Here is a 57,360-nt window from a genome sequence, read left to right as displayed (position 1 = left end):
CGAAGCCGGCGGCCTCGGCCTGGGTGGCGAGGGTGGCGATCACGTCGTCGGCCTCGAAGCCGTCGACCGCGAACCGCGAGACGTGCATCGCGTCGAGCAGCTCGCCGATCAGCTCGACCTGGCCCTTGAACTCGTCCGGGGTCTTGGAGCGGTTCGCCTTGTACTCGGTGAACTCCTCGGAGCGCCAGGTCTTGCGGGACACGTCGAAGGCCACCGCGAAGTGGGTGGGCGCCTCGTCGCGCAGCGTGTTGGCCAGCATCGACGCGAAGCCGTAGATCGCGTTCGTCGGCTGGCCCGTCGCGGTCGTGAAGTTCTCCGCGGGCAGCGCGAAGAAGGCGCGGTACGCCAGCGAGTGCCCGTCCATGAGCATCAGGCGCGGTCGGCTGCCGCCGGGGCTGTTGTCGGTCTGCTTCGATGCTGTCTCTGCCACGCCCCCGATCCTGCCACGCCCCACTGACAGTCGGTCCCCATCGGGGGTACGGCTCCGTGCGGGGCCCGCGGTGGGGCGGGGTCCGGGTGCCGGCACCCGCCGCCCCGTTGTCGGTGGGGCGTGCGAGGATCGGAGATGTAGCTCACACGTGTAGGTGCGAAGGAGTGCGCGATGGCCACCAAGCCGCCCAAGGGTGATCCGGTTCAGGACGCGCCGCAGGTCGCCGAGCCACAGCACGCGGCGGCCGGGCTGCCCGCCATCGGGCACACCCTGCGCATCGCGCAGCAGCAGATGGGCGTGAAGCGGACCATGCTGACGCTGCTCAGCGTCAATCAGAAGAACGGGTTCGACTGCCCGGGCTGCGCCTGGCCGGAGCCGGACCACCGGCACAAGGCGGAGTTCTGTGAGAACGGCGCGAAGGCGGTGGCCGAGGAGGCCACGCTGCGCCGGGTCACCCCGGAGTTCTTCGCCGCGCACCCGGTCGCCGACCTCGCGACCCGGAGCGGTTACTGGCTGGGGCAGCAGGGGCGGCTCACCCACCCCATGTACCTGCCCGAAGGGGGCACGCACTACGAGCCGGTCTCCTGGGAGCGCGCCTTCGACATCGTCGCCGAGGAGATCGCCGCCCTCGCCTCCCCCGACGAGGCGGTCTTCTACACCTCGGGCCGCACCAGCAACGAGGCCGCGTTCCTCTACCAGCTCTTCGCGCGCGAGCTGGGCACGAACAACCTGCCGGACTGTTCCAACATGTGCCACGAGTCGTCCGGGTCGGCGCTGTCGGAGACCATCGGGATCGGCAAGGGCAGCGTCCTGCTCGAGGACCTGTACAAGGCCGACCTGATCATCGTCGCCGGGCAGAACCCGGGCACGAACCATCCGCGCATGCTCTCCGCCCTGGAGAAGGCCAAGGCGGCCGGGGCGAAGATCATCACCGTCAATCCGCTGCCCGAGGCCGGCCTGGAGCGCTTCAAGAACCCGCAGACCCCGCAGGGCATGCTCAAGGGCGCCGCGCTCACCGATCTGTTCCTGCAGATCCGCATCGGCGGCGACCAGGCTCTCTTCCGTCTCCTCAACAAGCTGATCCTTCAGACCGACGGCGCGCTCGACGAGGAGTTCGTCCGCGAGCACACCCATGGCTTCGAGGAGTTCGCCAAGGCCGCCCGTGCCGCCGACTGGGACGAGACGCTGACGGCGACCGGTCTCACGCGCGAGGACATCGACAAGGCCATGGAGATGATCCTCGCCTCGCGGCGCACCATCGTGTGCTGGGCCATGGGCCTGACCCAGCACAAGCACTCGGTGCCGACCATCCGCGAGGTCGTCAACTTCCTTCTGCTGCGCGGGAACATCGGCCGCCCGGGCGCGGGCGTGTGCCCGGTGCGCGGTCACTCGAACGTGCAGGGCGACCGGACGATGGGCATCTTCGAGCGGCCCGCCCCGGCCTTCCTGGACGCCCTGGAGAAGGAGTTCGGCTTCGCGCCACCGCGCGAGCACGGCTACGACGTCGTACGGGCCATCCGGGCGATGCGCGACGGCGCGGCGAAGGTCTTCTTCGCCATGGGCGGCAACTTCGTGGCCGCCACGCCCGACACCGACGTCACCGAGGCGGCGATGCGGCGCGCCCGGCTGACCGTGCACGTGTCGACGAAGCTCAACCGCAGCCATGCCGTCACCGGCGCCCGCGCGCTGATCCTGCCCACTCTCGGCCGTACCGAGCGCGACCTTCAGGGCAGCGGCGAGCAGTTCGTGACCGTGGAGGACTCCATGGGCATGGTGCACGCCTCCCGGGGCAAGCTGGAGCCCGCGAGCACCCATCTGCTGTCGGAGCCGGCGATCGTGTGCCGACTGGCGCGCCGGGTGCTGGGCGAGGACAGCCCGACGCCGTGGGAGGAGTTCGAGAAGGACTACGCGACGATCCGTGACCGCATCGCGCGCGTGATCCCCGGCTTCGAGGACTTCAACGCGCGCGTGGCCCGCCCCGGAGGCTTCACGCTCCCGCACGCCCCGCGCGACGAGCGCCGCTTCCCGACGGCGACCGGCAAGGCCAACTTCACTGCGGCGCCGGTCGAGTACCCCCAGGTGCCCGAGGGACGGCTGCTGCTGCAGACCTTGCGCTCGCACGACCAGTACAACACCACGATCTACGGCCTGGACGACCGCTACCGGGGGATCAGGAACGGCCGCCGGGTCGTCATGGTCAACCCCGAGGACGCCCAGCGGCTGGACATCGCCGACGGGTCGTACGTCGACCTGGTGAGCGAGTGGAAGGACGGGGTCGAGCGGCGGGCGCCCGGCTTCCGGGTGGTGCACTATCCGACGGCCCGCGGCTGCGCGGCCGCCTACTACCCGGAGACCAACGTCCTGGTTCCGCTGGACGCCACCGCGGACACCAGCAACACCCCGGCCAGCAAGTCCGTCGTCGTACGTCTGGAACAATCGGCGACCGACTGAGCGTTTGCTCAGTCGACGTTTCCGACCGAGCACGACGAACGGAGCCGCCTCCATGGGCGAACAGCAGCACGTGAAGTTCCCGCAAGAGGTCATCGACGAGTACGCCGCGCTCGGCGTCGACCTGCCGGCTCTGTTCTCGGCCGGGCACCTCGGGACACGCATGGGTGTCCAGATAGTGGAGGCCTCGGCCGAGCGCGTCGTCGGGACCATGCCGGTGGAGGGGAACACCCAGCCGTACGGGCTGCTGCACGGCGGCGCGTCCGCGGTGCTCGCCGAGACGCTCGGGTCGGTGGGGTCGATGCTGCACGCCGGCAGCTCCAAGATCGCGGTCGGGGTCGACCTCAACTGCACCCACCACCGGGGGGTGCGCTCCGGCCTCGTCACGGGCGTGGCCACACCCCTGCACCAGGGCCGCTCGACGGCGACGTACGAGATCGTGATCAGCGACGAGGAGGGTCGGCGGGTGTGCAGCGCGCGGCTGACCTGTCTGCTGCGCGACGTACGGCCGGGCGACGGGGAGCACGTGCGGACGGCGAACTGACGCCTGCGCCCAGTCGACGATCCGGTGACGTCAACCCCCTTGTGTTTCCCCGCCGTTGAAAGCGGAGCACCCGGCCGCATAACGTCGAGGCATGACAACGGGAGGACCCCGCCGGAAGGGGGCCGCGCTCGGACTGGCGCTGCCGGCCGCCGCATCGGCGGCAAGCTGCGGGGATTCGGGCGCGCGGGGCGAGGCGCCCGAGACCCGCGCGAGCGTCAACTCGCCCTCCCCGTCGGCGACGCCGCCCGCACAGCTGTGCAGGCAGATCATCGGATACTGGGGGCGCCGCGCCGAGCAGCTGATCGACCGGCGGGCGGGCGAGTTGCGTGCGCGGCGGTATCGGCAATGCCCGATTCCCCCAATTCCCCTTTCACATTTGTAACTCTGTGTAATACGCCTGCAATGGGAAGCGGAAATTCCGGCGCGGTGATCACCTGGCACGCGAGGTGCCGGATGTCCCTTCGGCGACCTCCGGCAACCATGGGGGTAATCACCAAAACCTGTGAACACTCGTGAAGAAGCTACGCGCGAACGCTGCGGTTTCTCACCATGCGGACAGGGCGAATCGGCTGGAAATCCGCTCTTCCCCCCACGGAGTACCGCTCTGTGCTACCCCGTGTCATAACAAGAGCGTCACAGCCTTGGTCAGAGCCTCCTCCATGTTCCCCGCGCGCGCTTAGAGTCACCGCCAGTCACCGAGCTTCCGGATTCGAAGTCACTTCGACCCAGCGCTCGACTCGGCGCGTTCCACGGGGAACCGCCGTGCCAGGGAAAGGACCTGATTCGTGCGTCAACGTTCGATCATCGCCATAACCGCCGCGCTCGCGGCGGGATCGCTGACACTCACGGCTTGTGGGTCGCGTGACGACGACGGCGGCAGCAGCAACGGCGACAAGACCACAGTTGTGATCGGCCTCGACGCTCCGCTGACCGGCGACCTGTCCGCACTCGGCCTTGGCATGCGCAACTCCGCCGACCTGGCCGTCAAGACGGCCAACAAGGAGGAGTTCGTCAAGGGCGTCGAGTTCAAGCTCGAGCCCCTCGACGACCAGGCGCAGCCCCAGGTCGGCCAGCAGAACGCCCAGAAGTTCATCAGCAACAAGGACGTCCTCGGTGTCGTCGGCCCGCTGAACTCCAGCGTCTCGCAGCAGATGCAGAAGCCGTTCAACGACGCCGGCCTGACCCAGATCTCCCCCGCCAACACCGGTACGGAGCTGACCCAGGGCGACGGCTGGAAGACCGGCAACTCGGTCCGCCAGTTCAAGACGTTCTTCCGCACGGCCACCACGGACGAGATCCAGGGCGCCTTCGCCGCGGACTACCTCTTCAACAAGGCCAAGGTCAAGAAGGTCTACCTGATCGACGACCAGAAGACCTACGGCGCGGGCCTCGCCGCCTCCTTCAAGACGAACTTCACCAAGTTCGGCGGCCAGATCGTCGGCACCGACCACATCAACCCCGACGACCGTGACTTCAACGCCGTGGTCGCCAAGATCAAGAAGACCGGCGCCGAAGCCCTCTACTACGGCGGCGAGTACCCGGCGGCCGCCCCGCTGAGCCAGCAGCTCAAGGACAGCGGCCAGAACATCCCGTTCATGGGCGGCGACGGCATCTACTCCGGCGAGTTCCCGAAGCTGAACAAGAAGGCCGAGGGCGACCTCGCCACCTCCGTGGGCAAGCCGGTCGAGCAGCTCGACTCCGCCAAGACGTTCATCAAGAACTACGAGGCGGGCGGCTACGAGGACGCCTACGAGGCCTACGGCGGCCTCACCTACGACGCCACCTGGGCCCTCATCGAGGCCGTCAAGCTGGCGGTCGAGGGCAACGACGGCAAGGTCCCGTCCGACGGCCGCAAGGCGGTCCTGGACGCCATGAGCAAGGTCAAGTTCGACGGCGTCACCGGCACCATCTCCTTCGACGAGTTCGGTGACACCACGAACCACACGATGACCGCGTACAAGGTCAAGAACAACGCTTGGGCGCCCGAGTACAGCGGCGAACCCAAGCTCGGCTGACGAGGACGAGTGACGAGTAGCGAGCCCTCCTACCTCACACATTGATCCAGGCCGCGCGGGAAGCGCCCACCAGCGCTCCCCGCGCGGCGCCATATCCGAACCACTCCACGGAGGCCCTGCGGTGAACGAACTGCCGCAACAGCTGGCCAATGGACTCATCCTCGGCGCGATGTACGGACTCATCGCGATCGGCTACACGATGGTCTACGGCATCGTCCAGCTCATCAACTTCGCCCACGGCGAGATCTTCATGGTCGGAGGCTTCGGGGCCCTGACCGTCTGGCTGGTGCTTCCCGAAGGCTTCGGCCTCGGCGCCGCCGTACCGCTCATGATCATCGGCGGCGTCCTCGTCTCCGTCGCCGTCGGCATGGGGGCGGAACGGTTCGCCTACCGCCCGCTGCGCGGCGCACCACGGCTGGCCCCCCTCATCACCGCCATCGGCCTGTCCATCGTCCTCCAGCAGGCCGTGTGGATGTGGTACCCGGACGCCAAGAAGGACCACCCCTTCCCCCGGTTCCAGGGCAGCTCCATCGACGTCCTCGGCGCCAACATCCAGCGCGGTGACCTCTTCGTCCTCATAGCCGCCCCGCTGTGCATGCTCGCCCTCGGCCTCTTCGTCACCAAGACGCGCTCCGGCCGCGGCATGCAGGCCACCGCCCAGGACCCCGACACGGCCAAGCTGATGGGCATCAACACCGACCGCATCATCGTCATGGCGTTCGCCATCGGCGCCGCGTTCGCCGCCGTCGCCGCCGTCGCCTACGGCCTGAAAAACGGTCAGGTCGGCTTCCGCATGGGCTTCCTGATGGGCCTGAAGGCCTTCACCGCCGCCGTGCTCGGCGGCATCGGCAACATCTACGGCGCCATGCTCGGCGGCATCGTCCTCGGCGTGGCCGAGTCCCTCGCCACCGGCTACATCGGCGAGATCCCCGGCATGGACCTCTTCGGCGGCGGCGCCTGGAAGGACGTATGGGCGTTCAGCCTGCTCATCCTCGTCCTGCTGTTCAGGCCACAAGGCCTGCTCGGCGAACGCGTCGCGGATCGGGCGTGATACCCATGACCACCGAAACCCCCATGGACAAGACCACCGGCACCACCGAGGCGTCCACCGCCCAAGCCCCGCCGATCGTCCCGCTGCCCCAGACCGTGGCACGCGTACTGACCCTCGCCGGCTCCGCCCTCGCCCTCATAGGCACCTTCCTCGCCTGGACCTGGACCAAGGAGTTCCCCGGCAACCTGACCGTCACCGGCTACCCGGGCGGCCTTCAGGTCCTCACCCTCATCGGCTCCGTTCTCACCTTGCTGTTCGCCCTCTCCGGCTACGGCATCCGGGGCTTGGGCTGGCTCACCCCCGGCGGCAAGAACAGCCCCGTCCTGCTCGCCGCCCTCGGCGTGCTCGGCACCACCGGCTACGCCATGGGCGCCATCAGCCAGGAACTCGGCGGCCTCGTCAACCTCGAGCCCGGCGCCTGGGTCTCCGGCATCGGCGCCCTCATCGCCGTCATCGGCGCCCTCGGCCTCCCGGCCGACCAGCCCTACGGCGCGGCCGAACCGGACCCCAGCCTGTGGGGCCGTATCCGCCACTCGCTCACCGCCCCCGACCCCGGCCGCGCCAAGGAACTGCCCTCCTGGGCGGAGATCCTGATCATCGCCGTCGGCTTCGGCATCGGCCTGTACGTGTTCGCCTACGGCATCGGCACCGAGTACTCCGAGCTGTTCATCGGCTTCCTGATCATCGCGGCGTTCGGCGTCACCGCCGTCACCCGCGCCGGTCTGCTCAAGCGCCTGTCCGCACTGACCGCCAAGCACCGCAACGTCACGCTCACGGCGGCGTTCGTCGCGGCGATCTGCTTCCCCTTCACCCAGACCAACGACCAGTTCGCCCTCATCGGCGCGAACATCCTGATCTTCGCCACGGTCGCCCTGGGCCTCAACGTCGTCGTCGGCCTCGCCGGCCTGCTCGACCTCGGCTACGTCGCCTTCCTCGGCGTCGGCGCCTACGCCGCCGCCCTGGTCTCCGGCTCCCCGGCGTCGACCATCGGCGTCCAGTTCCCGTTCTGGGCGGCCGTCCTCACCGGCGCCGCCGCCTCGCTGATCTTCGGCGTGGTGATCGGCGCCCCGACCCTGCGGCTGCGCGGCGACTACCTCGCCATCGTGACGCTCGGCTTCGGTGAGATCTTCCGCATCACCATGAACAACCTGAACGGCAACAGCGGCCCGGACGTCACCAACGGCTCCAACGGCATCCCCCAGATCCCCGACCTGGAGATCCTCGGATTCAACCTCGGAGTCCCGCACGACGTCCTCGGCCACGAGCTGACCCGCTCGGCCAACTACTACCTGCTGATGCTGCTGTTCACGGCCATCGTCGTGATGGTCTTCCGCCGCTCGGCGGAATCCCGCATCGGCCGCGCCTGGGTCGCCATCCGGGAGGACGAGACCGCCGCCACCGCGATGGGCATCAACAGCTTCCGCCTCAAGCTCCTCGCCTTCGCCCTCGGCGCCGCTCTCGCCGGCCTCGCCGGCACCGTCCAGGCACACGTGTCCTACAGCGTCTCCCCCGAGCAGTACCAGTTCGCCGGCCCCGTGCCACCGAACTCGGCGTTCCTGCTCGCCGCCGTCATCCTCGGCGGCATGGGCACCATCAGCGGCCCGCTGATCGGCGCCGCCCTGCTCTACCTGATCCCGGCCAAGCTCCAGTTCATGGCGGAGTACCAGCTTCTCCTCTTCGGCCTCGCGCTGATTCTGCTGATGCGCTTCCGCCCCGAGGGCCTGGTCGCCGACCGCAGGAAGCAGCTCGAATTCCACGAGACCGGACAGCTCGACGTACCGGAGGACAAGCCATTGCCCGAAGGCGCGACCGGCGTCGCCAAGGCAGGGGCGTGACCGCCATGACCACCACCACGACCGCACCCACCAGCACCGCGGTGCTCGACGCCAGCGGTGTCACCATGCGCTTCGGCGGCCTGACCGCCGTACGCGACGTGAACCTCACCGTGAACACCGGCGAGATCGTCGGCCTCATCGGCCCCAACGGCGCCGGCAAGACGACCTTCTTCAACTGCCTCACCGGCCTGTACGTACCGACCGAGGGCAAGGTCGCCTACAAAGGCACCGTCCTGCCGCCCAGGCCGCACCTGGTCACCCAGGCCGGCATCGCCCGTACCTTCCAGAACATCCGGCTCTTCGCCAACATGACCGTTCTGGAGAACGTACTGGTCGGACGGCACACCCGGACCAAGGAAGGCCTCTGGTCCGCCCTGCTGCGCCTGCCCGGCTTCAAGAAGGCCGAGGACGCCTCACGCGAGCGGGCCATGGAACTCCTTGAGTTCACCGGCCTGGCCGCCAAGGCCGACCACCTCGCCCGCAACCTGCCCTACGGCGAACAGCGCAAGCTGGAGATCGCCCGGGCGCTGGCGAGCGAACCCGGTCTGCTGTTGCTGGACGAGCCGACCGCCGGCATGAACCCCCAGGAGACCCGGGCGGCGGAGGAGCTGATCTTCGCCATCCGGGACCAGGGCATCGCCGTCCTCGTCATCGAGCACGACATCCGGTTCATCATGAACCTCTGCGACCGGGTCGCCGTGCTGGTCCAGGGCGAGAAGATCGTCGAGGGCCCCGCCGAGGTCGTCCAGTCCGACGAGCGCGTCATCGCCGCCTACCTGGGCACGCCCTTCGAGGGCGCGCCCGGCAAGGAGGAAGCCGCCGAAGTCGAGGCTGCGGAGGCCGACGCGCACAGCACCACGGAAGGGGACGACCAGTGACCGCACTGCTCGAGGTCGAGGACCTCAGGGTCGCCTACGGCAAGATCGAGGCCGTCAAAGGCATCTCGTTCAAGGTCGAGGCAGGCGAGGTCGTCACCCTCATCGGCACCAACGGCGCAGGCAAGACCACCACACTGCGCACCCTGTCGGGCCTGCTGCAGCCGACGTCCGGCCAGATCAAGTTCGACGGCAAGTCCCTGAAGAAGGTCCCCGCCCACAAGGTCGTCTCGCTGGGGCTCGCCCACTCCCCCGAGGGGCGGCGCATCTTCCCCCGTATGACCATCGAGGACAACCTCCGCCTCGGCGCGTTCCTGCGCAACGACAAGGAGGGCATCGAAAAGGACATCCAGCGCGCCTACGACCTGTTCCCCATCCTCGGGGAGCGCCGCAAGCAGGCCGCGGGCACCCTGTCCGGCGGCGAGCAGCAGATGCTCGCCATGGGACGGGCGCTGATGTCCCGGCCGAAGCTGCTCATGCTCGACGAGCCCAGCATGGGTCTCTCCCCGATCATGATGCAGAAGATCATGTCGACCATCCAGGAGCTGAAGTCCCAGGGCACCACGATCCTGCTCATCGAGCAGAACGCCCAGGCCGCGCTCTCCCTGGCCGACCACGGCCATGTCATGGAGGTCGGCAAGATCGTCCTCTCCGGCACCGGGCAGGACCTGCTGCACGACGAGTCGGTACGGAAGGCCTACCTCGGCGAGGACTGATCGCCTGCGCATACGGGTGAGGCCCGCGCCCCCTGCCGGGGGCGCGGGCCTCTCTCATGCGCTGGGCGTGGGCGCCGGGGGTCAGCCCTTGGCAGCCTTCTTCTCCTCGGCATCCTGGATAACAGCCTCGGCGACCTGCTGCATCGACATCCGCCGATCCATGGACGTCTTCTGGATCCACCGGAACGCGGCGGGCTCGGTCAGCCCGTACTCGGTCTGGAGAATGGACTTGGCCCGGTCGACGAGCTTGCGCGTCTCCAGACGCAGAGTGAGGTCGGCGACCTCCTTCTCCAACTCCTTCAGCTCCGTGAACCGCGAGACGGCCATCTCGATCGCCGGCACCACGTCACTCTTGCTGAACGGCTTCACCAGATACGCCATGGCACCGGCGTCCCGGGCCCGCTCGACCAGGTCGCGCTGCGAGAACGCGGTCAGCATCAGCACCGGGGCGATGGACTCCTCGGCGATCTTCTCGGCCGCGGAAATGCCGTCCATCTTCGGCATCTTCACATCGAGGATCACGAGATCGGGCCGGTGCTCACGCGCCAACTCGACGGCCTGCTCACCATCACCGGCCTCACCGACGACGGTGTACCCCTCTTCCTCAAGCATCTCTTTGAGATCGAGCCGGATCAGCGCCTCGTCCTCGGCGATGACGACACGGGTCGTCAGCGGAGGCACGTGCGACTTGTCGTCGTCGGGCGCGTCTACGGGCTGGGGCGACTCGGGGGCGGTCACGGGGGCTCCTCGTTCAGGGGCAGGGGTGCTGCTGACAAGAGCCTACCTAGCTGCGGTAAGGTGGGGGCACGGCGGGTAACCACCAACCTTCGCTTTGAAGGGGCCCCGGTAGCCCAGCGGAAGAGGCAATGGATTCAAAACCCATACAGCGTCGGTTCGAATCCGACTCGGGGCACTTTTCCTTGGTTTCCAAGGTCACCGCAAGAAAGCGGATGTCCACGTTCTCGTGAACATCCGCTTTTTGCTGCGTGTCGTCGCCCAGGGCCGCAGCCTGAATGCAGTAAGCCGAGAGACGGGTATCTCACGTGCCGCGATCCGCTCTTGGCAGTACCGCCTCGAGCCCCTGCCCCGCATGGCAACTCCGGACCCTGGGCCACCTGCTGACGATTGCGCGTACGCCTACCTGTTGGGCCTCTACCTGGGCGACGGCTGCACCAGTGCGCACCCACGCAGCACCGGCTTCTATCTCCGAATCGCGTGCGCCGATGCGTGGCCCGGGCTCCTTCTCCAGTGCTGCGAGGCCATCACGAAGGTCCGTCCCGGTATCGGCGTCTACACCCTTCAGAAGCAGGGATACGCGATGGTGACCAGCTACTCCCGGCACTGGCCCGCTCTCTTCCCCCAGCACGGACCGGGCAAAAAGCACGAGCGCGCCATCACCCTCGCCCTCTGGCAGCGGGGAATCGTCGACGCGCACCCTTGGGAATTCATCCGAGGCCTCATCCACTCCGACGGCTGCCGTATCACGAACTGGACGACCCGCCTCGTCGCAGGTGAGCAGAAGCGCTACGAGTATCCGCGCTACTTCTTCACCAACCTGTCAGCTGACATCATCCGACTCTTCACCGAGACGCTGGACGCCGTGGGGGTCCAGTGGAAACAAGCGAACGACCGCAACATCTCCATCGCCCGCAAAGCCTCCGTAGCCCTGATGGACACCCACGTAGGCCCCAAGCACTGACCGACCACACCGCAAAGGGCCCCTCCTCAAGAACTGAAGAGGGGCCCTGCGCCGACTACTTGGGACTGTCGTCCTCCCCGATGTGATGCACCCGCACCATGTTCGTCGAGCCCGACACTCCCGGAGGCGAGCCCGCCGTGATGACGACCGTGTCGCCCTTCTCGCAGCGGCCGTACCTCAACAGCAGCTCATCCACCTGGTCGACCATCGCGTCCGTCGACTCCACATGCGGCCCGAGGAACGTCTCCACACCCCACGTCAGATTCAGCTGCGACCGCGTCGCCGGTTCCGGTGTGAAGGCCAGCAGCGGGATCGGCGAGCGGTAGCGGGACAGGCGGCGGGCCGTGTCGCCGGACTGGGTGAAGGCGACCAGGAACTTGGCGCCCAGGAAGTCGCCCATCTCCGCCGCCGCACGAGCGACCGCACCGCCCTGCGTCCGCGGCTTGTTGCTCTCGGTCAGGGGTGAGAGGCCCTTGGCGAGGATGTCCTCCTCGGCCGCCTCGACGATCTTCGCCATGGTCCGGACCGTCTCGATGGGGTACTTGCCGACGCTCGTCTCGCCGGACAGCATCACCGCGTCCGTACCGTCGATGACCGCGTTGGCGACGTCGCTCGCCTCCGCGCGCGTCGGGCGGGAGTTGTCGATCATCGAGTCGAGCATCTGCGTCGCCACGATCACCGGCTTGGCATTGCGCTTCGCCAGCTTGATGGCGCGCTTCTGGACGATCGGGACCTGTTCCAGGGGCATTTCGACGCCCAGGTCACCACGCGCGACCATGATGCCGTCGAACGCGGCGACGATGTCGTCGATGGCCTCCACCGCCTGCGGCTTCTCCACCTTGGCGATGACGGGGAGGCGGCGGCCCTCCTCGTCCATGATGCGGTGGACGTCCTCGATGTCGCGGCCGGAGCGCACGAAGGACAGCGCGATGACGTCGAAGCCGGTGCGCAGCGCCCAGCGCAGGTCGGCCTCGTCCTTCTGCGACAGGGCGGGGACCGAGACCGCGACGCCCGGGAGGTTCAGGCCCTTGCTGTCGGAGATCATGCCGCCCTCGACCACCGTGGTGTGGACGCGGGGGCCGTCGACGGAGGTGACCTCCAGGCAGACCTTGCCGTCGTCGACGAGGATGCGTTCGCCGGGGGTGACGTCGGCGGCGAGGCCGGAGTAGGTGGTTCCGCAGCTTTCCCGGTCGCCCTGGACTCCCTCTTCGACGCTGATGGTGAAGGTGTCGCCGCGTTCAAGGAGTACAGGTCCTTCGGTGAAGCGGCCGAGGCGGATCTTCGGGCCTTGAAGGTCGGCGAGCACGCCGACACTGCGCCCGGTCTCGTCGGAGGCCTTTCGCACGCGCTGGTAGCGCTCCTCGTGGTCGGCGTGGCCGCCGTGGCTGAGGTTGAAGCGGGCGACGTCCATTCCGGCGTCGACCAGTGCCTTTATCTGGTCGTACGAATCGGTGGCGGGGCCCAAGGTGCAGACGATTTTCGCTCGGCGCATGTTTCGACTCTATGACCTACCGGCGGGTAGGGAATTGGTCCGGCATGACTGCTCAACGACCTTTGCGTGAAGGGTTATTGACAAGTGTTGAATTGTGCGGCAAGGCGCTCCGATGAGCGTTCGAGAGCGCCCCGCCCGGGTGGTCTCACAGTTGCGGCGGTGTCATCGTGAAGCGGGCGTTGACCCGGGCGTAGACGTGCTGCCGCTGGGGTTCGAGGTCGAGCGGGGCCGCGGCGGTGTCCTCGGCGGCGTCGTAGGCCATGGAGCGCATACGGCCGCCGGCGGCCTGCGGATAGGGCGTTGCTGGGTGCTCCGCGCCGATGTCGGCGAGTTCCACCAGCGCGGCCAGGGAGGCCCCGAGCGCCTCGGCGTACTCCCGCGCGCGCTGCACGGCCTCCCGTACCGCCTGCTGCCGCGCCTCGCGGTGGGCCGGCGAGTCGGGGCGCAGCGCCCACCAGGGGCCGTCCACGCGGGTGAGGTCCAAGTCGGCCAGGCGGGTGGTGAGTTCGCCGAGCGCGGTGAAGTCGGTGAGTACGGCGGTGATGTGGACGCGGCCGTGGTAGGCGTGGATGCGTTCGCCGCGGCCTTTGTCCTTCAGTTCCGGGCTGATGGAGAAGGCGCCGGTCTCCAGGCGCTCGACCGCGTCACCGTAGGTCTTGATGAGGTCGAGGACGGCGGCGTTGCGGCGGGTGAGGTCGTCGAGGGCGGCGCGGCGGTCCTTGCCGCGGGAGGCCACGCTGACGCCGATGCGGGCGATCTCGGGGTCGACCTCCAGACGGGCCTCGCCGCGGACGGCGATGCGCGGGGCGTCGGGGGTGCCGTAGGGGACGGCCGGCTGAAGTTCCTCTGAAGGGGCGGTCATACGTCCCACTCTGTCATCGCTTGCTTGGGTACGGTCCCTGACTCGGTCATCAGATCGAAACCTCTGGGGTCTGGTTCCGGTCGCCATGGTCAGGTCAGAATCTACGCGCGTTGTTGACCATGCGCGTTGTTGACCATGCGCGTTGTTGACCATGCGCGTTGTTGATCATTTGCCCGGGAGAAGCACTCATGCCGTTGAACCGCCGCAAGTTCCTGAAGAAGTCCGCCGTGACCGGAGCGGGGGTGGCGCTCGCCGGAGCGGCGGCTCCGACGGCGCAGGCGGCTGAAGCGGCGGAGGCCACGACGACGGCCGAGAAGTGCGCCAAGCGGTACTCGCTGACCGTGATGGGCACCACCGACCTGCACGGTCACATCTTCAACTGGGACTACTTCAAGGACGCCGAGTACACCGACGCAGCCGGCAACGCGCAGGGGCTCGCGCGGGTGTCGACGCTGGTGAACCAGGTCCGGGAGGAGCGGGGCCGGCGCAACACCCTGCTGATCGACGCGGGCGACACGATCCAGGGCACCCCGCTGACGTACTACTACGCCAAGGTGGACCCGATCACCGCCCAGGGCGGCCCGGTGCACCCGATGGCGCAGGCGATGAACGCCATCGGCTTCGACGCGGTGGCGCTCGGCAACCACGAGTTCAACTACGGCATCGAGACGCTGCGCAAGTTCGAGGAGCAGTGCGACTTCCCGCTGCTGGGGGCGAACGCGCTGGACGCGAAGACGCTGAGGCCCGCCTTCCCGCCGTACTTCATCAAGAGGTTCCGGGTGCCGGGTGCGCCGCCGGTCAAGGTCGCCGTCCTCGGTCTGACCAACCCGGGCATCGCGATCTGGGACAAGGCCTATGTGCAGGGCAGGCTGACCTTCCCGGGCCTGGAGGAGCAGGCGGCGAAGTGGGTGCCGAAGCTGAAGGCGATGGGCGCGGACGTGGTGATCGTCTCGGCGCACTCCGGCTCCTCGGGCACGTCGTCCTACGGTGACCAGCTCCCGTACATCGAGAACTCGGCGGCGCTGGTGGCGCAGCAGGTGCCGGACATCGACGCGATCCTGGTCGGCCACGCGCATGTGGAGATCCCGGAGCTGAAGGTCACGAACGAGAAGACCGGGAAGACGGTGGTGCTGTCGGAGCCGCTGGCCTACGCGGAGCGGCTGTCGCTGTTCGACATCGAGCTGGCCTTCGCCAAGGGACGCTGGTCGGTCGAGAAGGTCGCCGCGTCGGTGCTCAACTCCAACGCGGTCGCCGACGACCCGAAGATCACCAAGCTGCTCACGGACGAGCACGAGAAGGTCGTCGCGTACGTCAACCAGGTCGTCGGCACCGCGACCGCGACGCTCACCACGGCCGAGGCCCGCTACAAGGACGCCCCGATCATCGACCTGATCACCAAGGTCCAGGAGGATGTCGTCAAGGCGGCGCTGGCGGGCACTCAGTACGCCTCGCTGCCCGTCATCGCGCAGGCGTCGCCGTTCTCGCGCACCTCTCAGATCCCGGCGGGCGAGGTGACGATCCGGGATCTGTCGAGCCTGTACGTGTACGACAACACGCTGGTCGCGAAGTTGATGACGGGCGCGCAGATCAAGGCGTACCTGGAGTACTCGGCCGAGTACTTCGTGCGGACCACCGCCGACGCGGCCGTCGACGTGGACAAGCTGACCAACGCGGGCAACCGCCCGGACTACAACTACGACTACGTGTCCGGGCTGTCGTACGAGATCGACATCGCGCAGGCGGCGGGTTCGCGGATCAAGAACCTGGCCTACGGCGGTGCCCCTCTCGACGACGCGCAGAAGTTCGTGTTCGCGGTGAACAACTACCGCGCCAACGGTGGTGGCGCCTTCCCGCATGTGGCGTCGGCCCAGGAGCTGTGGTCGGAGTCGACGGAGATCCGTACCCGGATCGCGGAGTGGGTGACCGAGAAGGGCGTGTTGGACCCGAAGGAGTTCGCGTCGGTGGACTGGAAGCTGACGCGGGACGGTACGCCGGTCTTCTAGCGCGGGTCGGTGCGGGCCGGCGGGGCTGCCGCCGGCCCGCATCCCGCCTCAGAACAGGCTGGTCACACTGTCCTGGATGGCCGCCACATCGCCCGCGACGGCGGCCGTGGCCGCCACGCCGGGGCCGATGAAGCCGAGCCAGCGCAGCAGGGTGTTGCGGCGCGGCTCGTCCCGGGTGAGTTCCGCCTCGACCTGTTCGGCCGCGTGGACGAGGTCCTCGCCGTCCTCGTACTGCTCCTGGTTGGTGCGCAGCTGCTCGAGCAGCAGCCGTGCCGCGGCGCGCAGTTCGGCGATGGCGGCCTCGCGGTCGGGCTCGGCGGCGCTCTCGGTGGTCGCTCTCGAGCGGTTGACGGCGACCGCGCTGCCCTCGATGCGGATGTCACCGCCGGCCTGGATGCCGCTGTTGTTCCCGGCACCGGTCTCCGACATGTCGTCACCTTCCTCGGTTCGCCGGCGGGGCGCCCGCGGCTGGCGCGCCCGGCGCCGGTTGCCCCGGGCCGCCGCCCGCGCCCTGGCCGCGCCGGAAGACTCCGGCGACACTGCCGCCGACGCCGACGGCGGAACCGTGCAGCGTCACGTCGCCGCCCGCGTACAAGCCGGTGTTGTTGATGGTGGTCTGACGCTGAATCAGCTCGTCGGTGTCGATGTTGTGGTCCTCCAGGAACTCCACCAGGGCGTCCAGGACCCGGTGTTCGACCGTCTTGGCGTACAGCTCCCGGTCGAGTTGCTGGAAGTAGCGGTAGTACAGCTGGTCGCTGGCGGCGTCCCTGATGCTGAAGGACGCCCCGTAGTTGAAGGTGCGGTGGCGGATCTCCTGCGCCTGGCGGCGTTGCTTGCCGTGTTGGGTGAACGGCCCGAACAGGCCGGCGGCGACGGAGAAGGGGGATCCGACCAGCAACAGCGGGGCGCGCAGGCCCGCCTGGCTCACCAGGGCCCACCACTGGCGGAAGGTCGGGGAGTCGAGGAGCTGGTCCGAGATGCGGTAGCGCTCGCGCACGGGGGCGAGCAGGGAGCTGCTGCCCTCGATGAAGAGCATCTTGTGGTCGGACAGCAGCGCGAACCGCAGGAAGAAGGTGATGGCCAGTTCACCGCTCCAGCCGGTGACCCGGACCGCCAGATAGGGGCGGGCGCGGCCCTTGCCGTCCTCGCGCAGCTCGTTCATGAGGTCCGGCGAGACGCGCGCGCTCGGCGGTCCGGCGGGGTCCGGCAGCAGTTCGGAGCGGGTCCGGTCGTCCACCTCGTACTGCAGGTCCTTGCCGTTGACCAGCAGCAGGTTCTCGACGTGGACGCCGGGCAGCTTCAGCTCGCCGACCCGGGCGGCGAGGTGGTCGTTGAGCTCGTGCACGGTGAAGGGCACGACCTCCTTGCCCTCTTCGGGGCGCGCGGTGTCGAGGGCGAACGACCAGGTGCTCGTCGGCGTCCCGTACCCCACGAAGGGGGCGTAGAGCGAGGAGACGACGACGTTGCCCCGGTCACGCTTCTCGATCTCCTGGATGCGCCGCCGGTTCTCGGACCCGACCGGCTCCGGGGCCCGCGCCGGGTCGAAGTTCCGCCGGCCGAGCTGCTTGGCGACCACGCCGTAGTGCACCGACAGCGATTCGACGGCGACGATGATCCAGGCCACGAGCCAGCCCAGGACGACGGCGGTGCCGAAGGCCATCGGCAGCATGATCACCACGACCAGGAGCAGCACGGCGAGCAGGACGTCCCGGCCCACCTGACGGCGGCGGGCCGCCAGCGCGTGCCGCAGTACGCAGCCGAGGTCGACGCCCGGCGACGAGGCGACCGCGCGGCGCGGCTCCTCCACGATCTCCTCGACGGCCCGGCGGGCGAACTTGGTGTCCGTGTGGACGGCGGTGCACAGGTATCGGGTGATGTCCGGGGCGAAGCGGGTGCTCGGGGCCGCCGCGGGGGCGGCGGAGGGTGCTGCGGGGACGGGGTGGGGGAGGTCGGCGGGAGGCTGCGGGGGCGCGGCGGGCACGGGGGGCGGGGTCGGGGACGGGGTGGATCCGGGCGGGGTGGACTGGGACGGGATGGACGGCGACGGGTTCTGGCCCTCCGTCGGATTGGGGGTGGTCATGGGTGTGCGCCTCCTCTCGTTTCGATCTCTCGTTTCGATCTCTCGTTTCGAAGCGGCCGCAGGCGGGCTCGAAAAGCGGCGGCGTAATTCATGAGCCATTTCGGTGATCGAATGTCCGTCGAAATGTCCGTCGACGGAAAGGCGGTGACGCGCGCCCGGGAGAAATCCGGGGGCCGGCGGCATCCAGCGACGTCATGGTGCCGGTGCGTGGGGTGGACCGGCGGGCAGAATAAGCGGATCACTGATCGAAAGAATGGATCTTCCGCCGGAAAACAGATCGCTCTCCCCCGTCGCCGCGACATGTATCGGAAGATAGCAGCGCGGCCGAGTGGAGGGGAGATACAGGGGATATTCACGAGGGATTTTCCGCGTCCCCTTCCATGATTCTTCACTCGGATCACACAGGTGTCCGGAGGGCCTGGTGCCTACCACCTCTCGACCAGCGGGGTGAGGACCGGCGCCTGGCGCGCGGACGGGATCCGCGGCCGCTGTTCCAGGCCGAAGGTGGTGAAGGCCGTACGGCTGGGAAGCGGGTAAGTCTCCTGGCCGGTCAGGGAGTTGATGATGCAGGCGCTGCGCCAGGCGGCGAGGCCGAGGTCGGGGGCGCCGACGCCGTGGGTGTGGCGTTCGGCGTTCTGGACGTAGACATGGCAGCCGGCGCCGGAGACGGTCGGGTCCAGGACCAGCCGGTACCGGTCGTCGACACGTGGGCGCTCCTGGCTGTCGCGGCGCATGTAGGGGTCGAGACCGGCGAGGAGGCGGTCGAGGGAGCGCTCGCGGTAGCCGGTGGCCAGGACGACCGCGTCGGTGGTCATGCGCGAGCGGGTGTTCTGGTGGATGTGCTCCAGGTGGAGCTCCACCTTGGTGGTGGCGAGGCGGCCGGCGGTGCGGACCCGGACGCCCGGGGTGAGGACCGTGTCGGGCCAGCCGCCGTGCAGGGTGCGGCGGTAGAGCTCGTCGTGGATGGCGGCGAGGGTGGCGGCGTCGATGCCCTTGTGGAGCTGCCACTGGGAGGCGACGAGCTGGTCGCGGACCGGTTCGGACAAGGCCTGGAAGTAGCGGGTGTAGTCGGGGGTGAAGTGCTCCAGGCCGAGCTTGGAGTACTCCATGGGCGCGAAGGCCTCGCTGCGGCCGAGCCAGTGCAGCTTCTCGCGTCCGGCGGGGCGGTGCCGGAGCAGGTCCAGGAAGATCTCCGCGCCCGACTGTCCGGAGCCGATGACGGTGATGTGCTCGGCGGCGAGCAGGGTCTCGCGGTGGTCGAGATAGTCGGCGGCGTGGATCACGGGGACGTTGGGCGCGTCGACGAGAGGCCGCAGCGGGTCGGGGACGTGGGGCTCGGTGCCGATGCCGAGGACGATGTTCTTGGTATACGTCCGCCCCAGCGCCTCCGCCTCCCCGTCGGGGGCGATGCGGGTGAAGTCGACCTCGAAGACGTCGCGTTCGGGGTTGAAGCGAACCGCGTCGACCTGGTGGCCGAAGCGCAGTGCGCCGAGGTTCTCGCAGACCCAGCGGCAGTAGGCGTCGTACTCGGCGCGCTGGATGTGGAAGCGCTCGGAGAAATAGAACGGGAAGAGCCGGTCGCGGGCCTTGAGGAAGTTGAGGAACGACCAGGGGCTGGCGGGGTCGGCGAGCGTCACCAGGTCGGCGAGGAAGGGGACTTGGACGCGGGAGCCGTCGATGAGCAGCCCCGGGTGCCAGGAGAAGGCGGTGCGCTGTTCGTAGAAGACGGCGTCGAGTTCGGCGAGCGGGTGGGCGAGAGCGGCCAGGGAGAGGTTGAAGGGGCCGACACCGATGCCGACGAGGTCTCGGGGGGTGTCGGGGGCTTGGCCGCGGGTGTCGGGAGCTTGGCCTCGAGTGTCCGGGGCTTGGCCTCGGGTGTCGGGGGGCTCGGCTTGCGGGCCGGGGGCTTGGGCTCTCGGGCCAGGGGGCTGGGCTCGTGGGCCGGGAGTCTCGCCTCGCAGGTCGGGGGTCTGGGCATGCGGGCCGGGGGTCTGGGCATGCGGGCCGGAGGTCTGGGCGTGCGGGCCGGAGGCCTCGCCTCGCGAGCCCGGAGCATGGGTTCGCGGGGCGGGGGCCTGGGCTTGCAGGCCCGGAGCCTGCGCTTGCGGGCCGGAAGTCTCGTCTCGCAGGTTGGGGGGCGTGGTCGAGGTGTGGGGCGGGCCGGGGTTCGCGTCGGGGCCTGGGTGGGGAGTCGTCTGCGGGCTCATCCGGGGGTGTTTCCTTCCACCAGTTTCAGGAGGGCGGCCAGGTCGACCGGGCGCGTGCGGGGGTTGAGGAGGGTGGCCTTCAGCCACAGGCGTCCGTCTATGCGGGCCCGGCCGAGGACGGCGCGGCCTTCGGTGAGGAGCCTTCGGCGTACGGCGGCGACGGTGTCGTCGGCGGCGTGTGCGGGCCGGAACAGGACCGTGCTGAGGGTGGGCCGGTCGTAGAGCTCGAAGCCGGGGTGGTCGTGGACGAGGGCGGCGAACTCGCGGGCGGCGTCGCAGACCTGCTCGACCAGTCGGCCGAGGCCGCTGCGGCCGAGGGTCTTGAGGGTGACGGCGATCTTGAGGACATCGGGTCTGCGGCTGGTGCGCAGGGAGCGGCCGAGCAGGTCGGGCAGGCCCGCCTCGGTGTCGTCGTCGGCGTTGAGGTAGTCGGCGCGGTGGTGCAGCGCGGCCAGGTCGCCCGGGTCGCGGACGGCGAGGAGGCCCGCGGCCACGGGCTGCCAGCCCAGTTTGTGCAGGTCGAGGCCGACGGTGTCGGCGGCGGCGAGGCCGGTCAGCCGGTCGCGGTACCGGCCGCTGAAGAGCAGGCCCGCGCCGTAGGCGGCGTCCACGTGGAGCCGGGCGCCGTGGGCCGCGCACAGGGCCGCGATCTCGGGGAGCGGGTCGACGATCCCGGCGTCGGTGGTGCCGGCGGTGGCGACGACGAGGTGCGGTCCGGTCAGCTCGGTGAGGGCCTCGTCCAGTGCGGCGGGGTCGAGGGCACCGGCGGGGGCGGGCACGACGACGGGCGCGGCCAGTCCCAGCAGCCAGGCGGCGCGGGGCACCGAGTGGTGCGCGTTGGCCCCGTGGAGGAGGCGCACGCCGGCGCCGTGCGTCTCTCGGGCCAGGAGGAGGGCGAGTTGGTTGGATTCGGTGCCTCCGGTGGTGATCAGTGCGGAGGGGGATCGCCGAGGTGTACTGCCGCCGCGCGCCCCTCCCCCGGACACCTCCCGCCCGTGCGCCCCCTTGTCCCCGAAGACCTCGGGCGCGAGGGCTCCCCTGTCCCCGAAGTCCTCCCGCATGTGCGCTCCCCTGCCTCCGAAGACCTCCGGCGCGAACACCCCCTTGTCCCCGAAGTCCTCCCGCAGGTGGCCTCCCCTGCCTCCGAAGACCTCCGGCGCGAGCGCCCCCCTGTCCCCGAACAGCTCCCGAGCGTGCGCTCCCCCGTCCCCGAACACCTCCCGCGCGAGCGCCCCCGTCACCAGCGCCTCCAGCTCCGACGCGCCCGGCGCCTGGTCCCAGGAGTCGAGCGACGGGTTGAGGGCGGAGGCGGCGAGGTCGGCGGCCGTCGCGACGGCGAGGGGCGGGCAGTGGAGGTGGGCGGTGCAGAAGGGGTCCGCGGGGTCGGCGGCGGCCTCCGCCAGGGCTCGGACGACGGTGTGGAGGGCGTTCGGATCGCCCTGGTCCGGCAGTACGTCCCCGACCGCGGCCCGCACGCGCGCGGCCACCGCGTCCGGGCCGCCCGGGGGCAGCGGACCCCCGCGTGCCCGCGCGCCCTCGTCGAGCGCGTCCAGGACGGTGTCGAGCAACGGCCGCAGGGCGTGGGGACCTTCAGGGCCTGACGCGAGCGACGGCGTGCTCATCGTGTCCTCCCGGGCGCTGGGCAAGAGGGACTTCCAGCTTGTACCCGGATGCACGGTGGCGCCCGAAAAGCCCAATGAGCGGAACCCGAAAGGGGGTACTTTCGTGCGGGGAAAGCGTGTCGGGTGCCGTGTGCCGCGTTCGGCGGAGTAGGGGGCGGCCGGAAGAACCGGCGCCCCCTACCTCGGAAGTACTAACCCTCCTGCGCCTCCCGCACCCTCAACGCCCGTGCCAGATCGTCGAGTTGGTCGGCGAGCCTGCGTCGCAGCGCCGGGATCGGCTCGTCGTCGCGCAGGCATTCCTCGCCCAGGCGCAGGGAGTCGGCGTCGACGGCGTACACCGGGAAGGCGTAGCGGCCGACGGCGGCGGCGATGGCGGGGCCGCGGCGGGCGGCCAGGGCGACCGCGTCCTTGTAGAAGCGCGGCACGTACTGCCGTAGGAGATCGGCCTGTTCGGGCTGCCAGAAGCCCTGGGCGGTCGCGGTGAGCATGTGGTTGGACAGGTCGGTGCCCTCGTCGGTGGCGAACATCGCCTCCCAGGCCCTGGCCTTGGCGTCCTCGTCGGGCAGGGCGGCCCGGCAGCGGGCGGCGCCCTCCTGGCCGGAGGCGCTCGGGTCGCGCTCCAGCTCGGCGGCGATGGCGGCCTCGTCGACGGCGCCGAGCGCGGCGAGCCGGCCCAGGACGCGCCAGCGCAGCTCGGGGTCGAGCTCGGGCCCGCCGGGCACGGTGCCGTCGGCGAGCCAGGCGGCGATCGTGTCGGGGTGGGCGGCGACGCCGATGAAGTGGCGTACGGCGATCAGGCGCAGGCCGGGGTTGTCGCCGTCCTCGGTGCGGCGGATCAGGTCGCGGCACAGGGCGGAGAGCGTGCTCAGCGCGGCGGGCCGCTGCTCGGCGGGGAGGTACTGGTCGGCGACCTGGGTGGAGGCGAAGGCGAGGACGCCCTGCACGATGGCGAGGTCGGTCTCGTGCGGGAGGTGGGTGCGGGCGGTCTCCAGGTAGGCGGTGGCGGCCAGTTCACCGTCGCGGACGGCGTCACGCAGCGCGTTCCAGACGACCGCGCGGGTGAGCGGGTCCGGCAGGCCGGCGAGGCGCGCGCGGACCGTCTCGAAGGATCCGGTGTCGAAGCGGACCTTGGCGTAGGTCAGGTCGCCGTCGTTGAGCAGCAGCAGGGCCGGGCGCTTGCCGATGGGCTGCGGGGCGCTCTGCGGGACGTCGAGGTCGAGGCGTTCGCGCAGGGTGAGGTGGCCCTCGTCGTCGCCCAGGTCCTGGTCGTACAGGCCGACGGCGATGCGGTGCGGGCGGCTGCCCGCGTGGTCGACGGTGAGCGTGTACGTGCCGTTGTCGCCGGGCGTGACGGCCGGGGTGAGGGTGTCGACGCCGGTGGTGCGCAGCCAGGTGTCGGCCCAGGCGTGGACATCGCGTTCGGTGGCGGTGGCGAGGGAGTCGATGAAGTCGGCCAGGGTGGCGTTGGCGAACTTGTGGCGGGCGAAGTGGGTGTTGATGCCGGCGAGGAAGTCCTTCTCGCCGAGCCAGGCCACGAGCTGGCGCAGCGCGGAGGCACCCTTGGCGTAGGAGATGCCGTCGAAGTTGAGCATGGCGGAGGCGGTGTCCTCGACGCCCTCGGGGGCCACCGGGTGGGTGGAGGGGCGCTGGTCGGCGTCGTAGCCCCAGGCCTTGCGGGCGACGCCGAAGTCGACCCAGGTGTCGCCGAAGCGGGTGGCCTCGGCGCAGATCTGGTAGCCCATGTACTCGGCGAAGGACTCGTTCAGCCAGATGTCGTCCCACCAGCGCAGGGTGACGAGGTCGCCGAACCACATGTGGGCCATCTCGTGGGCGATGACCATCGCGCGGGTCTGCCGCTCGGTGTCGGTGACGGCGGAGCGGAAGACGAACTCGTCGCGGAAGGTGACCAGTCCGGGGTTCTCCATGGCGCCGGCGTTGAACTCGGGGACGAACGCTTGATCGTAGGAGTCGAAGGGGTAGGGCTCGTCGAACTTCTCGTGGAAGCGGTCGAAGCACTGCCGGGTGACCTGGAGCAGTTCGTCGGCGTCCGCGTCCAGGTGGGGGGCCAGGGAGCGGCGGCAGTGGATGCCGAAGGGCAGGCCGCGGTGCTCGGTGCGCACCGAGTGCCAGGGGCCGGCGGCGAGGGCGACGAGGTAGGTGGGGATCAGCGGGGTGCGCGCGGCCTGCCAGCGGCCGTCGCCGAGGTGCTCGGTGATGCCGTTGGCGAGGACGGTCCAGCCCTCGGGGGCGGTGACGGACAGGTCGAAGACGGCCTTGAGGTCGGGCTGGTCGAAGGCCGGGAAGACCTGCTTGCAGTCGTCCATCGCGAGCTGGGTGTAGAGGTAGGTCTCGCCGTCGGTGGGGTCGGTGAAGCGGTGCATGCCCTCGCCGGTGCGGGAGTAGCGCATGGCCGCGTCGACGCGCAGCTCGTGCTCGCCGGCGGTGAGGTTCTTCAGCGGCAGCCGCTCGCCGTCCAGGGTGTCCGGGTCCAGGGGCTGTCCGTCCAGCGTGACGGAGCGCAGCTCGGCGGGCTTGATCTCGACGAACGTGTCCGCGTCGGCGCGCGCGGTGAACTCGATGACGGTACGGGAGTCGAAGGTCTCGTCCCCGGTCGTCAGATCGAGTTCGATCGCGTAGCGATGGACGTCGAGGAGCCGGGCACGGGTCTGCGCTTCGTCGCGCGTGAGTACGGACATGCAGGACATGCTGCCTGATGGCACTGACAAGGCACAGAGCCGGATCACTACGCGCGCTATGTCCGATTCTCGGCGGGCGTCATGTCCGGTTCCCGTTGGGTGTCATGTCCGGTCGTTGGCCGATGTCGCGGCGGGACTGTCGCGCTGTGGCGGAACGCGGGCGTCCGGGTGGGTCAGGGCCGGGCCCGGGTGGGGTTCTTCGGCCTCGGCCGTGCCCTTGACCAGGGCGCGCAGTTCCCGGACCTCCTCCTCCAGCACGCGCTGGCGCTGGTGGGCGTCGTACAGGTAGCGGACCTTGGTGCGCAGCACCCAGGGGTCGGTGGGCTTCATGACCAGGTCGGCGACGCCGAGTTCGAAGGCGCCGGCGGTCAGTTCGTGGTCCGCGCCGAAGCCGGTGAGCAGGATGACCGGTATGTTCTGGGTCTGTTCCACGCGCCGCATGTACCGGACCACGTCAAGACCGCTGACGCCGGGCATGCGGACGTCCAGGAGCAGAAGGCCGACCTGGCCGCGCAGCACCTGCTTGAGCGCCTCGTCACCGCTGGTGGCACGGGCGAGCCGGTAGCCGAGCGGAGCCAGGGAGCTCTCCAGGGCGTACAGCGTTTCCTCGTGGTCGTCCACGATGAGGATCTTGGCATCCGACTGCATGGCCCGACGTCCCTCCCGCATGGACATTCAGGGTGTGTCCGGGCGCTGACGGGGAGTGCGTGTCAGTTGGCATGGAGTGCACAGCGCAGCATGCCCCGCGCGGGCCGTCGTGTCACTCCCCCGGGAGGGCCGACGGGCGTCGGTTCGCCGTGGGCGCAGCGCCGTTGACGGTGTCCTCGGCGATGCTCTCGTGGTGCCGGATCACCTCGGCGATGATGAAGTTCAGGAACTTCTCGGCGAAGGCGGGGTCGAGCTTGGCGTTCTCGGCGAGGGTGCGCAGCCGGGCGATCTGGCGGGCCTCGCGGGCGGGGTCGGCGGGCGGAAGCTGGTGGCGGGCCTTGAGGTGACCGACCTGCTGGGTGCACTTGAAGCGTTCGGCGAGCATGTGGACGACGGCCGCGTCGATGTTGTCGATGCTGTCGCGCAGCCGGGCGAGCTCCTCGCGGACTGCGGGGTCGACTTCGCCTGGGAACGTGTTGCTGGTCATGGGGGCTCAGCCTACGGGGCGCCTCGGGCGGTCGTGCGTTCGATCACGGGTGGGTCGTCGGGGTCGGGGACCTGGTTGCTCCAGCCGCCGGGCACGGTGCGGCCCTGCTGGGCGCGGAAGCGGACCGGGGCCGTGCCGACGCGGCGGGCGAACAGGCGGGAGAAGTAGGCGGGGTCGTCGTAGCCGACGCGGCGGGCGACGGCCGCCACGGGGAGCTCGGTGGCGGCGAGGAGTTCCTTGGCGCGGCCCAGGCGGATGCCGAGCAGATAGTCCTTGGGGCTGCATCCGGCGCCCCTGCGCACGGCCGTGCGCAGCTCGGCGGGGGTCATGCCGTGCCGGGCGGCGTGGTCGGCGACGGTCAGCGGGAGGCAGGCGTCGCGGGCGAGGGCCTTGAGGACGAGGTCGCCGTCCGGGGCGAGGTCGGCACGCGCGCGGCGCAGGGCGACGAGGAGTTCGTGGACGGCGGCGCCGGTCTCGACCTCCAGGAGCGGGTTGTCGCGGCGGGCGGCGCGGGCCATGCGGCCGATGACGGCACGCGGGCCCAAGGCGTCGGAGAGGGGCACCACGGGGCGGTCCGGCTCGATGTAGCCGAGTTCGGTGTACGAGGCGGTGGCGGGTCCGGCGAAGTCGACGAAGCCCTCGTCCCAGCCGGCGGTGGGGTCGGGCGCGTAGTGGTGCGGGACGCCGGGGGTGAGCCACAGCAGGGCGGGCGCGGTGACGGTCCTGCGGCGTCCGTCGGGGTCGGCGTACCAGCCGCCGCCGGTGCTGATCACGACGGCGACGTGGTGGTCCAGGACCCTGGGTCCGACGGTGGGCAGCGCGCCGTACTGGAGGCCGACGCCGAGGCAGACCAGGCCGAGGCGGTGGTGGGCGGGGCCGGGCGTGAAGAAACGCATCCAGGTGTGGTACATCGGTCCGTCTCCCTTCCGCCTCTTCGGTCCAAGCAGCGCCGATCTTTGTCCATGGACCCTGACCTGCGCCAGGGGCGAGGGTGGGGCGCATGAGCGAGTTCACGGTGGGGGACGAAGACTTCCTGCTGGACGGGCGGCCGGTGCGGCTGCTGTCCGGTGCGCTGCACTACTTCCGGGTGCACGAGGCTCAGTGGGGGCACCGGCTGGCGATGCTGCGGACGATGGGCCTCAACTGTGTGGAGACGTATGTGCCGTGGAACCTCCACGAGCCGCGGCCGGGGCAGGTCCGGGACGTGGCCGCGCTCGGGCGGTTCCTGGACGCCGTCCGGGAGGCGGGGCTGTGGGCGATCGTGCGGCCCGGGCCGTACATCTGCGCCGAGTGGGAGAACGGCGGGCTGCCGTACTGGGTGACGGCCGAGGCGGGCGCACGCGCGCGTACGCGCGACGAGCGCTATATGGGGCGCGTGGCGGGCTGGTTCGGGCGGTTGCTGCCCGAGATCGTGTCCCGGCAGATCGACCGCGGCGGACCGGTGATCATGGTGCAGGTCGAGAACGAGTACGGCAGCTACGGCTCGGACGCGGAGTATCTGCGCCGCCTGGCGGACCTGTTGCGCGAACTCGGTGTCACGGTCCCGCTGTTCACGTCGGACGGCCCCGAGGACCACATGCTCTGCGGCGGCTCGCTCCCGGGCGTCCTGGCGACGGTGAACTTCGGCTCGCACGCGCGCGTGGCGTTCGAGACGCTGCGCCGGCATCGCGCCTGGGGCCCGCTGATGTGCATGGAGTTCTGGTGCGGCTGGTTCGACCACTGGGGCGGCGAGCATGCCGTACGGGACCCCGGCGACGCGGCGGCCGCCCTGCGGGAGATCCTGGAGTGCGGGGCCTCGGTCAACCTGTACATGGCGCACGGCGGCACGAGCTTCGCGGGCTGGGCGGGCGCCAACCGGGGCGGCGGCGCGCTGCACGACGGCCCGCTGGAGCCCGATGTGACGTCGTACGACTACGACGCCCCGGTCGACGAGTACGGCCTCCCCACCGAGAAGTTCCGGGCCTTCCGCGAGGTCCTCGCCGAGTACGCCGACGGCCCCCTGCCCGAAGTCCCGCCCGCCCCCGCCGCGTTGAGTGCCCCGGCCGAGGTGGCCCTGACCGACTGGGCGCCCCTGGACGCCGTACTTCAGGCGCTGGGCGAGCCGGAGACGTCCGGTCCCGTCCCGCCCACCTTCGAGGACCTGGGCGTCGAGCGGGGACTGGTGCGGTACGAGGTGACGGTGCCCGGGCCGCGGCAGCCGTATCCGCTGACGGTGCGCGGGCTGCGGGACCTGGCCGTGGTGTACGTCGACGGGGAGCGGGCCGGGGTGCTCACCGAGGACGACGCATGCCTCAAGGACCCTGTCGCCGGGCACGCGCGCGTGGAGCTGTGGGTGGAGTCGCTGGGGAGGGTCAACTACGGGCCGCGCCTGGGCGAGCCCAAGGGGATCACCGGGGGCCTCCTGCACGAGCGGCAGTATCTGCACGACGTACGCGCGCGTGGGCTGCGGCTGGAGGCGCTGGACGACGTCGGGGCGGTCCGGGCGGTGCCGTCGCGGGAGTTGCCGGAGGACGGCGCACCGGGGCTGTACCGGGGTGGCGTCACGGTGCGGGGCGCCGGTGACGCCCGCCTCGAGCTGCCGGGCTGGACCCGGGGGTTCGTGTGGGTCAACGGCTTCGCTCTGGGCCGGTACTGGTCGGCCGGCCCGCAGCGCTCGCTGTACGTCCCGGGGCCGGTGCTGCGCGAGGGCGGCAACGAGGTGTGGCTGCTGGAGCTGGAGGGGACGGCCCGGTGGGGGTCCGGCGAGGCGGGCGCCCCGGTGCTCCGGGCCGTCTGACGCACCCGGGGTCTGCCGTTCGGATCATGCCGGCGCCGCGTGCCCGGCCCGCGCCGGGTTCGCTCGGCTCGCGCGGGCAACACCCCCGTCGGCCCCGGCTCGGGTCGGCCGAAAGGCGCGGCCTGGCTCAACCGACCCGATCCGTACGACGCCCCTGGCCGCGCCGGTCGCCTACAGCGCGGACGCCGCCCGGGCGATGTCCCTCGCGAAGTGGCTGACCTCGGTGTAGACGCCGGGCACACCGGTGCGGGCGCAGCCGTCGCCCCAGCTCACGATGCCGACCTGGATCCACTTGCCCGCGTCGTCCTTGCGGAACATGGGGCCGCCGGAGTCGCCCTGGCAGGTGTCGATGCCGCCGCTCTGCCAGCCGGCGCACAGTTCCTCCTTCGACACCAGTTGGCTGCCGTAGTGGCGCTTGCACACGCGGTCGGCGACGAAGGGGACGGTGGCCTTACGGAGCTTGGTCGTGCCCGTGCCGGCTCCCTCCCGGGTGTCGCCCCATCCGGCGATCGTGAACATGCCGCGGTTGTACTTGCCCGTGGTGGCGATCTTCAGCGTCGGCTTGTTGACGGGCCGGGCGAGCTTGATCAGCGCCCAGTCCTTGCCGGTGCCGTTGTAGCCCGGGGCCACCTTGACCTTGGTCGACTTGACCTTGATCGCGGCGGACGAGTTGAGGTCGTTGACACCCGCGGTGACGGTGATGCGGGTGTTGTTGCCGGAGCCGCCCGGGATGCAGTGGGCCGCGGTCAGCACGACGTCCTTCTTGTAGAGCGCGCCGCCACAGCCCATCGACAGATGGACCATGAACGGGAACTCGTTCTGCGCGGCAGCCGTTCCCCCGACGACACGGGTGGACGCGGCCTGTGCGCTGACCGGCTGGAGGGAGGCGACCGCGAGTGCGACCGCGCCGACCGCCGCCGCTCTCTTCGCCAGGGAAAGACCGCTTCTCCTGGATATGTGATGGCTCAACGTCGGTCCTTTCATGGGGGGTTGAGCGACCCGGAGTATGAAGATCGAGCGGCGTTCATGACAAGGACGGATCTCACGTCCCGGGCATGGAACCTCACCAGGGAAAATCCCCTCACATCCCCGTAGAGTGGAATCGGGTTCAAGGCGTCATGGGGGTAAGGGCGTGGCGAACGGCGGACCGGTCCAGCACGGCTTCCCGCACCTGGAGATGGTGCGGGCCTCCATCAACGCGCTCTACAAGCGGCTGTCGTACGACACGATCCAGACGTTCGCGACGAGCGTGGCACCGGCCGACGTGGCGTTCTGCGACACCGACGATCTGTATCTGGGCGCGCAGCGGGTGGCCCGCGAGCTGGTGCGGCACTACCACCTGCCGGACGCCCGGATGATCGTCGGCTTCCGGGAGATGAGCCACGCGGCGAACGTCGAACTCGCCGCCGGGCCCGAGTACTTCGTCGAGCTGAACGACCGCTTCCGCAGCCATCGCCGGGACATCGGCGCGGCCCTCGCCCACGAGGTGATGCATGTGTATCTGCACCGCCTGGGCCTGTCCTTCCCGGGCACGCGCGACAACGAGATCCTCACGGACACGGCGACGACGTATCTGGGCGCGGGCTGGCTGCTCCTCGACGCCTACCGGGAGGACGCGGCGTCCTCGCAGAAGCTGGGGTATCTGACGCCGGAGGAGTTCGGCTACGTCCTGGCCAAGCGGGCGCTGCTGTTCGCCGAGGACCCGTCGGTGTGGTTCACCAGCCCGCAGGCCTACACGGCGTACGGCAAGGGCATGGCCGAGGCCCGCCGCGACGAGCAGCAGCCCCCGCTGACGTCGGCCGGCTGGGCGGGCCGCCGCCGCTACGCCCGCGACCGCCGGCACGCCCAGGACCATCACGGGGCCGGGCCGCGGCCGGGCGTGTCGTACACGTTCACGCCGGATGGACGGGGCCCGCTGCGGGTGTCGTTCCCGTGTCCGACGTGCCGACAGCGGATCCGGGTGCCGGTGCGGGGGCGGGTCAGGGCGCGGTGCGGGTTGTGCCGGACGGTGCTGGAGTGCGACACGTAGAGCGCGGCCCTCGCAGGCTGGCCCACGGGGGCGGTGTACCCCGCGCGCGGGTGCCTGATCACGCGGGGGTGGTGCGCGCGGCGCGGGCGTGTGACCACGAGGGGGTGATGCGCGCGGCGCGGGCGTGTCCACGAGGGACGGTTTGACCCGCGCAGGCCTGACCACGAGGGGCCGGTGCGCGCGGCCCAGGCACCTGACCACGACAGGCGCATGCGCATCACCATGAGAGGCCGACGCACCCGCGCAGGCACATCACCACCAGAGGCCCACGCACCCGCGCAAGCACATCACCACCAGAGGCCGACGCACCCGCAAGCACCCGATCACGACATGCCAGTGCCCGCAGCGCAGGTCCGCTCACGTCCCGTACACGGCCCCCGGCACCTCCGCCTCCCCCAGCAGCTTGAGCGCCGTCTCCCCGGCCTCCTCCGGCGTCCACCGCGCTCCCTTGTCGGCCGTCGGCCCCGCCCGCCAGCCCTCCATGACGGTGATCCGGCCGCCCTCCGCCTCGAAGACCCGGCCCGTGACGCCCTCGCTCGCCGCCGAGCCCAGCCAGACGACCAGGGGGGAGACGTTCTCCGGGGCCATGGCGTCGAAGCCGGCGTCCGGGGCCGCCATGGACTCCGCGAAGGTGCGTTCCGTCATGCGGGTGCGGGCCGCCGGGGCGATCGCGTTGACCTGGACGCCGTAGCGGGCCAGTTCGGCCGCCGCGACCAGGGTGAGGCCGATGATTCCGGCCTTCGCGGCGCTGTAGCCGGACTGCCCGAGCGAGCCCAGCAGCCCTGCCCCGCTGCTGGTGTTGACGATCCGCGCGACCGGCGTACGCCCCGCCTTGGCCTCGGCCCGCCAGTGTGCGGCCGCGTGCTTCAGGGGGAGGAAGTGACCCTTGAGGTGGACGCGTACGACGGCGTCCCAGTCGTCCTCGTCGAGGTTGACCAGCATCCGGTCGCGCAGGAACCCGGCGTTGTTGACGAGGGTGTCGAGTCGGCCGTACGTCTCCAGCGTGGCCGCCACCAGGGAGGCCGCCCCGGCCCCGGTCGCGATGTCACCGCCGTGCGCCACGGCCTCACCGCCCGCCGCGCGGATCTCGGCGACGACCTGGCGGGCGGGGCTGTCGGCGGGGGCCCGTCCCCCGGCGCCGCGGGTGCCGTCGAGGCCCACGTCGAGGTCGTTGACGACGACCTTCGCCCCGGCGGCGGCGTACGCGAGCGCGTGCGCGCGCCCGAGCCCCCGCCCCGCGCCGGTGACCACGACGACCCGCCCCTCACACATCCGGTTCATGTCATGCCTCCTTGTTGACCGTTGCGGCGTCCAGGAACGCGGGCCGCTCGCCCCCGCCGTGCACGAGCAGGCTCGCCCCGCTGATGTAGGCGGCGGCGTCGGAGGCGAGGAAGACGGCCGCCGCGCCGACGTCGGCGGGTTCGGCGAGCCGGCCGAGCGGCACGGTGCGGGAGACGTCGGCGATGCCGTCCTCGCCTCCGTAGTGGAGGTGGGCCAGCTCGGTGCGGACCATGCCGACGACGAGGGTGTTGACGCGCACCTCCGGCGCCCACTCGACCGCCATCGAGCGGGCCAGGCTGTCCAGCCCGGCCTTGGCCGCCCCGTAGGCCGCCGAGCCGGGCGAGGGACGGTTGCCGCTGACGCTGCCGACCATCACGACCGAGCCCCTCGACCGCTTCAGTCGCTCGTACGCGGCCAGCGACACCGTCAGCGGGGCGACGAGGTTCAGCTCGATGACACGGGCATGCCGCTCCGCGTCCGCGTCCGTCAGCCGTCGGTACGGTGTGCCGCCCGCGTTGTTGACGAGGACGTCGAGGCGGGGCAGGGCGGCGAAGAAGGCCCGTACGGCTGCCGGGTCGCGCAGGTCGACGGGCCTGAACCCGACGCCCTCGACCGGGACTTCGGGTGGTCTGCGCGCGCAGGTCACGACCTCGGCGCCGGCCGCGGCGAAGGCCCGCGCGATCCCGGCTCCGACGCCTCGCGTGCCGCCGGTGACGACGACGGTCCGGCCGGTCAGTCGCGGCTCGTGAGAGTTATCCACAGGCTCTCCCGCTCGTCTGCGTCGACTGCTAGCTTCGAAGCCACACACCTAACAAATGTTTGGTGGAAAGCGGCTGAGTGCGAAGGTAGCTGATGCGTCCATGGGTGTCTCCACCTCGTCCCCGGAAAAGGGGCCCGAGAAAGAGGGAAAGGCGGGAAAAGAGGGAATCGCCGTCGTCACGGTCGACTTCCCGCCGGTGAACGCCCTGCCGGTGGCCGGCTGGTCCGCCCTGGCCGACGCCGTGCGGGCGGCGGGCCGCGATCCGGAGACCCGGTGTGTCGTGCTCGCGGCGGAGGGGCGCGGGTTCAACGCGGGCGTGGACATCAAGGAGATACAGCGGGACGGGCACAGTGCGCTGATCGGCGTCAACCACGCCTGCGCGGACGCCTTCGCCGCGGTCTACGACTGCGAGGTCCCGGTCGTCGCCGCCGTGCACGGCTACTGCCTGGGCGGCGGCATCGGCCTGGTGGGCAACGCGGACGCGATCGTGGCGAGCGAGGACGCCACCTTCGGGCTACCCGAGCTGGACCGCGGCGCGCTGGGTGCGGCCACGCATCTGGCCCGGCTGGTCCCCCAGCATCTGATGCGCGCCCTGTACTACACCTCGCGCACGGCGACGGCGGCCGAGCTGCATGCGCACGGCTCGGTGTGGCGCCTCGTGCCGCGTGCGGAACTGCGCGCCGCCGCGCTGGAGCTGGCGCGCGAGATCGCCGCGAAGGACGGGCAACTGCTGCGCCTGGCCAAGGCCGCGATCAACGGCATCGATCCGGTCGACGTCCGCCGCAGCTACCGCTTCGAGCAGGGCTTCACGTTCGAGGCGAACCTCAGCGGGGTGGCCGACCGGGTCCGGGACGGGTTCGGAAAGGACGGTGGCTGAGTGAGCGACAAGACGACGACCGCGGACGAGGTCGTGTCCCGGCTGCGCGACGGCATGACCCTGGGCATCGGCGGCTGGGGCTCGCGCCGCAAGCCGATGGCCCTGGTGCGCGCCCTGCTGCGCTCCGGCGTCACCGACCTCACGATCGTCTCCTACGGCGGCCCCGACGTCGGCATGCTGGCGGCCGCCGGACGCATCCGCAAGCTGGTCACCCCCTTCGTCACCCTCGACTCGATCCCGCTGGAGCCGCACTACCGCGCGGCCCGTGAGGGCGGCGCCTTCGAACTGATGGAGATCGACGAGGCGATGTTCATGTGGGGACTGCACGCCGCCGCGAACCGGCTGCCGTTCCTGCCGGTGCGGGCCGGGATCGGTTCGGACGTCATGCGGGTCAATCCGGGCCTGCGGACGGTGACTTCGCCGTACGACGACGGGGAGAGGTTCGTGGCCATGCCGGCCCTGCGGCTCGACGCGGCCCTGGTCCATGTCGGCCGGGCCGACCGGCAGGGCAACGGACAGTATCTGGGCCCCGACCCGTACTTCGACGACCTGTTCTGCGAGGCGGCGGAGACCGCTTACGTCTCGTGCGAACGGATCGTCGACACGGCCGAGTTGACGAAGGAGGCGCCCCCGCAGTCGCTGCTGATCAAGCGGCACACCGTGACGGGGGTCGTCGAGGCCCCGAACGGCGCGCACTTCACGTCCTGCGCACCCGACTACGGCCGGGACGAGGCCTTCCAGAAGACGTATGCGAGCACGCCCTGGCCCGAGTTCGCGGCACGGTTCCTGGGCGGGGACGAGCAGGCGTACCAGTCGGCGGTCAGGGAGGGGGCATGAAGGTCATGACGGAGGTCACGGGCGCCGGGTCCGCGGACGTCACCCGCGCCGAGTACTGCGTGATCGCCTGCGCCGAGGCCTGGCGGGGCAACGGGGAGGTGCTGGCCAGCCCGATGGGCCTGATCCCGGCCATCGGTGCCCGGCTGGCGCGCCGCACCTTCGCGCCGGACCTGCTGCTGACCGACGGGGAGGCGCTGCTCGTCGCGCCGGACGGCACCGTCGAGGGCTGGCTGCCCTATCGGCAGCACCTCACCCTGGTCACCGGTGGCCGACGGCACGTGATGATGGGCGCGAGCCAGATCGACCGGTACGGCAACCAGAACATCTCGTGCATCGGCGACTGGGAGCGGCCGAAGCGGCAGTTGCTGGGGGTGCGGGGGGCACCGGTCAACACGCTCAACAACCCGACCAGTTACTGGATCCCCAGGCACTCCCGGCGGGTCTTCGTGGAGAAGGTCGACATGGTGTGCGGCGTCGGCTACGACCGCGTGGGCGACGCCGCCCGCTACCACCGCATCCCCCGTGTCGTCTCCGACCTGGGCGTCTTCGACTTCGGCACCCCGGACCACTCGATGCGGCCGGTCTCGCTCCATCCGGGGGTCGCACCGGAGCAGGTGCGGGAGGCGACCTCGTTCGAGCTGGCCGTCCCGGACAACGTCCCGCGCACCCGCCCGCCCACCGCCGAGGAGCTGCGGCTCATCCGCGAGGTGCTCGACCCGGGGAACACGCGGGCCAGGGAGGTCGGTGCGTGATGGAGACGCCGCTGACCCGGCTGGTCGGGGTCCGCCATCCGATCGTGCAGACGGGGATGGGCTGGGTGGCGGGGCCGCGGCTGGTCTCGGCGACGGCGAACGCGGGGGCGCTGGGCATCCTGGCTTCGGCGACGATGACGGTGGACCGGCTGCGCGCGGCGATACGCGAGGTCAAGTCCCGTACGGACGCGCCGTTCGGGGTGAACCTGCGGGCGAACGCCTCGGACGCCGGCGACCGGGTGAGCGTGATGATCGACGAGGGGGTGCGGGTCGCCTCCTTCGCCCTCGCGCCCTCCCGTGAGCTGATGACCGGGCTCAAGGAGGCGGGCGTCGTCGTCATCCCGTCGATCGGCGCCCGGCGGCATGCCGAGAAGGTCGCCGCCTGGGGTGCGGACGCCGTGATCGTGCAGGGCGGGGAGGGCGGCGGGCACACCGGTGAGGTGGCGACGACGGTGCTGCTGCCGCAGGTGGTGGACGCCGTGGAGATACCGGTCGTGGCGGCGGGCGGCTTCTTCGACGGGCGGGGACTGGTCGCGGCGCTGGCCTATGGGGCGGCGGGCGTCGCCATGGGCACGCGGTTCCTGCTGACCTCGGACTCGACGGTGCCGGAGGCGGTCAAGGCACGGTATCTGGCGGCGACGGTACGGGACGTCACGGTCACGACGGCCGTGGACGGCCTGCCCCACCGCATGCTGCGCACGGAACTGGTCGACGCCCTGGAGCACTCCGGACGCGCGCGGGCCCTTCTCCAGGCGGTCCGCAGGGCGGCCGGCTACCGGAAGCTGTCCGGCACGAGCTGGCGCCGGATGCTCAGGGACGGTCGCGCGCTCCGGCACGGCAAGGACCTGACCTTCAGCCAGGTCCTGCTCGCCGCGAACACGCCGATACTGCTGAAGGCGTCCATGGTGGACGGCCGTACGGATCTGGGGGTGATGGCATCCGGGCAGGTCGCCGGGGTGATCGACGACCTGCCGTCGTGCGCGGAGCTGGTGGAGCGGATCATGAAGGAGGCGGAGGACACCTGTCGGCGTCTCACAGCCTCTCGATGATCGTCACATTGGCCTGTCCTCCGCCTTCGCACATGGTCTGGAGTCCGAACCGACCGCCCGTGCGCTCCAGTTCATGCAGCAGCGTCGTCATCAGCTTCACTCCGGTCGCGCCCAGCGGATGCCCCAGAGCTATGGCCCCGCCATTCACATTGACCTTGTCGGGATCCGCGCCGGTCTCCTTCAGCCAGGCCAGGACGACGGGCGCGAAGGCCTCGTTGATCTCGACGAGGTCGATGTCGTCGATGGACAGGCCGGTCTTCTTCAGGGCGTGGGCGGTGGCGGGTATCGGGGCGGTGAGCATGCGGATGGGATCCTCACCGCGCACCGAGAGGTGGTGCACCCGGGCCCGGGGCGTGAGCCCATGCTCGCGCACCGCCCGCTCCGAGGCCAGCAGCATCGCCGCCGCGCCGTCGGAGACCTGTGAGGAACAGGCGGCGGTGATCGTGCCGCCGTCGATGACCGGCTTCAGTCCGGCCATCTTCTCCGGCGAGGTGTCCCGGCGCGGTCCCTCGTCCACGGCGACCTGCCCATACGGCACCAGCTCGCGCTCGAAGCGCCCCTCGTCGATCGCCCGCAGCGCCCGCCGGTGCGAGCGCAGCGCGAACTCCTCCTGGTCCTGCCGGGTGATCCCCCACTTGGCGGCGATCATCTCGGCGCCGGCGAACTGGTTGACGGGCTTCTCCCCGTACCGGGCCCGCCAGCCCTCGCTGCCGGCGAAGGGACCGGCGGTGAGCCCGAGCGGCTCGGCGGCCTGCCGGGTGGCGAAGGCGATGGGGATCATCGACATGTTCTGCACACCGCCCGCGACCACCAGGTCCTGGGTGCCGGACAGCACGCCCTGCGCGGCGAAGTGCACGGCCTGCTGCGAGGATCCGCACTGCCGGTCGACGGTCACGCCCGGCACCTCCTCGGGCAGCCCGGCCGCCAGCCAGCAGGTCCGCGCGATGTCGCCGGCCTGCGGCCCGACGGCGTCCAGACAGCCGAAGACGACGTCCTCGACGACAGCCGGGTCCATGCCCGCGCGCGAGACGAGTTCCTTGAGCACATGGGCGCCCAGGTCGGCCGGATGGACCCCGCTGAGCCCTCCTCCGCGCCGCCCGACAGGCGTACGGACCGCTTCGACGATGTAGGCCTCGGCCATGGCAACTCCCCAATGGGAACAGTGGGTTATGTGCGTACGGCGATCCCGTCCAGCACCATCGACAGGTACTGCCGGGCGATCTCCTCGGGGCGGTGCTGTCCGCCGGGCCGGTACCAGGACGCGGCGACCCACACCGTGTCGCGGACGAACCGGTAGGTGAGCCGGACGTCGAGATCGGCCCGGAAGACCTGGGCCGCGACCCCGCGCTCCAGCGTGGACAGCCACGCCTTTTCGAACTTGCGCTGCGACTCGGCGAGGAACGCGAACCGCTCCTGCGCCATGAGCTGTCGGTTCTCCTTCTGGTAGATCGCGACGGCCGCCCGGTGCCGGTCGATCTCCCGGAACGACTCGGTGACCAGCGCCTCGAGCGTCTCGCGCGGGCCCAGCTCGGCCTCCAGGACCGCGTCGTAGCCGTTCCACAGCTCGTCGAGGAAGATCCGCAGGATCTCCTCGAGCATCGACTCCTTGGAGTCGAAGTGGTAATAGAGGCTGCCCGCGAGCATGCCCGCGTGGTCGGCGATCTTGCGTACGGTGGTGGCGTTGTAGCCCTGCTCGGCGAAGACCTCGGCGGCGGTGTCGAGGAGTTCGCGCCGCCGGGCGGCCTGGGCGGCGACGGTCACCTGGGGCTTCTTCTTGGTCGGCACGGGTCCATTGTGGTCCTAGGGGTGCCGGCTGCTGACCGAGACGATCTCTCCGGTCATGTACGACGAGTAGCCCGACGCCAGGAACACGATCACGTTGGCCACCTCCCAGGGTTCGGCGTAGCGCCCGAAGGCCTCGCGGGCGGTCAGCTCCTCCAGCAGTTCCGGGGTCGTCACCTTGGCCAGGTGAGGGTGCATGGCCAGGCTCGGCGCCACGGCGTTCACCCGCACCCCGTACGCGGCGCCTTCCACCGCCGCGCACCGGGTCAGCGCCATCACCCCCGCCTTGGCGGCCGCGTAGTGCGCCTGGCCTGCCTGGGCGCGCCAGCCGACGACGGAGGCGCTGTTGACGATCACGCCGCCGGTGTCGCGCATGTGGCGCAGGGCGGCCCGGGTGCATCTGAAGGTGCCGTTCAAGGTCACGTCGAGGACCTTCGACCACTGCTCGTCGGTCATGTCGACGAGCGGCGAAGTCCCGCCGAGGCCCGCGTTGTTGACGACGACGTCGAGCCGGCCGTGTTCCCGCACGGCGGTGTCGAACAGGGCCCGCACCTGGGCCTCGTCGGTGACGTCGCACACCGCTGACGTCACCGCACCCTCGAACTGGCGGGCCAGCTCGGCCTCGTGCTCCTTCAGCCGCCGCGCGTGCGCGTCGCTGATCAGCACCCGCGCGCCCTCCTCCAGGAAGCGGCGCGCGGTCGCCCCGCCGATGCCGGCGCCGGCCGCCGCGGTGATGACGGCGGTGCGCCCGCGCAGCAGTCCGTGACCGGGAACGTACGTCGGCGCCTCGACGTTTGTCATAGCAGCACGCTAACCTACCAAACACTTGTTAGGGAAGAGCCTGTCGGACTCGCAGGAAGGGAGGGCGACCGTGGATCTCATCCACTCCGCCGCCGACGAGGCGTTCCGCGCCGAGGCCCGCGCCTGGCTCCGTGCGCATGTGCCGCCCGATCCGCTGCCCTCCCTGGAGACCGAGGAGGGCTTCGCGGCGCACCGGGCGTGGGAGGCCGAGCTGGCCGCGGACCGCTGGTCGGTGGTGAACTGGCCGGCGGCGTACGGCGGCCGGGACGCCTCACTCGTACGGTGGCTGCTGTTCGAGGAGGAGTACTACGCGGCGGGCGCGCCGGGCCGCGTCGGTCAGAACGGCGTCAGTCTCCTGGCCCCGACCCTCTTCGACCACGGCACGGCCGAGCAGCGCGCGCGTGTGCTTCCGTCCATGGCGACCGGCGAGGTGGTCTGGGCGCAGGCGTGGTCGGAGCCGGAGGCGGGCTCGGACCTGGCCTCGCTCAGGTCGAGGGCCGTGCGCACGGACGGGGGCTGGCTGCTGTCCGGCCAGAAGACCTGGTCCTCGCGCGCCGCCTTCGCCGACCGCGCGTTCGGCCTGTTCCGCACCGACCCGGACGCCGCCAAGGCCCACCAGGGCCTGACCTACCTGATGTTCGACCTGCGCGCCCCCGGCGTCACGGTCCGTCCCATCGCCCGCCTCGACGGCAAGCCCGCCTTCGCCGAGCTGTTCCTCGACGAGGTGTTCGTGCCGGACGAGGACGTGATCGGCGAGCCGGGCCAGGGATGGCGGATCGCGATGTCGACGGCGGGCAACGAACGCGGTCTGATGCTGCGCTCCCCCGGCCGTTTCCTGGCGAGCGCCGACCGCCTCCGCCGCCTCTGGCGGGACCGGGGCAGCCCGGAGAGCACCAAGAACCGGGTGGCCGACGCCCTGATCGGCGCCCGCGCCTACCAGCTCTTCACCTTCGCCGCCGCCTCCCGCTTCCTCGACGGCGAGTCGATCGGCCCCGAGTCCAGTCTGAACAAGGTCTTCTGGTCGGAGTACGACATCGCGCTGCACGAGACGGCCCTCGATCTCCTGGGCGCCGACGGCGAGCGGGCCGACACCGACTGGTCCGAGCGGTACGTCTTCGCCCTGGCCGGGCCCATCTACGCGGGGACGAACGAGATCCAGCGCGACATCATCGCCGAGCGGCTGCTCGGCCTGCCGAAGGGGCGACGCTGATGCGGTTCCTCCTCGACGCCGAGCAGCGGGCCTTCGCCGACTCCCTGGACGCGATGCTGACGGCGGCGGACACACCGGCGACCGTACGGCAGTGGAGCCGGGGCGAGCATGCGAGCGGCCGGGCGCTGTGGTCCCGTATCGCCGAGGCGGGGGTGTTCGCCCTCGCGGTCCCCGAGGCCTACGAGGGGCTGGGCCCGCGTCCCGTCGAACTCGCCGTCGCCTTCGTGGAGTTGGGCCGCCATGCGGTGCCGGGGCCTCTCGTGGAGACCGTCACGGCGGCCGTCCTGCTCGGCGGGCTGGAGAACCCCGGCCCGGCCAAGCGGCTGTTGCCCGCGCTTGTGGCCGGCGAGGCCATGGCGACGCTGGCGTGGGAGGCGCCGTACGCCCTGGACGGCGACGCGGCCACCACCCGCCTCGCGCTCACCCCCGACGACCTGCGCCTCTCCCCCGGCCACGGCCCCGTGCGCCCCTCCCTGGACCCGGCCCGCCGCCTGACCCCTCTCGAACCCGGCGGTGAACTCCTCAGCCCCCACCCGCCCACCGCCCAAGCCCTCGCCCTCGCCCGTCTCACCACCGCCGCCCAAGCCCTCGGCGTCGGACTCGCCCTCCTCGGCCAGACCGTCGGCCACGTCAGGCGGCGCACCCAGTTCGGCGTCCCCATAGGCTCGTTCCAGGCCGTCAAGCATCGCCTGGCCGATGCGAAGATCGCCCTGGAATTCGCCCGGCCCCTGGTTCTCGGCGCCGCGCTCACCCTGGCCCCCGCGGACGTCGCCGCCGCCAAGGTCGCCGCCTGTGAGGCCGCGTACGCCACCGCCCGTACCGCGCTCCAGTTGCACGGCGCGATCGGCTACACGGCGGAGTTCGACCTGTCGCTGTGGCTGACCAAGGCCCGCGCGCTGCGCACCGCCTGGGGCAGCCCGGACATATGCCGGGCGGAGGTCCTGCTCAGTGGTGGTGATCGCCGCTGGTGACCTCGCGGTACTCCGCCGCCGTCGGCTTGGTGATCCGCGACCGGGGCCCGAACATCGCCAGCGCCAGCCTGGCCCGCACCCGCTGGGATGCGGTGACCCGGCGCCGGACGCCGTTCGCGTCGACGCGCTCGCCGATCTCGTACGGCGGATGCTGCTCGTGCTGGGTGAGGGTGAAGAGCTGGCCCTGGGTGACCGGCTCGTGCACCTCGATGTACTCGCCGTGCGGCAGCCGCTTGATGATGCCGGTCTCCCTGCCGTGCAGCACCTTGTCCCGGTCCCGGCGCTGCAGTCCGAGACAGATCCGCTTGGTCACGTAGTAGGTGAGGACCGGCACGACGAAGACCGAGATCCGCACGAACCAGGTGATCGAGTTGATGGACAGATGCAGATGCGTGGCCACGATGTCGTTGCCGCCGCCGATCAGCAGCACCGCGTACAGGCTCAGCCAGGCCGCGCCGAGCCCGGTGCGCACGGGCATGTTGCGGGGCCGGTCGAGGATGTGGTGCTCACGCTTGTCGCCGGTGATCCACGCCTCCAGGAAGGGGTACAGGCCGAGCGCGAGCAGGATCAGCGGGAAGAGCGAGAAGGGGATGAAGACGCCCAGTTCCAGGGTGTGGCCCCAGGCGTTGAGCTCCCATCCCGGCATCACCCGGATCAGGCCCTCGGAGAAGCCCAGATACCAGTCGGGCTGGGCGCCCGTGGTCACCAGGTCGGGGCGGTAGGGGCCGAACGCCCACACCGGGTTGATGCCGGCGATGCCGCCCATGAACGCCAGCACACCGAAGACGAGGAAGAAGAAGCCGCCCGCCTTGGCCATGTACACCGGCAGGAAGGGCATGCCGACGACCGACTTCTGGTCGCGGCCGGGGCCGGGGTACTGGGTGTGCTTGTGGTAGAAGACCAGGATCAGATGGGCGGCCACCAGGGCGAGCATGATCCCGGGCAGCAGCAGGATGTGCACCGGGTACAGCCGGGCGATGAAGTCCTCGCCGGGGAACTCCCCGCCGAAGAGGAAGAACGCCACGTAGGTGCCCACGATCGGGATGGACAGGATCGCGCCGTGCGCGAACCTGAGGCCGGTGCCGGACAGCATGTCGTCGGGGAGGGAGTAGCCGGTCAGGCCGGTGATGATGCCGAGCATCAACAGGGTCCAGCCGAACACCCAGTTCAGCTCGCGCGGCTTGCGGAAGGCGCCGGTGAAGAACACCCGCATCATGTGCACGAGCATGCCGGTGACGAAGACCAGCGCCGCCCAGTGGTGGATCTGCCGCATGAGCAGCCCGCCGCGCACATCGAAGCTGATGTCGAGCGTGGACTCGTAGGCCCTGCTCACCAGGACGCCGTTGAGGGGCTCGTAGGTGCCGTTGTAGACGACCTCGTTGGTGCTCGGGTCGAAGAACAGGGTCAGGTAGACGCCGGTGAGGATCAGGATCAGGAAGCTGTAGAGGCAGACCTCGCCCAGCATGAAGGACCAGTGGTCCGGGAAGACCTTGCGCATATTGGCCTTGGCCAGCGCGTAGAGGCCGAGCCGTCCGTCGGCCCAGTCGGCGACCTTCTCGCCCTTGCCGGGCGGAGCCGCTCGCCGTGCAGTCGTCCCGTGGTGCTCCGATCGCGCGCCGTCCATACGTCGCCTCCCCGTCGGATCAGTCACAGGGTGACACGGGCCCATGGGCCCCGCCAACGGGGCGAACGCGCGGCTCACGGTCGGTGCGGCCGTACGATCCCCTGTGCCCGCGCCGCCACCAGCCACTTCGGGAACTCCCCTAGCAGCCGGTCGTACAGCTCGGCGTCGGACACCCTGCGCGGGTCCGAACCGGCGTGAAAGAACCCCGCGTTGTCGACGACCCGCTTGTCCGGCACCGCCAGCTCGTCGAGCCGGCGCAGATAGTCGAACTGCTTGCCGGCCGGGTCCCCGAAGCCGATGAACTGCCAGAACAGCGGGAGCCGGGCCGCCTTGCACAGGTACCGCTCCGCGGCGAGCCTGCTGATGGGGCCGCCGTCGGTCTGGAACACGACCAGGGCGGGGTCCGTCGAGCCGCTGTCCAGGTAGTGATCGATGACGACGTCCATGGCCAGGTGGTAGCTGGTCTTGCCCATGTGCCCGAGCCCCGCCACGATCCGCTCGATCCGCCCCCGGTGATCGGCCAGCGCGATGTCGGTGACGGCGTCGACGTCGGTGGAGAAGAACACGACCGGCACCGTGCCGTCGTCGTCGAAGTGGGCCGACAGCCCGAGCACCCGGTCGGCGAGGGCCTGCACGCTGCCGTCCTTGTAGTACGGCCGCATCGACCCGGAGTAGTCGACGACCAGGTAGACCGCGGCCCGCACCCCGTCCAGCCCGTGCTTGCGCAGCGACACCCCGGCACTCTTGTACAGGCTGACCAGCGCGGGCGCGGTCTCCTCCACCTTGCTGAGACTGATCGCGGCCATGTCTTGTCTCCCCCTTGACGCACTGGTCCGGCTGCCGAGATTACGACACCGCGGCCCCACCTCTCCCGCCGTCCACAGGCATTGGTTATTTTGTTCGACGCCGTCCCCACCGGCTCACTGAACGTTCCGCACCTGGAGGAGCCGGCCGTGGAGCCCGAGTCCACCGTCACCACCTGTTATCGCCACCCCAAGGTGGAGTCCTACGTCCGCTGCACCCGCTGCGACCGCTACATCTGCCCGGACTGCATGCGGGAGGCGTCCGTCGGCCACCAGTGCGTGGAGTGCGTGAAGGAGGGCGCGCGGTCGGTGCGACAGGGCCGGACGGTCGTCGGCGGGCGGATCGCCGCGACGCCGCTGGTGACCTCCGTGCTCATCGGACTCAACGTCGTCGCCTATCTGGCCGAGGTGGTGCGCCCGGAGATCCTGGACCGCTTCGCGATGCTGACCGCCCGGCTGGTCGGCCCGGACGGCGGCTACTACGTCTACCAGCCCGGACACCCGTCGGACCTGCACGCCGAGGGCGTCGTCGCCGGGCAGTGGGAGCGGCTGCTGACCGGCGGTTTTCTGCATCTGCCGCCGACGGAGGGGACCTTCGGGCTGCTGCACATCGTGATGAACATGTTCGCGCTGTGGCAGCTCGGGCGGGCCGTGGAGCCCATGCTGGGCCGGGCCCGGTACATCGCCCTGTATCTGCTGTCGACGCTGGGCGGCTCGGTGTTCGTGCTGCTGCTGTCCGATGCGCACGCGGAGTCGGTCGGCGCCTCGGGGGCGATCTTCGGTCTCGGCGCCGCGTACTACGTCCTGGCCCGCCGGGTCGGTGCGGACATGCGGCCGGTCAACCGGTTCATGGTGTTCCTGCTGCTGTGGCTGGTGCTCTCCGCCGGACTGACCTCCTGGCAGGGCCACCTCGGCGGGCTGCTGACCGGAGCCGCGGTGACGCTCGCCTACGCCTATGTCCCGCGCGGACCGCGCCGCGCCGTGCTCCAGGTGGCCGCGTGCGCGGGCGTGCTGATGCTGCTGGCGGTGGTCGCGTACGCCAGGGTCTCGGATCTGACGAGCGGAGGACCGGCGCTGTGAGACGCACTGGCATCCTGCTGTTCGCGGCCGCCCCCGTCGTCATCGCCGCGGCCGCCTACTTCCTGGTCCCGACCGACTCCGCCGAGAGCCCGGCCGATCCCCCCGCCGCCACCGCGGAGCAGTCCTCCCGCCAGGAGGCCAAGAGCCGCGCCGAGCAGGAGCGTTCGGCGGACGACAAGCTGATCGCGAGCCTGCCCCCGGGTCTGGCCGCCCCGGCGAAGAAGGAACTGGCCCAGCAACTCGTGTCCACTGCCGAGAGCTCGACCCTGAACTGGCGCGACACCTACGGCTATATCGAGGACCTCGACGACGGCCAGGGCTACACGGCCGGCGTCATCGGCTTCTGCACCGGCACCCACGACCTGCTCGCCCTGGTCGAGCGCTACACCGCCGACCACCCGGACAACGGGCTCGCCCGGTACCTGCCCGCCCTGCGCGCGGTCGACGGCACCGACTCCCACGAGGGCCTCGACCCCGGCTTCACGGCCGCCTGGAAGGCGGAGTCCGAGGTGCCCGCCTTCCGCGAGGCCCAGCTCGCCGAGCGCGACCGCGCCTACTTCGACCCTGCGGTCCGCCTCGCCAAGCTCGACGGCCTGGGCACGCTGGGCCAGTTCATCTATTACGACGCGATGGTCTTCCACGGCCCGGGCATCGACGAGGACGGCTTCTACGTCCTGCGCGAACGCGCCCTGCGCAAGGCGGAGTCCCCCTCCCAGGGCGGCTCCGAGAAGACGTACCTGGACGCCTTCCTCGACGTCCGCCGGGCGGCCATGCGGGAGAAGCGACCGGGTGCCGACACCAGCCGCATCGACACGGCCCAGCGGCGGTTCCTGTCCGACGGGAACCTGGAGTTGAGGACGCCGCTGCGGTGGCAGGTGTACGGGGAGACGTACCGGGTGCCCTAGGCCCGGGGAGCAAGGCGACGGCGCCTGCCCTGTAGTCCGGTCGGGGACTGGGGCAGGCGCCGTCAGTGTTCCGTACGCCGTTGTACGGGACGTCTTGTGAGATGTCAGGCCATCAGTGTCAGGCCATCAGGGCGCGGTCCGTCGGGCGGATCGGGGCCGGCAGGTCGCTCGCGCCGGTCAGGAAGCGGTCGCAGCCGCGGGCGGCCGAGCGGCCCTCCGCGATCGCCCACACGATGAGCGACTGGCCGCGGCCCGCGTCACCGGCGACGAAGACGCCCGGCACATTGGTCTGGAAGTCGGCGTCGCGGGCGACGTTGCCGCGCTCGTCGAGCTCCAGGCCGAACTGCTCGACCAGGCCGTTCTCCCGGTCGGTGCCGGTGAAGCCCATGGCCAGCGTCACGAGCTGGGCCGGGATCTTGCGCTCGGTGCCCGGCTTGGGTGTGAGCTTGCCGTCGATGAACTCGACCTCGGTCATGTGCAGCCACTGGACGTTGCCGTCCTCGTCGCCCTCGAAGTGCGTCGTCGACACCGAGTAGACGCGCTCGCCGCCCTCCTCGTGGGCGGAGGTGACCTTGTACAGCATCGGGAAGGTCGGCCACGGCTGGTGCGCGGCACGCTCCTCGCCCGGCCTCGGCATGATCTCCAGCTGGGTCACCGAGGCCGCGCCCTGGCGGTGGGCGGTGCCCACGCAGTCGGCGCCGGTGTCGCCACCGCCGATGACGACGACGTGCTTGCCCTCGGCCGAGATCGGGGAGGTGACGTAGTCGCCCTCCTGGACCTTGTTCGCCAGCGGCAGGTACTCCATCGCCTGGTGGACGCCCTTGAGCTCGCGGCCTGGGACCGGGAGGTCACGGGCGGTCGTGGCGCCGGCGGCGATGACGACCGCGTCGTACCGCTTCTTCAGGTCGGTCGCCTTGAGGTCGCGGCCGATCTCGATGCCGGTACGGAAGCGGGTGCCCTCCGCGCGCATCTGCTCGATACGGCGGTTGATGTGCCGCTTCTCCATCTTGAACTCGGGGATGCCGTACCGGAGAAGGCCTCCGATGCGGTCCGCGCGCTCGTAGACGGCGACGGTGTGGCCGGCCCGCGTGAGCTGCTGGGCGGCGGCCAGGCCCGCCGGGCCCGAGCCGATGACGGCGACGGTCTTGCCGGACAGGCGCTCGGGGGCCTGCGGGGCGACGGTGCCCGCGTCCCACGCCTTGTCGATGATCGAGACCTCGACGTTCTTGATGGTGACGGCCGGCTGGTTGATGCCGAGCACACACGCCGACTCACAGGGAGCGGGGCACAGGCGGCCCGTGAACTCCGGGAAGTTGTTCGTCGCGTGCAGGCGCTCCGACGCGGCCGTCCAGTCCTCGCGGTAGGCGTAGTCGTTCCACTCGGGGATCAGGTTCCCCAGCGGGCAGCCGTTGTGGCAGAACGGGATGCCGCAGTCCATGCAGCGGCTGGCCTGCTTGCTGATGATCGGCAGCAGGGAGCCGGGGACGTAGACCTCGTTCCAGTCCTTGACGCGCTCCTCGACCGGGCGGGACTTGGCGACCTCGCGGCCGTGGTTCAAAAAGCCCTTCGGGTCAGCCATTGATCGCCGCCTCCATCATCTTCTCGGTGACCTCGGTCTCGGACAGACCGGCTCGCTCGGCGGCGTCCTTGGCGGCGAGCACTGCCTTGTACGTGCTGGGGATGATCTTGCTGAAGCGGTCCACCGCGGTGTCCCACTCGGCCAGGAGCTTCTCGGCGACCGTGGACCCGGTCTCCTCCTGGTGGCGGCGGACCACGTCGTGCAGCCACTGCTTGTCGGTGTCGTCGAGGGCCTCGACGGCGCTGACGTTGCCGACGTTGACGTTGTCGCGGTCGAGGTCGATGACGTACGCGATGCCACCGGACATACCGGCCGCGAAGTTACGTCCGGTCTCGCCGAGGACCACCGCGTGACCACCGGTCATGTACTCGCAGCCGTGGTCGCCCACGCCCTCGGAGACGACCGTGGCACCGGAGTTGCGGACACAGAACCGCTCGCCGGTACGACCGCGCAGGAACAGCTCGCCGCCGGTCGCGCCGTACGCGATGGTGTTGCCCGCGATCGTGGAGAACTCGGCGAGGTGGTCGGCGTTCCGGTCCGGGCGGACGACCACGCGGCCGCCGGAGAGGCCCTTGCCGACGTAGTCGTTGGCGTCGCCCTCCAGGCGCAGCGTGACACCGCGCGGGAGGAAGGCGCCGAAGGACTGGCCGGCGGAGCCCGTGAAGGTGATGTCGATGGTGTCGTCGGGCAGGCCCGCGCCACCGAACTTCTTCGTCACCTCGTGGCCGAGCATGGTGCCGACCGTGCGGTTGATGTTGCGGACCTTGACCTGCGCGCGCACCGGCTGGGCGTCGGTCGCAAAGTCCGCGGCCAGCGCGTCGGCGGCGAGCTTGATCAGCTCGTTGTCGAGCGCCTTCTCCAGGCCGTGGTCCTGTGCGATGAGCTGGTGGCGGACCGCGCCCTCGGGCAGCTCGGGCACGTGGAACAGCGGCTCCAGGTCCAGGCCCTGCGCCTTCCAGTGGTCGACCGCGCGGGTGACGTCGAGGGCCTCGGCGTGGCCGACGGCCTCCTCGATGGAGCGGAAGCCCAGCTCGGCGAGGAGCTCGCGGACCTCTTCGGCGATGTACTGGAAGAAGTTGACGACGTACTCGGCCTTGCCGGTGAAGCGCTCGCGCAGGGTCGGGTTCTGGGTGGCGATGCCGACCGGGCAGGTGTCCAGGTGGCAGACGCGCATCATGACGCAGCCGGAGACGACGAGCGGCGCGGTCGCGAAACCGAACTCCTCGGCGCCGAGCAGCGCGGCGATGACGACGTCACGGCCGGTCTTGAGCTGCCCGTCGGTCTGCACGACGATGCGGTCGCGCAGGCCGTTGAGCAGCAGCGTCTGCTGGGTCTCGGCGAGGCCGAGCTCCCAGGGGCCACCGGCGTGCTTCAAGGACGTCAGGGGAGAAGCACCCGTACCGCCGTCGTGGCCGGAGATGAGCACCACGTCCGCGTGCGCCTTGGACACACCCGCGGCGACCGTGCCGACGCCGACCTCCGAGACCAGCTTGACGTGAATCCGCGCCTGCGGGTTCGCGTTCTTCAGGTCGTGGATCAGCTGGGCCAGGTCCTCGATGGAGTAGATGTCGTGGTGCGGCGGCGGGGAGATGAGCCCCACGCCCGGCGTCGAGTGACGGGTCTTGGCCACCCACGGGTAGACCTTGTGGCCGGGCAGCTGGCCGCCCTCGCCGGGCTTGGCGCCCTGGGCCATCTTGATCTGGATGTCGTCCGCGTTGACCAGGTACTCGGAGGTCACGCCGAAGCGGCCGGAGGCGACCTGCTTGATGCTGGACCGGCGCGCCGGGTCGTACAGGCGCTCCGGGTCCTCGCCGCCCTCACCGGTGTTGGACTTGCCGCCGAGCTGGTTCATGGCGATGGCCAGCGTCTCGTGCGCCTCGCGCGAGATGGAGCCGTACGACATGGCGCCGGTGGAGAAGCGCTTGACGATCTCGCTGACCGGCTCGACCTCGTCGATGGAGATCGGCTGCCGGTCCGACTTGAAGCCGAAGAGCCCGCGGAGCGTCATCAGCCGCTCGGACTGCTCGTTCACGCGCTCGGTGTACTTCTTGAAGATGTCGTAGCGGCCGGTGCGCGTGGAGTGCTGGAGGCGGAAGACCGTCTCCGGGTCGAACAGGTGCGGCTCGCCCTCGCGGCGCCACTGGTACTCGCCGCCGATGTCCAGCGCGCGGTGCGCCGGAGCGATGCCGGAGGCCGGGTAGGCCTTGGCGTGGCGGGCGGCGACCTCCTTGGCGATGACGTCGATGCCGACGCCGCCGATCTTGGTGGCGGTGCCGTTGAAGTACTTCTCGACGAAGGCGTCGTCGAGACCGACGGCCTCGAAGACCTGAGCGCCGCGGTAGGAGGCGACGGTGGAGATGCCCATCTTGGACATGACCTTCAGCACCCCCTTGCCGAGGGCGTAGATCAGGTTGCGGATGGCCTTCTCGGCCTCGATGTCCGACAGGAAAGTGCCGGCGCGGACCAGGTCCTCGACGGACTCCATCGCCAGGTACGGGTTCACGGCGGCGGCGCCGTAGCCGATGAGCAGGGCGACGTGGTGGACCTCGCGGACGTCGCCGGCCTCGACCAGCAGGCCCACGTGGGTGCGCTGCTTGGTGCGGATGAGGTGGTGGTGGACGGCCGCGGTGAGCAGCAGCGACGGGATCGGCGCGTGCTCGGCGTCGGAGTGGCGGTCCGACAGGACGATCAGGCGGGCGCCGTTGTCGATGGCGGCGTCGGCCTCGGCGCAGATCTCCTCGATGCGCGCGGCGAGGGCGTCACCGCCGCCGTGCACCCGGTACAGGCCGGAGAGGGTCGCGGCCTTGAAGCCGGGCATGTCGCCGTCGGCGTTGATGTGGATGAGCTTGGCCAGCTCGTCGTTGTCGATCACCGGGAAGGGCAGGGTGACCGAGCGGCAGGAAGCGGCCGTCGGCTCGAGCAGGTTGCCCTGCGGGCCCAGCGAGGAGTGCAGCGAGGTGACCAGCTCCTCGCGGATGGCGTCCAGCGGCGGGTTGGTGACCTGCGCGAACAGCTGGGTGAAGTAGTCGAAGAGCAGCCGCGGGCGCTCGCTCAGCGCGGCGATCGGCGAGTCGGTGCCCATCGAACCGATCGGCTCGGCACCGGCCTTGGCCATCGGCGCGAGGATGACGCGCAGCTCCTCCTCGGTGTAACCGAAGGTCTGCTGGCGGCGGGTGACCGAGGCGTGGGTGTGCACGATGTGCTCGCGCTCGGGCAGGTCGGACAGCTCGATCTCGCCGGCCTCCAGCCACTCCGCGTACGGGTGCTCGGCGGCGAGGGTCGCCTTGATCTCGTCGTCCTCGATGATGCGGTGCTCGGCGGTGTCGACGAGGAACATGCGGCCGGGCTGCAGGCGGCCCTTGCGGACGACCTTCGCCGGGTCGATGTCGAGGACGCCGACCTCGGAGCCGAGGACGACGAGGCCGTCGTCGGTGACCCAGTAGCGGCCGGGGCGCAGGCCGTTGCGGTCGAGGACGGCGCCGACCTGGGTGCCGTCGGTGAAGGTGACACAGGCCGGGCCGTCCCAGGGCTCCATCATCGTGGAGTGGTACTGGTAGAAGGCGCGCCGGGCCGGGTCCATGGAGTCGTGGTTCTCCCACGCCTCCGGGATCATCATCAGCACGGAGTGCGGCAGCGAGCGGCCGCCGAGGTGGAGCAGTTCCAGCACCTCGTCGAAGGACGCGGAGTCGGAGGCGTCCGGGGTGCAGACCGGGAAGGTCCGCTCCAGCTTGTCCGCACCGAAGAGGTCGGAGACGAGCTGCGACTCACGGGCACGCATCCAGTTGCGGTTGCCCATGACCGTGTTGATCTCGCCGTTGTGCGCGACGAAGCGGTACGGGTGGGCGAGCGGCCACGACGGAAAGGTGTTCGTGGAGAACCGGGAGTGCACGAGCGCGATCGCGGAGGCGAAGCGGCGGTCGGACAGGTCCGGGAAGAAGGGCTCGAGCTGGCCGGTGGTCAGCATGCCCTTGTAGACGATGGTGCGGGCCGAAAGCGACGGGAAGTAGACGCCGGCCTCGCGCTCGGCGCGCTTGCGCAGCACGAAGGCCTTGCGGTCGAGGGCGACGCCCTCCGAGGCGTTGTCGGTGACGAAGATCTGCCGGAAGGCGGGCATGGTCGACCGGGCGGTGGCGCCGAGGAGTTCCGGCGCGACCGGGACCTCACGCCAGCCGAGGACCGTCAGGCCCTCCTCACCGGCGATGGTCTCGATCTGGGTGACGACCTCGGCCGTCCCCTCCTCCGGCAGGAAGGCGATACCGACGGCGTACGCACCGGCCGCGGGCAGTTCGAACCCGGCCACCTCACGGAAGAAGGTGTCCGGCACCTGGGAGAGGATGCCCGCGCCGTCACCCGAGTCGGGCTCGGAGCCGGTGGCGCCGCGGTGTTCGAGGTTGCGCAGAACGGTCAGCGCCTGCTCGACCAGCGTGTGGCTCGCCTCACCGGTGAGGGTGGCCACGAAGCCGACGCCACAGGCGTCGCGCTCGTTGCGGGGGTCGTACATACCCTGCGCAGCAGGGCGAGCATCCATGAACGACCGGTTCTGGCCATTCGCGGAGTGCTGGGACGGCTGGCGCGGCGTACGCATCGGCTCTCCCGTCGTCGTCAATTGGCATATGCAAGGTGCCGAGGGACGACGTTGGCCCTCTGCGTGATCGCAAAATTTCGTGCAGGTTACATGATGGAACGGTTCTCGGGAACCGGGATACTCCGTTCCAACATGCGGACGCCAAGTACGTACGGCGGGGGTTCCGCGCACATGGCTTGAAGTATGTGGGGACCGAAACAGGACAGGTCCATGTCCGTCGATCCGAGGGGGCGGAGAAGGCGTCGTCGCCGACCCCGCGAGTGCGCCGCAGGCGTCATTGCCCACAGCGCTTACGGCTCATGCCCCGTGGTCACGCATCCGAAACCAGCGAGTAACGGCTACTTATACGGCCCCACGCATAAGTTCCAGCCGACGAACTATCCTACGGCCGTTCCGAACAGCGTGCCCAGGGCGTACGTCACACCAGCCGCGGCACCACCGAGCGCGAGCTGCCGCAGCCCGCTGTACCACCAGGTCCGCGCGGTCACCTTGGCCACGACGGCACCGCACAGGAACAGCCCGAGCAGCGCGAGCAGCACGGCGGGCCACAGCGCGGTCGCCCCGAGCAGATAGGGCAGTACGGGCAGCAGCGCACCCAGCGCGAACGACCCGAACGACGAGACGGCCGCGACGAGCGGCGACGGCAGATCGCCGGGGTCGATGCCCAGCTCCTCCCGGGCGTGTATCTCCAGGGCCACCTCGGGATCGCGGGAGAGCTGCCCGGCGACGGCCCGCGCCAGCTTCGGCTCGACGCCCCGCGCCTCGTAGAGCGCCGCGAGCTCGGCCTCCTCGTCCTCCGGGTGCTTGCGCAGCTCCCGCCGCTCGACGGCCAGCTCGGCCTCGACCAGCTCACGCTGCGAGGCGACGGAGGTGTACTCGCCGGCGGCCATGGAGAAGGCGCCGGCGGCGAGCCCCGCGAGCCCGCTGAGCACGATGGTCTGATGACTGACGGCGCCACCCGCGACACCGGTCATCAGGGCAAGGTTGGAGACCAGCCCGTCCATCGCACCGAAGACGGCGGGACGCAGCCAGCCACCGTTCACATCGCGGTGCGTGTGGTTGTCGCGGTGCGCCTCGTGCAGCGCGGCCTCGGTCTCGATGATCGCCATGAGAGGTCCCCCAGGAGGTTCGGAAGCTTAGGAAAGGCTGTCTTTAGACAAGTTCTACTCTTTGACAGCGCCCAATCTACGCCCCGGAATTCCGCCCCGCCAGCAAGGAAAGGCTCGGCTTACCTGCGGTTTTCCCTTAGAACGCTCATTCGTGTACCAGCCTGCACAGATGTCGACCGGGTGACATGGCGCCTCCGAGGCTCAGGTCAACCGCCGACGGTGGGACACATCCGCAAAGGGCTCCGCGCCCTGGGCGGAGCCCCCCAAGGAGAGGCCTCGCATGCCATCCATCGCCCGCACCCCCTCGGTCCCGGCGCCCGGAGACACCGCCGAACTGAGCGAACGGGCCCGCGGCGCACTGCTGGGCCTGGCGGTCGGCGACGCGCTGGGCGCCCCCGCGGAGAACATGAAGCCCTCCGAGATCCGCGCCCGCTGGGGCCGTGTCACGGGCTTCGTCACCGACAGCCCCGCCGGCACGGACGACACCGAGTACGCGATCTTCTCCGGCCTCCTCCTGGCCCGCCACGGCTCGGCGCTCACCCCGGCGCATGTGGAGGCGGCCTGGCACGAGTGGATCGCGGACCGCGCGGAGGGCCCCTTCCGAGGCGCGGGCTTCAGCGAACGGGGCACGCTGGAGAACCTGCGCCGAGGCCTGGCCGCCCCCATCTCCGCCCAGCACCGCCACGCCTGGAGCGACGGCCTCGCCATGCGGGCGGCCCCCTTCGGCGTCTTCGCGGCGGGCCGCCCGTCCGAGGCCGCCCGCCTGGTGGCCATCGACGGTTCGGTGAGCCACGACGGCGAGGGCATCTACGGCGGCCAGGCGGTGGCGGCGGGCGTGGCGGCGGCGATGGCGGGCGCGCCGACGATCGCCGTGGTCGCCTCGGCCCTGGCGGTGATCCCGGACGACTCCTGGACGGCGAGATCACTGCGGCGGGCGGTGGCGGTGGCCCACCGGGGCGAACGCGCGGTCCGCTCAGCGGTCGTGATCGGCGGCTACCCGTGGACCGACCTGGCCCCCGAGGCGGTCGCGCTGGCCTTCGGCGCGTACGCGGCGGCGGACGGCGACTTCGTCCAGGCGGTCCTGACGGCCGTGAACATGGGCCGCGACGCGGACACGACGGCAGCGGTGGCCGGGGCACTGGCGGGCGCGTCCCAGGGCGAGCCGGCGATCCCGGCCGACTGGGCATCGGCGATCGGCCCGGCGCGAGGGAGCTGCCTGCCGTCGATGGCAGGCCACCACGTCCTGGACGTGGCAGAGCTGCTGACGCCCGGAGAGGGCGGGAAGTGGAGGGACCGACGATGACACCGCCCACCCCTTGGAACGAGGGAACCCCGGCGGCGGCACCTCCCGCAGTCGCCGACGGTGAGGAACCCCCACAAGGGCCACCCGCACCCGACGACGAAAGTCGCACGGGTGGTGCGGGTGGGAACAAACAGGCCGAAGGCGAAGCCGAGGCCGCTCAACACACCCTCGGCCTCCTGCTAGGCCTGGCCGCAGGCGACGCCGCCGGCTGGCCCGCCGCCCGCCACCGAGCCGCCCGCATGCCCGAATGGACCCGCCGCCTCACCCGCGAACTCGACACCTTCGCCGAGCACAACGCCACCACCACCCTCCCCGTCCCCATCGCCCTGAACCAGCCCCCCGAACCCCTCCGCCTGGGCCCCTCCGACGACACGGAGTGGGCGGCCTTCACCGCAGAGGCCGTGCTCCGAGCCGGCGACGACACAGCCCTCGGCGACCTGAGCCGAGAACGCCGCACCCGAGCCGCGATCGACCTCACCTGGAGCGCCCTGGCCGACGAGATCGCCGCGGCAGCGGACCGCGCCCCCGAGATCGAGTCGGCCATCCTCCCCCTGCGCGCCCGCATCTCCGTCCGGGCCGGCCTCGGCAACCTGGCCACCGGCCTGCGCCCACCCGCCACCGGCCACGACAACCCGCACTACTTCGACGACGCGGCCTGCGTACGCGCCTGCGTCCTGGCCGTGGCGCACCCGGGCGACCCTCACCGCGCCGCCGACCTCGCCGAGTTCGACGCCCGCTACACCCAGGACGGCGACGGCGTGCACGGCGCGCGGGCGATGGCGGCGGCCGTGGCGCTGGCCCTGACCGGCGCGCAGCCGAAAGCCTGCGTGGCAGCCGCGCTCACCGAACTCCCCGAGGAGACGGAGATCGGCCGGAACGCCCGCCACGCGCTGCACCTCGCGCGGTCCGCCGACAGCGCCTTCGCCCTGATCCCCCTCCTCGAACACCAAATCGTCGATCACGTCTACAGCTACGGCATCGCCGCCGCCGAGACGGTCCCGGTCGCCCTCGCCCTCACGGTCGCCGCGAACGGCCGTATCGCCGAGGCGGTCCCCGCGGCCGCGTGTCTGTCCCGGGTCGCGGACTCGGCACCGGCCCTGGCGGGCGCGCTGACCGGCGCACTGGGTGGCGGTACGGCGATTCCGGCGACCTGGCGGGACACCTGCCGCACCCTCTCCGGCTGTGTACTGCCCCGGCTCACCGGCACCGACCTGGTGGAACTCGCCGGACTCCTGGAAGCCACGCAACCGGCCCGACCAGGAGGATGATTCGGGGCATGACGCCCAAAGCAGAAGAAAGCAGTGGCCCGCGTCTCGACGAGCGGATCACCGGCGCCCTGGTCGGCGCGGCGGTCGGTGACGCCCTCGGCGGCCCGGTGGAGGGCTACTCCCCCGACCAGATCCTGCAGCGCCACGGCGGCCGTGTCCACGGCGTCGTCGGCCCCTGGAACGGCGACGCCTGGCGCACGGCCCGCCCCATCGCGCCGTACCACAAGGGCGACGGGCACGTCACCGACGACACGTTGATGACGCACGCGCTGGTCCGCGTCTACGCGCGGGTCCGCGACCACCTCGACGCCCACTCGATCGCCGACCACCTGGTCCCGGACCTGATGGCCAACCCGCGCTGGATCCCGGAACTGGAATCGGAGGCGCTTTTGCTCCACCGCCTCTTCCTGGCGGAGAAGTGGCTGGTGGCCCGCCTCCACTACGGTCATGTCGACCCACGGGAGGCCGGCGTCGGCAACATCGTCAACTGCGGTGCGGCGATGTACATGGCCCCGGTCGGCCTGGTCAACGCGGCGGACCCGAGAGCGGCGTACGCCGAGGCGCTGGACATCGCGGGCGCGCACCAGTCGTCGTACGGCCGTGAGGCGGCGGGCGTCTTCGCGGCGGCGGTGGCGGCGGCGTGCGCACCGGGCGCCACCCCGGAGTCGGTCGTCTCGACCTGTCTGTCCCTGGCGAAGGACGGCACGAGGACGGCGATCGAGAAGACCTGCGAAGCGGCGGGCGCCCACACCGACTTCGAGTCGGCGCTCGCCCCGCTCCGGGAGGCCATCGCCCCGTACGACACGGTCGGCCCCGACTACCGCCGCCCCTCCCTCGGTGCCCGGCGCCCCTCCCGCCTGCACGCCATCGAGGAACTCCCGATCGCCCTCGCCATGCTGCTGATCGCGCGCGGCGACTACCGCCGGGCGGTCCTGGGCGCGGTGAACTACGGCCGCGACTGCGACTCGATCGCGACGATGGCCGGCGCCCTGTCCGGAGCCCTGGGCTCACCGGTCCCCGAGGACTGGTCGAAGACGGTGGCGGAGGCCAGCCGCCTGGACCTGTGGGAGCCGCCCCGCACCCTCACCGAGGTGACGAGGGAGATCCACGCACGGGACGTGGACCGCCGCCGCGCGCACGAAGCGGCGTTCGCCGCACTGGAGGGCCGGCCGTGCTCCGACTGACCTGGGTCCAGCCGGAGGACCTCCTGGGCCATGAACTCCAGCAGGCGGCCCTGGACGGCCGCGAGCCGTCGAGGATCGCGGAGAGGTGGCGGGCGGCGGGCGGCCCGCAGGCCCCGCTGCGGGCGGGAGCGTCACCGGAACCGGCCTCGCGCTATCTGCGCCAACTGGCTCAGGACCTGCTGGACGAACTGGCGGACCTGCCCAGCAGCTTGACGGACGACGAGCCGACAGACCTGGAGAAGATCAGGTCCCGGTGCCCGGACTGGCCGTCACGCCCCGCGCGCAGTGGAGCCACCCCGCCTGCCCGCTACGAAGCCGCCTGGCTGGGCCGAGCGGTGGGCTGCCTCCTGGGCAAACCGGTGGAGAAGCTCCCCCTCGACGCCATCCGCCAACTGGCCGGATCGACCGGCAACTGGCCCCTGGACACGTACTTCACGGCCAAGGGGGTCCCCCCGGAGCTGCTCGCCGCCCACCCCTGGAACCGCCGCTCGGCCGCCACCTGTCTCGCCGAGAACATCGACGGCATGCCCGAGGACGACGACCTCAACTACCCGCTCCTCAACCTCCTCCTGCTCCAGCGCCACGGCAGAGCCTTCACCACCACCGACGTGGCCCGCCTCTGGCTCGACGAACTCCCGCCCGGCCGCACCTTCACCGCCGAGCGCATCGCCCACCGCAACCTCCTCCTGGGCATCGAACCCCCGCACACGGCCCGCCACCGCAACCCCTTCCGCGAATGGATCGGCGCCCTCATCCGCGCGGACGTCCACGGCTGGACCAACCCCGGCGACCCGGCCGTCGCGGCCGAACAGGCCCACCGCGACGCCACCCTCACCCACACCGCCAACGGCGTCTACGCGGCGATGTTCACGGCGGCGGTCATCGCACAGGCAGCCACCGGCGCCGATGACATCCACGCCTGCCTGCACACCGGTCTCAAGGTGGTCCCACCGAACTCCCGCCTGGCCCGCGCCATCCGCCACGCCCTCCGACTGGCCCGCGCCCACGAGGACTTCGACACGCTCGTCGACGAACTCCACGCCACCCACGCCGACACCCACCACTGGGTCCACGCCATCCCCAAC

46 protein-coding genes and 1 tRNA gene (2 of these 47 cut by a window edge) are annotated in these 57,360 nt (G+C 70.7%); 24 read left to right on the top strand and 23 right to left on the bottom strand.

Annotation, left to right across the window (positions count from 1 at the left end):
* On the bottom strand, nt 1–430 hold the start of the coding sequence (gene polA, locus ACP4J3_RS26265) for a DNA polymerase I (protein WP_426538500.1). 2,297 nt of this gene lie to the left of the window's left edge; 430 of the gene's 2,727 nt are visible here — the first part of the coding sequence; the start codon lies at nt 428–430; its stop codon lies beyond the left edge, outside the window.
* 171 nt (nt 431–601) lie between these two features.
* On the opposite strand from polA, the gene ACP4J3_RS26260 reads away from it, so the two are divergent.
* The 7 genes from ACP4J3_RS26260 to ACP4J3_RS26230 all read left to right on the top strand — a co-directional run bounded on the left by ACP4J3_RS26260 (nt 602) and on the right by ACP4J3_RS26230 (nt 9,914).
* Nucleotides 602–2,881, top strand: a complete 2,280-nt coding sequence (locus ACP4J3_RS26260; protein WP_426538499.1) for an FdhF/YdeP family oxidoreductase — start codon at nt 602–604, stop codon at nt 2,879–2,881.
* Nucleotides 2,882–2,933: 52 nt separating this feature from the next.
* Nucleotides 2,934–3,422: a hotdog fold thioesterase gene (locus ACP4J3_RS26255; protein ID WP_426538498.1), complete on the top strand. Its 489-nt coding sequence runs from the start codon at nt 2,934–2,936 to the stop codon at nt 3,420–3,422.
* Between the two features lie 785 nt (nt 3,423–4,207).
* The gene (locus ACP4J3_RS26250; RefSeq protein ID WP_426538497.1) at nt 4,208–5,437 is read left to right on the top strand and encodes a branched-chain amino acid ABC transporter substrate-binding protein; all 1,230 of its coding nucleotides are present in this window, start codon (nt 4,208–4,210) and stop codon (nt 5,435–5,437) included.
* A gap of 121 nt (nt 5,438–5,558) precedes the next feature.
* The gene (locus ACP4J3_RS26245) at nt 5,559–6,488 is read left to right on the top strand and encodes a branched-chain amino acid ABC transporter permease (RefSeq protein ID WP_426538496.1); all 930 of its coding nucleotides are present in this window, start codon (nt 5,559–5,561) and stop codon (nt 6,486–6,488) included.
* A gap of 23 nt (nt 6,489–6,511) precedes the next feature.
* A complete protein-coding gene (locus tag ACP4J3_RS26240; protein WP_426538552.1) occupies nt 6,512–8,323 on the top strand; it encodes a branched-chain amino acid ABC transporter permease in 1,812 nt (603 codons plus the stop codon).
* Between the two features lie 5 nt (nt 8,324–8,328).
* Entirely contained in the window at nt 8,329–9,201 is an 873-nt protein-coding gene (locus tag ACP4J3_RS26235; RefSeq protein ID WP_426538495.1) for an ABC transporter ATP-binding protein, read from the top strand.
* Nucleotides 9,198–9,914 (top strand): ABC transporter ATP-binding protein, encoded by a 717-nt coding sequence (locus tag ACP4J3_RS26230; protein WP_426538494.1) that lies wholly within the window; start codon nt 9,198–9,200, stop codon nt 9,912–9,914. Before ACP4J3_RS26235 ends, ACP4J3_RS26230 begins: the two co-directional genes overlap by 4 nt.
* An 81-nt stretch (nt 9,915–9,995) precedes the next feature.
* On the opposite strand, the gene ACP4J3_RS26225 is transcribed toward ACP4J3_RS26230, so the two are convergent.
* Nucleotides 9,996–10,652, bottom strand: coding sequence for an ANTAR domain-containing response regulator (locus tag ACP4J3_RS26225; RefSeq protein ID WP_426538493.1), 657 nt, complete (start codon nt 10,650–10,652; stop codon nt 9,996–9,998).
* Between the two features lie 102 nt (nt 10,653–10,754).
* On the opposite strand from ACP4J3_RS26225, the gene ACP4J3_RS26220 reads away from it, so the two are divergent.
* Nucleotides 10,755–10,827 (top strand) — tRNA-Leu (locus tag ACP4J3_RS26220).
* 51 nt (nt 10,828–10,878) lie between these two features.
* A complete protein-coding gene (locus ACP4J3_RS26215; RefSeq protein ID WP_426538492.1) occupies nt 10,879–11,613 on the top strand; it encodes a helix-turn-helix domain-containing protein in 735 nt (244 codons plus the stop codon).
* A 55-nt stretch (nt 11,614–11,668) separates the two neighbouring features.
* Here the strand turns inward: ACP4J3_RS26215 and pyk are convergent, their stop codons facing one another.
* Both pyk and ACP4J3_RS26205 read right to left on the bottom strand, forming a co-directional pair.
* A complete protein-coding gene (gene pyk, locus ACP4J3_RS26210) occupies nt 11,669–13,105 on the bottom strand; it encodes a pyruvate kinase (protein ID WP_426538491.1) in 1,437 nt (478 codons plus the stop codon).
* A 145-nt stretch (nt 13,106–13,250) separates the two neighbouring features.
* Nucleotides 13,251–13,967, bottom strand: coding sequence for an SIMPL domain-containing protein (locus ACP4J3_RS26205; RefSeq protein ID WP_426538490.1), 717 nt, complete (start codon nt 13,965–13,967; stop codon nt 13,251–13,253).
* A 188-nt stretch (nt 13,968–14,155) separates the two neighbouring features.
* On the opposite strand from ACP4J3_RS26205, the gene ACP4J3_RS26200 reads away from it, so the two are divergent.
* Entirely contained in the window at nt 14,156–15,970 is a 1,815-nt protein-coding gene (locus ACP4J3_RS26200) for a bifunctional metallophosphatase/5'-nucleotidase (protein ID WP_426538489.1), read from the top strand.
* Nucleotides 15,971–16,018: 48 nt separating this feature from the next.
* Here the strand turns inward: ACP4J3_RS26200 and ACP4J3_RS26195 are convergent, their stop codons facing one another.
* The 8 genes from ACP4J3_RS26195 to ACP4J3_RS26160 form a co-directional block, all read right to left on the bottom strand.
* On the bottom strand, nt 16,019–16,399 hold the full coding sequence (locus tag ACP4J3_RS26195; RefSeq protein ID WP_426538488.1) for a hypothetical protein: 381 nt from the start codon (nt 16,397–16,399) through the stop codon (nt 16,019–16,021).
* Between the two features lie 4 nt (nt 16,400–16,403).
* Entirely contained in the window at nt 16,404–18,050 is a 1,647-nt protein-coding gene (locus ACP4J3_RS26190) for a hypothetical protein (protein ID WP_426538487.1), read from the bottom strand.
* Nucleotides 18,051–18,475: 425 nt separating this feature from the next.
* On the bottom strand, nt 18,476–19,843 hold the full coding sequence (locus tag ACP4J3_RS26185; RefSeq protein ID WP_426538551.1) for a lysine N(6)-hydroxylase/L-ornithine N(5)-oxygenase family protein: 1,368 nt from the start codon (nt 19,841–19,843) through the stop codon (nt 18,476–18,478).
* Nucleotides 19,844–20,253: 410 nt separating this feature from the next.
* On the bottom strand, nt 20,254–21,879 hold the full coding sequence (locus ACP4J3_RS26180; protein WP_426538486.1) for a pyridoxal phosphate-dependent decarboxylase family protein: 1,626 nt from the start codon (nt 21,877–21,879) through the stop codon (nt 20,254–20,256).
* Between the two features lie 191 nt (nt 21,880–22,070).
* Nucleotides 22,071–24,575 (bottom strand): aminopeptidase N, encoded by a 2,505-nt coding sequence (gene pepN / locus ACP4J3_RS26175; protein ID WP_426538485.1) that lies wholly within the window; start codon nt 24,573–24,575, stop codon nt 22,071–22,073.
* Nucleotides 24,576–24,677: 102 nt separating this feature from the next.
* On the bottom strand, nt 24,678–25,223 hold the full coding sequence (locus tag ACP4J3_RS26170; protein ID WP_426538550.1) for a response regulator: 546 nt from the start codon (nt 25,221–25,223) through the stop codon (nt 24,678–24,680).
* Nucleotides 25,224–25,335: 112 nt separating this feature from the next.
* Nucleotides 25,336–25,710 (bottom strand): chorismate mutase, encoded by a 375-nt coding sequence (locus ACP4J3_RS26165; RefSeq protein WP_426538484.1) that lies wholly within the window; start codon nt 25,708–25,710, stop codon nt 25,336–25,338.
* Nucleotides 25,711–25,721: 11 nt separating this feature from the next.
* Nucleotides 25,722–26,621: a helix-turn-helix domain-containing protein gene (locus ACP4J3_RS26160; RefSeq protein ID WP_426538483.1), complete on the bottom strand. Its 900-nt coding sequence runs from the start codon at nt 26,619–26,621 to the stop codon at nt 25,722–25,724.
* Between the two features lie 89 nt (nt 26,622–26,710).
* On the opposite strand from ACP4J3_RS26160, the gene ACP4J3_RS26155 reads away from it, so the two are divergent.
* Complete coding sequence (locus ACP4J3_RS26155; protein WP_426538482.1) at nt 26,711–28,486, top strand: glycoside hydrolase family 35 protein; 1,776 nt, start codon at nt 26,711–26,713, stop codon at nt 28,484–28,486.
* A gap of 171 nt (nt 28,487–28,657) precedes the next feature.
* Here the strand turns inward: ACP4J3_RS26155 and ACP4J3_RS26150 are convergent, their stop codons facing one another.
* A complete protein-coding gene (locus tag ACP4J3_RS26150; protein WP_426538481.1) occupies nt 28,658–29,470 on the bottom strand; it encodes a S1 family peptidase in 813 nt (270 codons plus the stop codon).
* Nucleotides 29,471–29,618: 148 nt separating this feature from the next.
* Between ACP4J3_RS26150 and ACP4J3_RS26145 the strand changes: the two genes are divergently transcribed.
* Nucleotides 29,619–30,515, top strand: a complete 897-nt coding sequence (locus tag ACP4J3_RS26145) for a hypothetical protein (protein WP_426538480.1) — start codon at nt 29,619–29,621, stop codon at nt 30,513–30,515.
* A gap of 357 nt (nt 30,516–30,872) precedes the next feature.
* On the opposite strand, the gene ACP4J3_RS26140 is transcribed toward ACP4J3_RS26145, so the two are convergent.
* Both ACP4J3_RS26140 and ACP4J3_RS26135 read right to left on the bottom strand, forming a co-directional pair.
* The gene (locus ACP4J3_RS26140; RefSeq protein WP_426538479.1) at nt 30,873–31,796 is read right to left on the bottom strand and encodes an SDR family oxidoreductase; all 924 of its coding nucleotides are present in this window, start codon (nt 31,794–31,796) and stop codon (nt 30,873–30,875) included.
* 1 nt (nt 31,797) lies between these two features.
* Nucleotides 31,798–32,556, bottom strand: coding sequence for an SDR family oxidoreductase (locus ACP4J3_RS26135; protein WP_426538478.1), 759 nt, complete (start codon nt 32,554–32,556; stop codon nt 31,798–31,800).
* Between the two features lie 100 nt (nt 32,557–32,656).
* Between ACP4J3_RS26135 and ACP4J3_RS26130 the strand changes: the two genes are divergently transcribed.
* Genes ACP4J3_RS26130 through ACP4J3_RS26115 form a run of 4 tightly spaced genes read left to right on the top strand, consistent with a single transcriptional unit; the run spans nt 32,657 to nt 36,071 of the window.
* Nucleotides 32,657–33,433: an enoyl-CoA hydratase family protein gene (locus ACP4J3_RS26130; protein WP_426538477.1), complete on the top strand. Its 777-nt coding sequence runs from the start codon at nt 32,657–32,659 to the stop codon at nt 33,431–33,433.
* Nucleotides 33,434–34,270 (top strand): CoA transferase subunit A, encoded by an 837-nt coding sequence (locus tag ACP4J3_RS26125; protein ID WP_426538476.1) that lies wholly within the window; start codon nt 33,434–33,436, stop codon nt 34,268–34,270.
* A gap of 5 nt (nt 34,271–34,275) precedes the next feature.
* On the top strand, nt 34,276–35,022 hold the full coding sequence (locus tag ACP4J3_RS26120; RefSeq protein ID WP_426538549.1) for a CoA-transferase subunit beta: 747 nt from the start codon (nt 34,276–34,278) through the stop codon (nt 35,020–35,022).
* Nucleotides 35,022–36,071 carry an NAD(P)H-dependent flavin oxidoreductase gene (locus ACP4J3_RS26115; protein WP_426538475.1) on the top strand — a complete coding sequence of 350 codons (1,050 nt, stop codon included), beginning with the start codon at nt 35,022–35,024 and terminating at the stop codon, nt 36,069–36,071. Before ACP4J3_RS26120 ends, ACP4J3_RS26115 begins: the two co-directional genes overlap by 1 nt.
* Here the strand turns inward: ACP4J3_RS26115 and ACP4J3_RS26110 are convergent.
* From ACP4J3_RS26110 to ACP4J3_RS26100, 3 genes are read right to left on the bottom strand one after another with little or no spacing between them, the layout of a single operon-like run.
* Nucleotides 36,055–37,212: an acetyl-CoA C-acetyltransferase gene (locus ACP4J3_RS26110; RefSeq protein ID WP_426538474.1), complete on the bottom strand. Its 1,158-nt coding sequence runs from the start codon at nt 37,210–37,212 to the stop codon at nt 36,055–36,057. The genes ACP4J3_RS26115 and ACP4J3_RS26110 overlap by 17 nt on opposite strands.
* 26 nt (nt 37,213–37,238) lie before the next feature.
* The gene (locus ACP4J3_RS26105) at nt 37,239–37,856 is read right to left on the bottom strand and encodes a TetR/AcrR family transcriptional regulator (RefSeq protein WP_426538473.1); all 618 of its coding nucleotides are present in this window, start codon (nt 37,854–37,856) and stop codon (nt 37,239–37,241) included.
* A 15-nt stretch (nt 37,857–37,871) separates the two neighbouring features.
* The gene (locus tag ACP4J3_RS26100) at nt 37,872–38,654 is read right to left on the bottom strand and encodes an SDR family oxidoreductase (RefSeq protein WP_426538472.1); all 783 of its coding nucleotides are present in this window, start codon (nt 38,652–38,654) and stop codon (nt 37,872–37,874) included.
* A gap of 70 nt (nt 38,655–38,724) precedes the next feature.
* Between ACP4J3_RS26100 and ACP4J3_RS26095 the strand changes: the two genes are divergently transcribed.
* Nucleotides 38,725–39,864: an acyl-CoA dehydrogenase family protein gene (locus ACP4J3_RS26095; protein ID WP_426538471.1), complete on the top strand. Its 1,140-nt coding sequence runs from the start codon at nt 38,725–38,727 to the stop codon at nt 39,862–39,864.
* The gene (locus ACP4J3_RS26090) at nt 39,864–40,835 is read left to right on the top strand and encodes an acyl-CoA dehydrogenase family protein (protein ID WP_426538470.1); all 972 of its coding nucleotides are present in this window, start codon (nt 39,864–39,866) and stop codon (nt 40,833–40,835) included. Before ACP4J3_RS26095 ends, ACP4J3_RS26090 begins: the two co-directional genes overlap by 1 nt.
* Here ACP4J3_RS26090 and ACP4J3_RS26085 read toward each other — a convergent pair.
* Together ACP4J3_RS26085 and ACP4J3_RS26080 are read right to left on the bottom strand one after the other, a co-directional pair.
* Nucleotides 40,810–42,459, bottom strand: a complete 1,650-nt coding sequence (locus ACP4J3_RS26085) for a cytochrome b (protein ID WP_426538469.1) — start codon at nt 42,457–42,459, stop codon at nt 40,810–40,812. The genes ACP4J3_RS26090 and ACP4J3_RS26085 overlap by 26 nt on opposite strands.
* 74 nt (nt 42,460–42,533) lie before the next feature.
* Complete coding sequence (locus ACP4J3_RS26080) at nt 42,534–43,265, bottom strand: vWA domain-containing protein (RefSeq protein ID WP_426538468.1); 732 nt, start codon at nt 43,263–43,265, stop codon at nt 42,534–42,536.
* A 147-nt stretch (nt 43,266–43,412) separates the two neighbouring features.
* On the opposite strand from ACP4J3_RS26080, the gene ACP4J3_RS26075 reads away from it, so the two are divergent.
* Both ACP4J3_RS26075 and ACP4J3_RS26070 read left to right on the top strand, forming a co-directional pair.
* Entirely contained in the window at nt 43,413–44,342 is a 930-nt protein-coding gene (locus ACP4J3_RS26075) for a rhomboid family intramembrane serine protease (protein WP_426538467.1), read from the top strand.
* On the top strand, nt 44,339–45,247 hold the full coding sequence (locus ACP4J3_RS26070) for a chitosanase (protein ID WP_426538466.1): 909 nt from the start codon (nt 44,339–44,341) through the stop codon (nt 45,245–45,247). Before ACP4J3_RS26075 ends, ACP4J3_RS26070 begins: the two co-directional genes overlap by 4 nt.
* A 118-nt stretch (nt 45,248–45,365) precedes the next feature.
* Here ACP4J3_RS26070 and ACP4J3_RS26065 read toward each other — a convergent pair whose 3' ends face one another.
* The 3 genes from ACP4J3_RS26065 to ACP4J3_RS26055 form a co-directional block, all read right to left on the bottom strand.
* Nucleotides 45,366–46,826, bottom strand: a complete 1,461-nt coding sequence (locus ACP4J3_RS26065; protein WP_426538465.1) for a glutamate synthase subunit beta — start codon at nt 46,824–46,826, stop codon at nt 45,366–45,368.
* Nucleotides 46,819–51,411 (bottom strand): glutamate synthase large subunit, encoded by a 4,593-nt coding sequence (gltB, locus tag ACP4J3_RS26060; RefSeq protein ID WP_426538464.1) that lies wholly within the window; start codon nt 51,409–51,411, stop codon nt 46,819–46,821. Before gltB ends, ACP4J3_RS26065 begins: the two co-directional genes overlap by 8 nt.
* 377 nt (nt 51,412–51,788) lie before the next feature.
* Nucleotides 51,789–52,520 carry a VIT1/CCC1 transporter family protein gene (locus tag ACP4J3_RS26055; protein ID WP_426538463.1) on the bottom strand — a complete coding sequence of 244 codons (732 nt, stop codon included), beginning with the start codon at nt 52,518–52,520 and terminating at the stop codon, nt 51,789–51,791.
* A 280-nt stretch (nt 52,521–52,800) separates the two neighbouring features.
* Here ACP4J3_RS26055 and ACP4J3_RS26050 point away from each other — a divergent pair, with 280 nt between their 5' ends.
* The 4 genes in view from ACP4J3_RS26050 to ACP4J3_RS26035 are tightly spaced (at most 8 nt apart) and all read left to right on the top strand, a layout consistent with a single transcriptional unit that may run on beyond the window.
* On the top strand, nt 52,801–53,823 hold the full coding sequence (locus ACP4J3_RS26050) for an ADP-ribosylglycohydrolase family protein (protein ID WP_426538462.1): 1,023 nt from the start codon (nt 52,801–52,803) through the stop codon (nt 53,821–53,823).
* Nucleotides 53,820–55,091: an ADP-ribosylglycohydrolase family protein gene (locus tag ACP4J3_RS26045; protein WP_426538460.1), complete on the top strand. Its 1,272-nt coding sequence runs from the start codon at nt 53,820–53,822 to the stop codon at nt 55,089–55,091. Before ACP4J3_RS26050 ends, ACP4J3_RS26045 begins: the two co-directional genes overlap by 4 nt.
* Nucleotides 55,092–55,099: 8 nt before the next feature.
* The gene (locus ACP4J3_RS26040) at nt 55,100–56,275 is read left to right on the top strand and encodes an ADP-ribosylglycohydrolase family protein (protein WP_426538458.1); all 1,176 of its coding nucleotides are present in this window, start codon (nt 55,100–55,102) and stop codon (nt 56,273–56,275) included.
* Nucleotides 56,263–57,360, top strand: the 5' portion of a protein-coding gene (locus tag ACP4J3_RS26035; protein ID WP_426538456.1) for an ADP-ribosylglycohydrolase family protein. It continues 267 nt past the right edge of the window; the window shows 1,098 of its 1,365 coding nt (coding positions 1–1,098); it begins with the start codon at nt 56,263–56,265; its stop codon lies off the right edge, out of view. Before ACP4J3_RS26040 ends, ACP4J3_RS26035 begins: the two co-directional genes overlap by 13 nt.

The sequence above is a fragment of the Streptomyces sp. UG1 genome, assembly GCF_049974585.1.
Classification (GTDB): Bacteria; Actinomycetota; Actinomycetes; order Streptomycetales; family Streptomycetaceae; genus Streptomyces.
The sequence above is the reverse complement of the archived record's forward strand: the minus strand, read 5'-3'. Positions and strand labels throughout refer to the sequence as shown.

What these genes read in the sequence shown, in the direction of transcription:
- ACP4J3_RS26260 (WP_426538499.1), top strand. Translation starts at nt 602, where the DNA reads ATGGCCACCAAGCCGCCCAAGGGTGATCCGGTTCAGGACGCGCCGCAG.
- ACP4J3_RS26255 (WP_426538498.1), top strand. Translation starts at nt 2,934, where the DNA reads ATGGGCGAACAGCAGCACGTGAAGTTCCCGCAAGAGGTCATCGACGAG.
- ACP4J3_RS26240 (WP_426538552.1), top strand. Translation starts at nt 6,512, where the DNA reads ATGGACAAGACCACCGGCACCACCGAGGCGTCCACCGCCCAAGCCCCG.
- ACP4J3_RS26235 (WP_426538495.1), top strand. Translation starts at nt 8,329, where the DNA reads ATGACCACCACCACGACCGCACCCACCAGCACCGCGGTGCTCGACGCC.
- pyk (WP_426538491.1), bottom strand. Translation starts at nt 13,105, where the DNA reads ATGCGCCGAGCGAAAATCGTCTGCACCTTGGGCCCCGCCACCGATTCG.
- ACP4J3_RS26205 (WP_426538490.1), bottom strand. Translation starts at nt 13,967, where the DNA reads ATGACCGCCCCTTCAGAGGAACTTCAGCCGGCCGTCCCCTACGGCACC.
- ACP4J3_RS26200 (WP_426538489.1), top strand. Translation starts at nt 14,156, where the DNA reads ATGCCGTTGAACCGCCGCAAGTTCCTGAAGAAGTCCGCCGTGACCGGA.
- ACP4J3_RS26195 (WP_426538488.1), bottom strand. Translation starts at nt 16,399, where the DNA reads ATGTCGGAGACCGGTGCCGGGAACAACAGCGGCATCCAGGCCGGCGGT.
- ACP4J3_RS26190 (WP_426538487.1), bottom strand. Translation starts at nt 18,050, where the DNA reads ATGACCACCCCCAATCCGACGGAGGGCCAGAACCCGTCGCCGTCCATC.
- ACP4J3_RS26180 (WP_426538486.1), bottom strand. Translation starts at nt 21,879, where the DNA reads ATGAGCACGCCGTCGCTCGCGTCAGGCCCTGAAGGTCCCCACGCCCTG.
- pepN (WP_426538485.1), bottom strand. Translation starts at nt 24,575, where the DNA reads ATGTCCGTACTCACGCGCGACGAAGCGCAGACCCGTGCCCGGCTCCTC.
- ACP4J3_RS26170 (WP_426538550.1), bottom strand. Translation starts at nt 25,223, where the DNA reads ATGCAGTCGGATGCCAAGATCCTCATCGTGGACGACCACGAGGAAACG.
- ACP4J3_RS26165 (WP_426538484.1), bottom strand. Translation starts at nt 25,710, where the DNA reads ATGACCAGCAACACGTTCCCAGGCGAAGTCGACCCCGCAGTCCGCGAG.
- ACP4J3_RS26160 (WP_426538483.1), bottom strand. Translation starts at nt 26,621, where the DNA reads ATGTACCACACCTGGATGCGTTTCTTCACGCCCGGCCCCGCCCACCAC.
- ACP4J3_RS26155 (WP_426538482.1), top strand. Translation starts at nt 26,711, where the DNA reads ATGAGCGAGTTCACGGTGGGGGACGAAGACTTCCTGCTGGACGGGCGG.
- ACP4J3_RS26150 (WP_426538481.1), bottom strand. Translation starts at nt 29,470, where the DNA reads ATGAAAGGACCGACGTTGAGCCATCACATATCCAGGAGAAGCGGTCTT.
- ACP4J3_RS26140 (WP_426538479.1), bottom strand. Translation starts at nt 31,796, where the DNA reads ATGAACCGGATGTGTGAGGGGCGGGTCGTCGTGGTCACCGGCGCGGGG.
- ACP4J3_RS26130 (WP_426538477.1), top strand. Translation starts at nt 32,657, where the DNA reads ATGGGTGTCTCCACCTCGTCCCCGGAAAAGGGGCCCGAGAAAGAGGGA.
- ACP4J3_RS26120 (WP_426538549.1), top strand. Translation starts at nt 34,276, where the DNA reads ATGACGGAGGTCACGGGCGCCGGGTCCGCGGACGTCACCCGCGCCGAG.
- ACP4J3_RS26115 (WP_426538475.1), top strand. Translation starts at nt 35,022, where the DNA reads ATGGAGACGCCGCTGACCCGGCTGGTCGGGGTCCGCCATCCGATCGTG.
- ACP4J3_RS26110 (WP_426538474.1), bottom strand. Translation starts at nt 37,212, where the DNA reads ATGGCCGAGGCCTACATCGTCGAAGCGGTCCGTACGCCTGTCGGGCGG.
- ACP4J3_RS26100 (WP_426538472.1), bottom strand. Translation starts at nt 38,654, where the DNA reads ATGACAAACGTCGAGGCGCCGACGTACGTTCCCGGTCACGGACTGCTG.
- ACP4J3_RS26090 (WP_426538470.1), top strand. Translation starts at nt 39,864, where the DNA reads ATGCGGTTCCTCCTCGACGCCGAGCAGCGGGCCTTCGCCGACTCCCTG.
- ACP4J3_RS26085 (WP_426538469.1), bottom strand. Translation starts at nt 42,459, where the DNA reads ATGGACGGCGCGCGATCGGAGCACCACGGGACGACTGCACGGCGAGCG.
- ACP4J3_RS26080 (WP_426538468.1), bottom strand. Translation starts at nt 43,265, where the DNA reads ATGGCCGCGATCAGTCTCAGCAAGGTGGAGGAGACCGCGCCCGCGCTG.
- ACP4J3_RS26065 (WP_426538465.1), bottom strand. Translation starts at nt 46,826, where the DNA reads ATGGCTGACCCGAAGGGCTTTTTGAACCACGGCCGCGAGGTCGCCAAG.
- gltB (WP_426538464.1), bottom strand. Translation starts at nt 51,411, where the DNA reads ATGCGTACGCCGCGCCAGCCGTCCCAGCACTCCGCGAATGGCCAGAAC.
- ACP4J3_RS26055 (WP_426538463.1), bottom strand. Translation starts at nt 52,520, where the DNA reads ATGGCGATCATCGAGACCGAGGCCGCGCTGCACGAGGCGCACCGCGAC.
- ACP4J3_RS26050 (WP_426538462.1), top strand. Translation starts at nt 52,801, where the DNA reads ATGCCATCCATCGCCCGCACCCCCTCGGTCCCGGCGCCCGGAGACACC.
- ACP4J3_RS26045 (WP_426538460.1), top strand. Translation starts at nt 53,820, where the DNA reads ATGACACCGCCCACCCCTTGGAACGAGGGAACCCCGGCGGCGGCACCT.
- ACP4J3_RS26040 (WP_426538458.1), top strand. Translation starts at nt 55,100, where the DNA reads ATGACGCCCAAAGCAGAAGAAAGCAGTGGCCCGCGTCTCGACGAGCGG.